At 59.1% G+C, this 56,147-nt stretch carries 60 protein-coding genes (2 of these 60 cut by a window edge); 24 read left to right on the top strand and 36 right to left on the bottom strand.

The features are described from left to right. From Thiofri_RS08515 to Thiofri_RS08460, 11 genes are all read right to left on the bottom strand, one after another. Positions 1-1,058, bottom strand: partial view of a phospholipase D-like domain-containing anti-phage protein gene (locus tag Thiofri_RS08515; RefSeq protein ID WP_009148244.1) — the 5' portion only. Its footprint begins 1,690 nt before the window's first position; only the first 1,058 of its 2,748 coding nucleotides appear in the window; it begins with the start codon at positions 1,056-1,058; the stop codon falls past the left edge of the window. 54 nt (positions 1,059-1,112) lie between these two features. Continuing rightward, positions 1,113-1,313, bottom strand: a complete 201-nt coding sequence (locus Thiofri_RS08510) for a DUF2283 domain-containing protein (RefSeq protein ID WP_009148243.1) — start codon at positions 1,311-1,313, stop codon at positions 1,113-1,115. A 111-nt stretch (positions 1,314-1,424) separates the two neighbouring features. Continuing rightward, on the bottom strand, positions 1,425-1,736 hold the full coding sequence (locus Thiofri_RS08505) for a HigA family addiction module antitoxin (protein WP_009148241.1): 312 nt from the start codon (positions 1,734-1,736) through the stop codon (positions 1,425-1,427). 11 nt (positions 1,737-1,747) lie between these two features. After that, positions 1,748-2,029 (bottom strand): type II toxin-antitoxin system RelE/ParE family toxin, encoded by a 282-nt coding sequence (locus Thiofri_RS08500; RefSeq protein WP_009148240.1) that lies wholly within the window; start codon positions 2,027-2,029, stop codon positions 1,748-1,750. A gap of 15 nt (positions 2,030-2,044) precedes the next feature. Next, positions 2,045-5,074: an anti-phage-associated DUF1156 domain-containing protein gene (locus Thiofri_RS08495; protein ID WP_009148239.1), complete on the bottom strand. Its 3,030-nt coding sequence runs from the start codon at positions 5,072-5,074 to the stop codon at positions 2,045-2,047. A 4-nt stretch (positions 5,075-5,078) separates the two neighbouring features. Further along, positions 5,079-6,821: a DUF262 domain-containing protein gene (locus Thiofri_RS08490; RefSeq protein WP_009148238.1), complete on the bottom strand. Its 1,743-nt coding sequence runs from the start codon at positions 6,819-6,821 to the stop codon at positions 5,079-5,081. 42 nt (positions 6,822-6,863) lie between these two features. After that, complete coding sequence (locus tag Thiofri_RS08485; RefSeq protein WP_009148237.1) at positions 6,864-7,277, bottom strand: type II toxin-antitoxin system VapC family toxin; 414 nt, start codon at positions 7,275-7,277, stop codon at positions 6,864-6,866. Next, positions 7,274-7,564, bottom strand: coding sequence for a FitA-like ribbon-helix-helix domain-containing protein (locus Thiofri_RS08480; protein WP_009148236.1), 291 nt, complete (start codon positions 7,562-7,564; stop codon positions 7,274-7,276). Before Thiofri_RS08480 ends, Thiofri_RS08485 begins: the two co-directional genes overlap by 4 nt. A 242-nt stretch (positions 7,565-7,806) precedes the next feature. Then, a complete protein-coding gene (locus tag Thiofri_RS08470; RefSeq protein WP_009148235.1) occupies positions 7,807-8,076 on the bottom strand; it encodes a CopG family ribbon-helix-helix protein in 270 nt (89 codons plus the stop codon). A gap of 59 nt (positions 8,077-8,135) precedes the next feature. Then, a complete protein-coding gene (locus tag Thiofri_RS08465; protein ID WP_009148234.1) occupies positions 8,136-8,792 on the bottom strand; it encodes an anti-phage-associated DUF3780 domain-containing protein in 657 nt (218 codons plus the stop codon). Continuing rightward, positions 8,789-11,911 (bottom strand): anti-phage-associated DUF499 domain-containing protein, encoded by a 3,123-nt coding sequence (locus Thiofri_RS08460; protein ID WP_009148233.1) that lies wholly within the window; start codon positions 11,909-11,911, stop codon positions 8,789-8,791. Before Thiofri_RS08460 ends, Thiofri_RS08465 begins: the two co-directional genes overlap by 4 nt. A gap of 419 nt (positions 11,912-12,330) precedes the next feature. On the opposite strand from Thiofri_RS08460, the gene Thiofri_RS08455 reads away from it, so the two are divergent. Together Thiofri_RS08455 and Thiofri_RS08450 are read left to right on the top strand one after the other, a co-directional pair. Next, the gene (locus Thiofri_RS08455) at positions 12,331-12,618 is read left to right on the top strand and encodes a ribbon-helix-helix domain-containing protein (protein ID WP_009148232.1); all 288 of its coding nucleotides are present in this window, start codon (positions 12,331-12,333) and stop codon (positions 12,616-12,618) included. Then, a complete protein-coding gene (locus tag Thiofri_RS08450) occupies positions 12,615-13,166 on the top strand; it encodes a GNAT family N-acetyltransferase (RefSeq protein ID WP_009148231.1) in 552 nt (183 codons plus the stop codon). Before Thiofri_RS08455 ends, Thiofri_RS08450 begins: the two co-directional genes overlap by 4 nt. Before the next feature lie 88 nt (positions 13,167-13,254). Here Thiofri_RS08450 and Thiofri_RS08445 read toward each other — a convergent pair whose 3' ends face one another. The 3 genes from Thiofri_RS08445 to Thiofri_RS08435 form a co-directional block, all read right to left on the bottom strand. After that, entirely contained in the window at positions 13,255-13,530 is a 276-nt protein-coding gene (locus Thiofri_RS08445; protein WP_051023831.1) for an AAA family ATPase, read from the bottom strand. Positions 13,531-13,903: 373 nt separating this feature from the next. Next, on the bottom strand, positions 13,904-15,094 hold the full coding sequence (locus tag Thiofri_RS08440) for an RtcB family protein (RefSeq protein WP_009148229.1): 1,191 nt from the start codon (positions 15,092-15,094) through the stop codon (positions 13,904-13,906). A gap of 221 nt (positions 15,095-15,315) precedes the next feature. Beyond that, entirely contained in the window at positions 15,316-15,501 is a 186-nt protein-coding gene (locus Thiofri_RS08435) for a hypothetical protein (protein WP_040855668.1), read from the bottom strand. A 287-nt stretch (positions 15,502-15,788) separates the two neighbouring features. Between Thiofri_RS08435 and Thiofri_RS08430 the strand changes: the two genes are divergently transcribed. Next, positions 15,789-15,917 carry a hypothetical protein gene (locus Thiofri_RS08430; RefSeq protein WP_009148228.1) on the top strand — a complete coding sequence of 43 codons (129 nt, stop codon included), beginning with the start codon at positions 15,789-15,791 and terminating at the stop codon, positions 15,915-15,917. A gap of 466 nt (positions 15,918-16,383) precedes the next feature. Here Thiofri_RS08430 and Thiofri_RS08425 read toward each other — a convergent pair whose 3' ends face one another. Then, positions 16,384-17,262 carry a TIGR02452 family protein gene (locus Thiofri_RS08425; RefSeq protein WP_009148227.1) on the bottom strand — a complete coding sequence of 293 codons (879 nt, stop codon included), beginning with the start codon at positions 17,260-17,262 and terminating at the stop codon, positions 16,384-16,386. Between the two features lie 32 nt (positions 17,263-17,294). Further along, positions 17,295-17,591, bottom strand: a complete 297-nt coding sequence (locus Thiofri_RS08420; RefSeq protein ID WP_009148226.1) for a hypothetical protein — start codon at positions 17,589-17,591, stop codon at positions 17,295-17,297. Positions 17,592-17,661: 70 nt separating this feature from the next. Here Thiofri_RS08420 and Thiofri_RS08415 point away from each other — a divergent pair, with 70 nt between their 5' ends. From Thiofri_RS08415 to Thiofri_RS08395, 5 genes are all read left to right on the top strand, one after another. Next, positions 17,662-17,943, top strand: coding sequence for a hypothetical protein (locus Thiofri_RS08415; RefSeq protein WP_223296722.1), 282 nt, complete (start codon positions 17,662-17,664; stop codon positions 17,941-17,943). Positions 17,944-17,958: 15 nt separating this feature from the next. Further along, positions 17,959-18,150 carry a hypothetical protein gene (locus Thiofri_RS08410; protein ID WP_009148225.1) on the top strand — a complete coding sequence of 64 codons (192 nt, stop codon included), beginning with the start codon at positions 17,959-17,961 and terminating at the stop codon, positions 18,148-18,150. Positions 18,151-18,578: 428 nt separating this feature from the next. Beyond that, the gene (locus Thiofri_RS08405; protein ID WP_040856384.1) at positions 18,579-19,139 is read left to right on the top strand and encodes an HD domain-containing protein; all 561 of its coding nucleotides are present in this window, start codon (positions 18,579-18,581) and stop codon (positions 19,137-19,139) included. A 156-nt stretch (positions 19,140-19,295) separates the two neighbouring features. Beyond that, entirely contained in the window at positions 19,296-20,336 is a 1,041-nt protein-coding gene (locus Thiofri_RS08400; protein ID WP_009148223.1) for a GMP reductase, read from the top strand. A 183-nt stretch (positions 20,337-20,519) separates the two neighbouring features. Beyond that, a complete protein-coding gene (locus tag Thiofri_RS08395) occupies positions 20,520-21,413 on the top strand; it encodes a DMT family transporter (protein ID WP_009148222.1) in 894 nt (297 codons plus the stop codon). A gap of 170 nt (positions 21,414-21,583) precedes the next feature. Here the strand turns inward: Thiofri_RS08395 and arfB are convergent, their stop codons facing one another. Next, a complete protein-coding gene (gene arfB, locus Thiofri_RS08390) occupies positions 21,584-22,003 on the bottom strand; it encodes an alternative ribosome rescue aminoacyl-tRNA hydrolase ArfB (RefSeq protein ID WP_009148221.1) in 420 nt (139 codons plus the stop codon). A 19-nt stretch (positions 22,004-22,022) separates the two neighbouring features. Next, positions 22,023-22,226 carry a hypothetical protein gene (locus Thiofri_RS08385; RefSeq protein ID WP_009148220.1) on the bottom strand — a complete coding sequence of 68 codons (204 nt, stop codon included), beginning with the start codon at positions 22,224-22,226 and terminating at the stop codon, positions 22,023-22,025. Between the two features lie 311 nt (positions 22,227-22,537). On the opposite strand from Thiofri_RS08385, the gene Thiofri_RS08380 reads away from it, so the two are divergent. After that, positions 22,538-23,587, top strand: coding sequence for a YncE family protein (locus Thiofri_RS08380; RefSeq protein WP_009148219.1), 1,050 nt, complete (start codon positions 22,538-22,540; stop codon positions 23,585-23,587). 85 nt (positions 23,588-23,672) lie between these two features. Here Thiofri_RS08380 and Thiofri_RS08375 read toward each other — a convergent pair whose 3' ends face one another. From Thiofri_RS08375 to Thiofri_RS08310, 14 genes are all read right to left on the bottom strand, one after another. After that, positions 23,673-25,172 (bottom strand): helix-hairpin-helix domain-containing protein, encoded by a 1,500-nt coding sequence (locus Thiofri_RS08375; RefSeq protein WP_009148218.1) that lies wholly within the window; start codon positions 25,170-25,172, stop codon positions 23,673-23,675. Further along, positions 25,172-26,407 (bottom strand): PP2C family serine/threonine-protein phosphatase, encoded by a 1,236-nt coding sequence (locus Thiofri_RS08370; protein ID WP_009148217.1) that lies wholly within the window; start codon positions 26,405-26,407, stop codon positions 25,172-25,174. The genes Thiofri_RS08375 and Thiofri_RS08370 overlap by 1 nt, the downstream gene beginning before the upstream one ends. A gap of 11 nt (positions 26,408-26,418) precedes the next feature. Next, entirely contained in the window at positions 26,419-27,471 is a 1,053-nt protein-coding gene (locus tag Thiofri_RS08365) for a TerY-C metal binding domain-containing protein (RefSeq protein ID WP_009148216.1), read from the bottom strand. A gap of 27 nt (positions 27,472-27,498) precedes the next feature. Beyond that, positions 27,499-27,648: a hypothetical protein gene (locus Thiofri_RS08360; protein ID WP_190275798.1), complete on the bottom strand. Its 150-nt coding sequence runs from the start codon at positions 27,646-27,648 to the stop codon at positions 27,499-27,501. Between the two features lies 1 nt (position 27,649). Continuing rightward, a complete protein-coding gene (locus tag Thiofri_RS08355; protein ID WP_009148215.1) occupies positions 27,650-28,078 on the bottom strand; it encodes a hypothetical protein in 429 nt (142 codons plus the stop codon). A gap of 208 nt (positions 28,079-28,286) precedes the next feature. Further along, positions 28,287-28,640 carry an IS66 family insertion sequence element accessory protein TnpB gene (gene tnpB, locus Thiofri_RS08350; protein ID WP_009148214.1) on the bottom strand — a complete coding sequence of 118 codons (354 nt, stop codon included), beginning with the start codon at positions 28,638-28,640 and terminating at the stop codon, positions 28,287-28,289. Continuing rightward, positions 28,637-28,996 carry an IS66 family insertion sequence element accessory protein TnpA gene (tnpA, locus tag Thiofri_RS08345; RefSeq protein ID WP_009148213.1) on the bottom strand — a complete coding sequence of 120 codons (360 nt, stop codon included), beginning with the start codon at positions 28,994-28,996 and terminating at the stop codon, positions 28,637-28,639. Before tnpA ends, tnpB begins: the two co-directional genes overlap by 4 nt. 60 nt (positions 28,997-29,056) lie before the next feature. Beyond that, complete coding sequence (locus Thiofri_RS08340) at positions 29,057-29,191, bottom strand: hypothetical protein (RefSeq protein ID WP_407702937.1); 135 nt, start codon at positions 29,189-29,191, stop codon at positions 29,057-29,059. 377 nt (positions 29,192-29,568) lie between these two features. Beyond that, positions 29,569-30,048: a type II toxin-antitoxin system VapC family toxin gene (locus tag Thiofri_RS08335; RefSeq protein ID WP_009148210.1), complete on the bottom strand. Its 480-nt coding sequence runs from the start codon at positions 30,046-30,048 to the stop codon at positions 29,569-29,571. Positions 30,049-30,244: 196 nt separating this feature from the next. Then, positions 30,245-31,597, bottom strand: coding sequence for a DNA-processing protein DprA (locus Thiofri_RS08330; protein ID WP_009148209.1), 1,353 nt, complete (start codon positions 31,595-31,597; stop codon positions 30,245-30,247). Continuing rightward, a complete protein-coding gene (locus Thiofri_RS08325; RefSeq protein WP_009148208.1) occupies positions 31,598-33,706 on the bottom strand; it encodes a RecQ family ATP-dependent DNA helicase in 2,109 nt (702 codons plus the stop codon). It abuts the gene before it with no gap. Between the two features lie 131 nt (positions 33,707-33,837). After that, positions 33,838-34,479 (bottom strand): vWA domain-containing protein, encoded by a 642-nt coding sequence (locus Thiofri_RS08320; RefSeq protein ID WP_009148207.1) that lies wholly within the window; start codon positions 34,477-34,479, stop codon positions 33,838-33,840. A gap of 95 nt (positions 34,480-34,574) precedes the next feature. Then, positions 34,575-35,258 (bottom strand): tellurite resistance TerB family protein, encoded by a 684-nt coding sequence (locus Thiofri_RS08315; RefSeq protein WP_009148206.1) that lies wholly within the window; start codon positions 35,256-35,258, stop codon positions 34,575-34,577. Between the two features lie 164 nt (positions 35,259-35,422). Then, positions 35,423-38,107, bottom strand: a complete 2,685-nt coding sequence (locus Thiofri_RS08310; protein ID WP_009148205.1) for a calcium-translocating P-type ATPase, PMCA-type — start codon at positions 38,105-38,107, stop codon at positions 35,423-35,425. 390 nt (positions 38,108-38,497) lie between these two features. Between Thiofri_RS08310 and Thiofri_RS08305 the strand changes: the two genes are divergently transcribed. The 11 genes from Thiofri_RS08305 (at position 38,498) to Thiofri_RS08255 (ending at position 47,717) form a co-directional block, all read left to right on the top strand. Beyond that, entirely contained in the window at positions 38,498-39,076 is a 579-nt protein-coding gene (locus tag Thiofri_RS08305; protein WP_009148204.1) for a TerD family protein, read from the top strand. A gap of 215 nt (positions 39,077-39,291) precedes the next feature. Further along, the gene (locus Thiofri_RS08300; protein ID WP_009148203.1) at positions 39,292-39,972 is read left to right on the top strand and encodes a TIGR00266 family protein; all 681 of its coding nucleotides are present in this window, start codon (positions 39,292-39,294) and stop codon (positions 39,970-39,972) included. A gap of 116 nt (positions 39,973-40,088) precedes the next feature. Further along, on the top strand, positions 40,089-40,679 hold the full coding sequence (locus Thiofri_RS08295; RefSeq protein WP_009148202.1) for a TerD family protein: 591 nt from the start codon (positions 40,089-40,091) through the stop codon (positions 40,677-40,679). 26 nt (positions 40,680-40,705) lie between these two features. Continuing rightward, complete coding sequence (locus Thiofri_RS08290; RefSeq protein WP_009148201.1) at positions 40,706-41,857, top strand: phosphoribosyltransferase domain-containing protein; 1,152 nt, start codon at positions 40,706-40,708, stop codon at positions 41,855-41,857. Positions 41,858-41,933: 76 nt separating this feature from the next. Further along, positions 41,934-42,512, top strand: coding sequence for a TerD family protein (locus tag Thiofri_RS08285; RefSeq protein ID WP_009148200.1), 579 nt, complete (start codon positions 41,934-41,936; stop codon positions 42,510-42,512). An 8-nt stretch (positions 42,513-42,520) separates the two neighbouring features. After that, positions 42,521-43,744 (top strand): TerD family protein, encoded by a 1,224-nt coding sequence (locus Thiofri_RS08280; RefSeq protein ID WP_009148199.1) that lies wholly within the window; start codon positions 42,521-42,523, stop codon positions 43,742-43,744. A gap of 51 nt (positions 43,745-43,795) precedes the next feature. Further along, the gene (locus Thiofri_RS08275) at positions 43,796-44,251 is read left to right on the top strand and encodes a tellurite resistance TerB family protein (RefSeq protein ID WP_009148198.1); all 456 of its coding nucleotides are present in this window, start codon (positions 43,796-43,798) and stop codon (positions 44,249-44,251) included. Between the two features lie 32 nt (positions 44,252-44,283). Next, positions 44,284-45,057 (top strand): HAD family hydrolase, encoded by a 774-nt coding sequence (locus tag Thiofri_RS08270; protein WP_223296721.1) that lies wholly within the window; start codon positions 44,284-44,286, stop codon positions 45,055-45,057. 18 nt (positions 45,058-45,075) lie between these two features. Then, the gene (locus Thiofri_RS08265) at positions 45,076-46,236 is read left to right on the top strand and encodes a cysteine protease StiP family protein (RefSeq protein ID WP_009148196.1); all 1,161 of its coding nucleotides are present in this window, start codon (positions 45,076-45,078) and stop codon (positions 46,234-46,236) included. Then, entirely contained in the window at positions 46,229-47,101 is an 873-nt protein-coding gene (locus Thiofri_RS08260; RefSeq protein ID WP_009148195.1) for an HpcH/HpaI aldolase/citrate lyase family protein, read from the top strand. Before Thiofri_RS08265 ends, Thiofri_RS08260 begins: the two co-directional genes overlap by 8 nt. 49 nt (positions 47,102-47,150) lie before the next feature. After that, positions 47,151-47,717, top strand: a complete 567-nt coding sequence (locus tag Thiofri_RS08255; RefSeq protein WP_009148194.1) for a Uma2 family endonuclease — start codon at positions 47,151-47,153, stop codon at positions 47,715-47,717. Positions 47,718-47,726: 9 nt separating this feature from the next. On the opposite strand, the gene Thiofri_RS08250 is transcribed toward Thiofri_RS08255, so the two are convergent. From Thiofri_RS08250 to Thiofri_RS08235, 4 genes are all read right to left on the bottom strand, one after another. Beyond that, positions 47,727-48,362 (bottom strand): HAD-IB family hydrolase, encoded by a 636-nt coding sequence (locus Thiofri_RS08250; protein ID WP_009148193.1) that lies wholly within the window; start codon positions 48,360-48,362, stop codon positions 47,727-47,729. 610 nt (positions 48,363-48,972) lie between these two features. Further along, positions 48,973-52,818 (bottom strand): type 1 periplasmic-binding domain-containing protein, encoded by a 3,846-nt coding sequence (locus Thiofri_RS08245; protein ID WP_143741861.1) that lies wholly within the window; start codon positions 52,816-52,818, stop codon positions 48,973-48,975. Positions 52,819-52,846: 28 nt separating this feature from the next. Continuing rightward, the gene (locus Thiofri_RS08240) at positions 52,847-53,287 is read right to left on the bottom strand and encodes a PIN domain-containing protein (RefSeq protein ID WP_009148191.1); all 441 of its coding nucleotides are present in this window, start codon (positions 53,285-53,287) and stop codon (positions 52,847-52,849) included. Beyond that, a complete protein-coding gene (locus tag Thiofri_RS08235) occupies positions 53,284-53,574 on the bottom strand; it encodes a type II toxin-antitoxin system Phd/YefM family antitoxin (RefSeq protein WP_009148190.1) in 291 nt (96 codons plus the stop codon). Before Thiofri_RS08235 ends, Thiofri_RS08240 begins: the two co-directional genes overlap by 4 nt. A gap of 342 nt (positions 53,575-53,916) precedes the next feature. Here Thiofri_RS08235 and Thiofri_RS08230 point away from each other — a divergent pair, with 342 nt between their 5' ends. The 4 genes from Thiofri_RS08230 to Thiofri_RS08215 form a co-directional block, all read left to right on the top strand. Then, positions 53,917-54,195, top strand: a complete 279-nt coding sequence (locus tag Thiofri_RS08230; protein ID WP_223296759.1) for a toxin-antitoxin system TumE family protein — start codon at positions 53,917-53,919, stop codon at positions 54,193-54,195. Further along, positions 54,173-54,433, top strand: a complete 261-nt coding sequence (locus tag Thiofri_RS08225; RefSeq protein WP_009148188.1) for a hypothetical protein — start codon at positions 54,173-54,175, stop codon at positions 54,431-54,433. The genes Thiofri_RS08230 and Thiofri_RS08225 overlap by 23 nt, the downstream gene beginning before the upstream one ends. Before the next feature lie 232 nt (positions 54,434-54,665). Continuing rightward, positions 54,666-55,229, top strand: coding sequence for a hypothetical protein (locus tag Thiofri_RS08220; protein ID WP_009148187.1), 564 nt, complete (start codon positions 54,666-54,668; stop codon positions 55,227-55,229). Between the two features lie 374 nt (positions 55,230-55,603). Further along, on the top strand, positions 55,604-56,147 hold the 5' end (the start) of the coding sequence (locus Thiofri_RS08215) for a phosphatidate phosphatase App1 family protein (protein WP_223296719.1). 803 nt of this gene lie beyond the right edge of the window; only the first 544 of its 1,347 coding nucleotides appear in the window; it begins with the start codon at positions 55,604-55,606; its stop codon lies off the right edge, out of view.

Below are 56,147 nucleotides of genomic sequence, written 5' to 3'. Positions count from 1 at the left end.
AGTCCGGTGGAGACGATGCCCATGCGCAAGGGGCTGCGGGCGATCTGCTCGGGTCCGCTTGGAGAGATCGCGCGCTCCTCGGGATCGAGCCACACCTTGCGCCGCGAGTCCCAGCGCGCCGCTGGGATGCCGAGCTTGTCGAGCAGTTCGGTTTGCCACTGCTCGCACAGGGTCGCCGGGGCAAAGATCACGATCGGCTTGCGCCGCTTGTTCCCGTTGCCCGCGGCCTTTTCATCCAGCAGGCAGAGTGTCAGTGCCGCGGTACCCAGTGACAGCGTCTTGCCCAAGCCCACTTCGTCGGCCAGCAGCAGGCGCACCTGGCCGTGGTCCTTGTGATGGCGCAGGCACTCTGCGACGAACCCCTGCTGCCAGGGCTGCAAGGTCATGCCCTCGCGGTAGAGCGGGGATTCGATCAGCGCCGCGGGGGTGAGGGTGTCCTCGCTGTCGAGCTCCGGCAGTGCTACCTCGACCCGCCGGCCGCGCCGGGCCACCTCGCGGCACACCGCTTCCGGTAAGGGGCGCGCGGCATTCCAGAGAAACTCGAACTCGGCCTCGATCCAGGCGATGCCTTCGGGCGCGTCGTCCTGCCACAGAATCTCGTAGTGTCGTTGCCAGCCGTGTCGGGTCTCGTTCATCGAGCCGATGAAGCCGACCTTGGTCCCGTCGGCGCGCTCGATCACCCCGGCTTTGCCATGGACGAAGCCGCAGACGCTGTCCGGCGCGACGCGGATTGCCTCGCCGCGTTTGGCCAGAAATTCATGCAGCCGCTGGTAGCGCGGGCGATTGAGCAGGGATTCCGCCTCGATGGAGCGCTCGTTCCAGCGCCCGAGCATGCGCATCTCGCGCAGCTGGGCAACCTTCAAATCCTCGGGCGCCAGATCGACGTTGCAGACGATGCGCACCTCCGGGATCGGCTCCAGCCACTCGTGGGCGATCTCGAACAGGGAGCTGGTGAAGTAACCGGCGATGCGCAGATAGCGGCGTGCGCCTTGGAGCTGCTCGGCCAGAAAGCTCTGGTCGAGACGGTGGGTGCGGGAGGAGAAGCGTTGGATGGTCATCGCGTCTGCGCGCAGAAACTGGGTGATTTATCCAATCATGCCCTGGCGCATCCGTCATGCAGCCTCGGAGACGACCCGCTCGATCTGCAGCGGATAGACGCCGAGCTTTTGCGCATCCAAGATGGTGATCTCACCGATGCCTTCGGCGGTATAGCCGATATTGACATTCCAGCTCACCGACTCGTCCCGCACAACGGGACTCTTTGACATCTCGATAAACAGGATGTCGTCTTCTTCATAGTAGGTAATCTTCATGTGGCACACCGCTCAGGCCAGTTAATCATGGCTGTCTTGACGATAACGGCCTGCTTGGTCGCGAAAGCGTAATAGGAGAGATTCTTGGGCTTCTCCGCTCGGTCATCGTTCTCACGGTAGACGACTTTCATCGTTTGCCACTCTGTGCACGCGCTTGAGTTGAGCGCCAAGATGGGTCGACGCAGTTGCCAGATCGTATTCAGCCTGAAGGTTCAGCCAATAATGCGGCGACTGATCGAATGCCTGGGCGAACAACAAAGCCAGGTCGGCCGTGATCGGTTGTTCTTCGCTGACCACGGCCGCCAACCGATCCGGTGTGACTTCGATGGCTTGGGCAAACTCAGCCTGGGATAGCTCCAGTTCATGCAGGAGTTCGTCGAGAAATGCACCTGGGTGAACAGCAGGAAGACCGTTTGTAATCATTTCGCTTAACCTCAATGGTAGTCGACGACTTCCACATCAAACGCATCACCATTCTCGAACCGAAAACAAATCCGCCATTGGTCGTTAATGCGAATGCTCCATTGTCCGGCCCTGTCGTGCCCTAAAGTTTCCAAACGGTTGGATGGCGGAAAGCGAAGGTCGCCGATTTGCGTGGCTGCTTGGAGTTGGATCAATCGCATGGTGGCACGTTTCAAAATATCCGGCGGTAGGCGACGCGATTTTCCGGTTTGGAAAAAGCGCTCCGTCTCGGTGTCGGCGAAACTTTTGATCATGGGTGTGTAACCGATCTATTGGAACCGCTGGTTGCGCATGCGACTGGCGATGGCCTCGGCCGCGCGGCGGGTCTCGGGCTGGCGGGCCTTGGCGGCGATGAAGGCGGCCATGTCCACCAACTTCGGGCGCAGGCTGAGATAGTCCGGCACCGCATCGCGCAGGTTGGCCATGACCACATCGGGTTCCTTATCGGCCAGGAACTCCTGGATGGCGACAATCAGCGCCCCGAGCGGGGTGGGTCCGATCTCGGTGCGGTCGGTCAGATCGCGGGCCTTGAACTCGGTGACGGTCTTCAAGCGAGCCGAGTTGGGCTTGATGCTCGCCATGATCGCCGCATAGTCGTCGACGCGAAACGCCTTGGCGAAGTTCTGGTAGTTATCAAGCTTGGAGGCGCCGGCGGTCTCCATGTCGAGCATGCGCAGATAGAACCGCTGGATGCCGCTGATCGCGCCCCAGGTCTCGGCCTCAAGGCCGTCCGGGACCAGCAGGCTATTCGCGGTTTCGGCGGCCTGATCGACGATCTCATCGACCACGGTGGTCTCATCCTTGCGGCGCGGGCGCAGCGCGAAGCTGGTGACATCCTCGCCGCCGATGTGGGTGTTGCCAGTCAGCACTTTCAGGGCCGCGGCATAACCGGCCATCTGCAGATCGGAGTCGTTGAAGACCGGCGCGCCCATCTTGGTTTCGGTCTCGCTGTTCAGATGCAGCATCTGCCTGATCTGCTCGTCGACCTCGCGCTTCACCGCCGGCAGGATGCGCTGCTTGAAACCGGGGCGGTCACCGGGCGGGCGCTTGCGCAGCATCAGGATCACGGTGCCCTGCACATAGCCGCCCTTCTTAAGCTCGGAGGTGGTTTCGGTGGCGATGTACCAGGCGCCGACCACTTGCAGACCGGATGCCCAGAAAATGCTGACCATGTCGGACCAGACGCCGGTGTCCTGGTGGGTGAACATCACGCACTGCATGCCGTTGTCGGGCATGTGCGCGGTCATGGCTTGGTAGGCATCGACCATGCCGCGCCGGAAGTCGTCGCCGGAGCCTTTGATGGCCAGCTCGCGACGGGAGTCCCAGGTCCATTGGTCGAAGGGTGGCGGTGGGTTTTTGCGTAGCCAGGCGATGAAGTATTCGGTGATTTCGTGGTAATGGACGGCGTCGGCGTAGGGAGGGTCGGTAACAAAGATATCCGTCGTTTCGAGATCGCAGTCGGCGGCATGCGGTAGCACTTGATGATCGGCAGTGAAACCGGAGCCACCTGGGTACTGGTATCGCAATACGTTCATCGCCGACCACCATGAACGAGCTGCGAAACTAAACAATGTATTCAGCGCTTGATTGGAAAATACGTTTGCAGGCAAATCACGACCGCCGCCATTCTTATGTGGTGGCGTCGAGTGCCAGCGAACCAATCGTCCCGAGTTATCCAGTAATGTATTGATATTGAATTTATCTTCCGCGTGTTTAGCGGCTTGATTGAGCAGGGCGGCGGAAAGCAGCGTGCGCGGATCGAACAACTGCTGCCAATACATCCACCCGCGCTCACGATGCAAGCGCGTCGTCTCGTCACCCGGCTCAATCGCCATATCCGGCACCAGTCCTTCCTGCTGCCAGCGTGCCAGATGCTCAGCAACCATGGCCTCGACCCGGCGCTCGCGCTCCCGATCCTCCTCGGTCACGGCGGCAAAAAAAGTCTCTGGGCGATGGGAACTCAGCGTCTCGCGCGTCATCCACTGGATGCAATAGAGCCGTTCCCGAAAGACATCCTCGGGACGCGGCTTGAAATCCTGCTGTTCCCAACGCCGCAACCGATTCGCGGTATTGCCCTCGGCATCGCGATAATCGCCGCGCAGGGTCTTGATCGAGGTGCGATAGGTTTTGCCATCCAGCGCATAGACCAGATGGCCATCCTGCACCGTGCCGCGCTCGGCGGTTTCCATCTCGGCACTGGAGGCACTGCTGTGAATCTCGATCTCGAAACGCTGGTTGGCCGGATCGGGTACCAGCTTGGCGATCACATTGCGCGTCTTCGAGATCACCCAGCTTGGTGCCATGGGCACCATCCACCCGGTTTCCGGGCAGCGCGTCTCCAGACAATAGAGATAGGCCTTGGCTCGATTCCCCTGACGATCATGCTCGATACCTAACTTGGTGATCTCCCGATCAACAGCCTCAGCTACCTCACGCTGCGCCTGCTCGATCTCGGCACGCTTCTCCGGCGGCGCGCCGATGATGTTCAGCGCCCCCCAGGTCAGCATGCAGGCGATGGGATTGAGGTCCGAGGCATAGACATCGCAGCCCAGGCGCGCGGCCTCAAACGGAATCGACCCGCCGCCGCAGAAGGTATCGCCCACCTTGGGTCGATGGCCGAAACGCAGAATACCGAGCTGCTCGACCACTTCCTGATGCGACTGCGCCTGAATGCCGAAGCGCCCCAGATGGGCGTTCACTGCCGGCCAGATCGGGGCATAGAGCGCGGTCTGATCCAGCTCCTCCGGGCGTTTGCACCGCGCGGCGCGTTCCTCGTAGGTGGGCAAGCGTTCCAGCATCCGCCCATAGAGCGCGAGCTTCATCGCCTCGGTGCACTCCTTGCGCCAGCGGATGCGAATGCCTTCCTGGTCCGGGTCCAACGGAAAGGTCCAATGACTGACTTCGCCGGCGGACAGCACCGTGGCTTCGATTTTGTAGGTGAAGTAACGCCAGGGGTCATCGAGACTCAGCGAACGTGCAATCTCCGTTGGCTTGAATGCCTTGGCTTCCAGCGCGCGTCGTGCCAAACCACCAAGATCGAACGCCATCAGCTGCTCGAAAATCTCCAGATCCTTTTCAGGATCATCGGTCTGCGGCAGCAAACTCCCGAGCAAAATCGCCCGCACCAGGATCAGCGGCTTGCGCCCCTTCCAGTAGGAACCCAAGGCCGTCAGCGTCTGCCCAGCCCCGGCCTTGCGCTCGCGCTGCGCCTCGAAGGATACCTTCTGCGCCGGAAATACCGCTTCGATGAGGGCCGGGGCGTCCTTGAGGGCGAAGGGATTTAGATCTGGTCTGTTCACAGAATTATGCTTGCTCAGCGATGAGGTCCTCGCTTTTCAAATACTCAAAAAACCGATCCAATATCGTCGTGTTGCGCTCAATGATCTGTTGCTCCCCAAAGTCGTCATAAGCCATTAAATTGTTGATTTCACGAATTTTGCTTGCCTCTTTGTTTTTTCCACGGCGTTGCGCGCCGCTGTAGATTTTCTTTTTATCGTCAAAATGGTAATCCGATGCTTTAATATTAATACTGGCCTCAAGCAGTATTTTGTTCCCCAACGAATCGAGATTGCGCTTGTCCTTCAGGCCGCCTTGGATTTCTTGACGCTTCCTTGAGTAAATATGTTCCAGATGGAAAATCTCCTTGAGGTCAAGCAGCGGTTGTTCTGGAAAAGTATAGGCATACCATGTGATCAAGGAACGCGTCACATTCCGCTGATTGGTAAACTCAAAATTCTCGAAAAATGAGCGCGCTTGGCCGTGCTTAAACCGATGTTTGGCGAAGGTCACGTCATCACCATTAACAATCCGCACCATCTCATCATAAACCGGTGTACGCAATGCATTGACACCAGGATTGGTGATCGCGTAGGCAAAAATAAACGCCGTAATTTTAGAAAGGAACTGGGCGAATTTAACGTCATCCAATAACCCATCTTCATTTCGATGTTGCAGGAAATAAACCGACGCCAGGTAAAACCACATACCGTTTGGCGCATAATGCAGGACAAAAAGCTTTTTAAGTACATCCTCCGAGAACCGGGTTTTGTCCTGTTGCATAACACTCTGCCAGAACAACGCCAAGGCTTTTAGCTCGGTCAATGTCGTTGGCGCCTTCAAATACTGATATTTGTTGCGTTCATAGAACTTACGCAGTGCCTCAGTGGTCGTGCTCTTGTTGCCTTCCCTGGCGCGCAGGAAATACATATAGCGCGCGAAGAGCTCATCCATCGGCGTGCCAGTGAGCGGATTGAAGATGGCACTGGTTATTTCCTCCAGTTCCTTCCACTCGCTGATGAAGTCCTCTTTCTTGGCGAGACTGCTGTAGAACTTATAAAACTGAGCTTTGAAAATATCCGCATCGGAGAGTGGCAAACCGCGGTCGTTTAGCGTCGAGAAGATCCGGAGTGCGGTATCCTGGGACTCCGCTTCAATCGGCAATAAAATGCAATTGTTCAGGATGCGCGCCGGCAAGTAAGCAAAATAACCTGGAAATTTCTGCAAAAAACCCTCGATTTTATTCTCGAAGAACTGATAGTTCTTGACATACTGGCTCTTACTATTCGGCTGCACGATGCCGGTCCGAAGGAGGTCCAGAAACTCTTCTTTATCCGCATCCGTCGCTACTTCGGAGTTAATTTTTAGCTTTGTTTTATCGGGAGAACCAAAGGCATCTGTCTTCCAAATGCACTTTTCGATCAACTCCCGCGTGAGTTTTGAGTTTTTATCCTGCATATCGGCGAAACGGTCATAAAATGCTCGCAGGATAATCATCAGGGTTGTCAGGCGTTGCTGCCCATCTATGACCTCGGATTTTCCGTTTTCGTTTTTATACGCAACTATTGAGCCAAGGAAATATTCTTCATTCTCATCAAAGGCATCACAATTATCATTGGGAAATGAGAAGACAAACATGTCATCCCAAAGCGTTTGGCATTGCTCTTCATCCCAGGCATAAGGGCGTTGATAGTCAGGAATAAGGAAATCGGCTTTTTTATCAGAAAAAAGATCCAGAATCGTTTTTTGATCGACGTTTAACTTGGACATGTTGTCCTCGTATTATTTCGCATGGCTTTCTACCCCTCAATTTCAGTTCATCTCAGGCGGCGACTGGCGAATCCAGTCTTCCACCGTCAGACCGGGGAAACGGCGAAAATGGCGCAGATTGCCAGTGACTAGTTCAGCTCCCCGCGCCAGCGCAATCGATGCGATAAACAGATCGGCATCGGGCAGCATCTCGCCACTGCGCGCTAAAGCCGCTTTGTGCTGGCCAAATTGCCGCGCCGCTGCGTGATCCAATCCCAGGATGTCGAGCGTACTGAGGAAATCCGCCACCAGCGCGCGCGCTTGATCCGGTGCCGTCGACTTGGCGGTACCGTACTCCAGCTCGCAGGCCGTGATCCAAGTGGTGACAACGCGGGCTTGGGTGTGCCGGCGCCAATGCAGCACCTGCCGATTGCCGCGCAAGATCTCAATGCACACATCTGTGTCGAGAATCTTCACAGATCAAACTCGCGGCCCAGGGTGCGCGACGCCTCCACTTCCGCCGCCATGGCCGTCAGCGCCGCATCGCCTCCTGGCCAACGTCCGCTCAAGCGTGCCCAGGCAGCGAGTTGCGCTTCTTGTTCAGCCGCGCCGGCCTGCGCGGGCGATGCGCACGAGTCGTTAGACATGGCCTGTTCCAGCAACAACATCGCTTCGCTGTTCAGGCTGCGTCGTTGCGCCCGAGCGCGTACACGAAGTTGTTCAAGCAGTTGATCGGGAAGATTTTTGAGCGTCAGAGAGGACATGGGCGGAAGACCAGTTTCAGGTAACATGCAACCACTTTGGTTGCATAGCCTAGGGTTGTCAATACCAGCTTTCAATGGGGTTTTTGTTTCTTCGCCAACATCGAGTTGACGACAGACTTCACCGATCCTCTCGGGTATGCCAGAGCCGCAGCAGGTAAATCACCTCGCCGATAATCTCATAGCGCAGCTCTTACTGGCCGATGACCAGCCGCCGCACCTCGCGTGGAGCGAACTGAAAAAGATCAATGGGGGACGGGCAATGGCTTGTCGCTGTCCAGGCGCTCAGCCCAGGCTTGGACCGCTTGATGGTCGATCACGCGGCCTGCGTCAACATCGGCCAAGGCCTCGCCCGTCAATCGGTCGCGCTCTTTCTGCAGGGCGATCCAAGACGAGAGCGCTTGCTTGATGACCCATCCACGGGAGCGCTCCAAGCGCTCGGCCACCTGGTCTAACCGCTCAGCCAGCGGGAGGGGAACGTGCGCGGTGAGCACGCGGGTGTCAGCTTTTGCCATGGGCGAATTCCTTGGGGGAAAAATGATTGATGATTAATCATAGTTCATCACTCGCGATCCTAATCGTCGAACAGTGCCAGCGTCTGTTGCGGACGGGCATCGACTTTCGGGACCAGGCGCCGGGAATGCACGAGTTCATTCTGCGCCACATCGCCCAGGGCGTAGCGCAGTGCGACGCGCCAGCCTTGCTCGCCGTCCTGAATGCCGCCACTGGCGATGGCCGTCATGCCAAACAGCCACCAGCGCTCTTCCGGGCGCAGGGCCAGCCAGTTGCGCACAGCGACGGGAATTTTGTCCGGGTCCAGATGTTCGATCGCCCAGGCCAGCACGCACAGCTCCTTGCCGAGCAGACGATCGACCGGATTGTCACCGACCTTCCAGGTACCGGTGGCAAGGTTGTGCTCTTTCAAGCGAGCATTGAAGGCGCGCTGCACTTCGGCGCGAATCGCACTCCAACGCGCGCGTTGCAGCAGGACGCGGTCCAGCACCTGCTCCGGCGCGGCGCCGGCGCCCATCCCAAGGTGCTCGCTGATCAGGACCGTGGCGGCGTTGCCCCGGGGGATGGTGACGACGAAGTGATGTGGATCGGAGGTGGCCGGCACGCCAAAGCCCAGAGTGCGATGGGCATAGACTGGCTTCGCCGAGCGTTTTCCAAGACCTGCCCCCGCATTGGCGCGCGCCGCATGGGTCGGCACGCTGATCGTGGCAGTGCTCATGCGTCTTGCTCCACATCACCGACGGACAGCCCGACGCCAACCAACTCGGCGAATTGCTTCAGCGCATAGCCATCGCCGAAGTTGATGCCGCCGCGAATGGTGACCTGCACGCTCGCGTGCTCGTCGCCAATCGCCTCGCGCACACCGCGGATGGCGGTTTCGATGGCGGCGAGGGTCAGCTCGCGCTCGTTGAAGCGGATTTGCACCCCATGCTCGCCTTCGCCGATGACGATCATCACGCCACGCAGATGGATGTCGGGACGACCACTGAAGGTATTGATAATGCCGAAGACCTTGTCGGTGTTGTCGATGGCGATGCGCTTGGTCTCGGGGATGCGTGCCGGCTTGGTGATATCGATGTTGACCCGGTCGTCGCCATCGGCCGGGATGGAAATTTTCGCGACCTTCTCCACCTCACCAGCCTTGGCGGCCACCAGCAGGGTCGACGCGGAAGCCGGCACCGCGAAGGGCTCGCTGTAGAGCGTGCCTTCCTTGGGATTGGTGCCATCGAGGCTGTAGCGCATCTCGGCCGCGGGCGTGCAGCGCAGCTCGAGCTTGCGGCCGTCGGCGACCTTGTGCAGCTCATGACGGATGGTGAGATCGGCCGTCCAGCGGGTCGGCTCGCCGGTCTGGTACTTGCCGCTGCTGTCGATGGCGAGGAAATAGAGTGTCGCCTCGGTGGTGCGATATTCCTCGAGGTTGTCGACCTGCTCGTCCTGTTCGCTGACGGCGTTGGTCTTGAGGACACAGACGCGCGGGCTGTCGCCGGCGTTGCGCGGGGTGAGGGAGAGGATGGTCTCGCCGGTCTCGCGGTTGGTGCTCAGCGTGGTGACATTGACCGAGGTCTTCTCGGCCGGGAAAGGTCCTTTTTCGATGTGACCATCGGCATGTTGCCGCCAACGGCCCTGCTTGAGCGCCTCATCACGCAGAACCTCGAGGCCGCGTGCTCCTGGGAGCCAGGGCCAGGTCGGGTCGGTCTTGGCACGCATGACCAGATCGCGCCAGGGGACGCGCCGATCCGAGGCGGGCCAGAGGAAGGTTTCAGCCATGGCCCAGTAGTTCGGTAGCTCGTCGGTCATGTCGAGCGCGAGCTTGTTGTCGCAGCGCGCGCTGGCAAGCAATTTCTCGATCTGTGTCTCGGCGGAATAGTCGCCTTCGCCAAAACTCAGGCCATTGTCGATGGTTGCCATGACCAGCTCACCATCGCCGCCCGGAAAAAAGAGGCGGTTGAAGGCGCCAGAAACGGCTTTGGTGAAGCGTTCCTCCAGTTCCTCGAGCTTGTCACGCGCCTCGTCATAGAGACTATCGCCGGGCTTGAGGTTGGCGTGGATTTTCTCGATGGCGTAAAGCTCTCGCAGACGCGCTTCGACCTCGTTGGCCAGGTGACTGTCTTGGCCAGAGAGGATCAGGACGTTGTTCTTCTCTTGCTGGAACTCGTAGAAGGTGCGAATCGCCTCCGGTGGCGTGCGCCCGTCGGGCTGCACCACCAGCAGGATGCGGCTGCCAGACAGCTTCACGTCGTCCAGCTTGGGCATGATCTGCACGTCCTGGTAGGCCGCGCGGGACTTGCTCTGGGTCTTGAACAGGCCGGTCAGGCGATTGATCAGCGCCTGCTCGATCTTAGGCAGCGGCACTTGGCGTGCGTCGCGCTCAATGCGCCGCCCGAGGTTTTCGGTCTCCTTGAAATAGAACTGCTCGTTTTCACGGTGCAGATACCAGGCGCGCTCGCGCAGGCGATCGAGGCCGGCAAGAAATTCATCGGGCTTGCGATGCGCGGCAACCAGGTACTCGATGATCTCGGCCTGGGTGAGCCCACTGTGAGCGCCGACCGCGCGCGACAGCGAGGCTGAGAGCACCAGCTTGGCGACCTGGGAGGCCGCGTCACCGCCGAGATCGGCATCGATCTCTTCGGCGCGCGCATTGCCATCGTCAGCGATGTCGTTGACCACGGCGGGAATCAGCGCGGAATTGATGCGCTGCATTTCGTCACGCACCTCGACATCGTTCAGATTCAGATGCTGGGTTCCGATGAGGAAAACGTCGTTGTCATCACGCTGCCAGACACTGCGCAGCAGCCTGGCGGTGAACTGCATCAGTCCGCGCGTCTGGCGAAAACCTTCGTTTTCCTTGAACAAGGCGACCAGGTTTTTGAACGAGGGATGGAAGGGATAGGTCTCGCGCACTTCCTCGGCCACTTCCTCCATGGAGCGCGCGGCGATGTAGCCGCCATCCTCGGCCGCCTTGACCTGTTCGGCGAAGGTCTCCGCCACCGAATCAACGGTTTTGTCCTCCGGAAGCGCGGTGAACAGGCGCTTTTTGAGGATTTCATAAATCTCGTTACCGGCCAGCTGCACCGGAGTGATGGTCTGCGCCTGGCGGTTGGATTCCTGCTTCAAATTGGACATGACCCGCGCCAGGTCCTTGGTCTGCGCCTCGTAGCTGCCCGACAGGTTGGCGATGACCACACAGCAACGCGGCAATTTGATGGCGGCGGCCAACAAGTTGCTCAGGCTGTAAGTCACCACGTCCGCGAGGGACCCCTTGCCCACGACCCGGGTCGAGGCGTTGAGCATGTAGGGCGGAAGCTCATCGAGCAGGATCAGGGTCGGTTTCTCGCCGATGATCTCGAGCCATTTCTTCTCGTCGACACCACGCGGACCTGACTCCCAATAAGGACGGATGAGGTCGGCCTCGATTCCATCCGGCCCGAGCTGCTCGGCGATCTCGCCCCAGATGTAATGATCGGGATCGTTGCGCCCGTTGAAGGCGGCGATGCGTGCCGGGCCAAAGTCCAACCGCTCGGCGAGTTCTTGCGGTAACGCCTCACCCCGCAAATGCTGATGCTTCGCCAGCAGCCCCAGGGCGACCATCATGTGCGTCTTACCACCACCCATGGCCTGAGCCAGCTCGAAGGCGGCCTGGTCGGACTTGCCCGCCAGACGCAGCAGCCCCTCGCGAAACAGCTCTTCCATGCCCTGGGTGACATAGTTACGCGAAAAAAACGCGCGGCCGTCGCCTTCGTCCGAAATCAAGTCCGACAGGTTCTCGATGGCCTCGGTCATCCGGTAGTCATGGACCATCGGATGAATTTGGCAGGCGTCACGGACGGTGGCGAGCACGGCAGTCTCCTTGCGCGGGACTCAAACAACCCAAGAGTCCAAAAAGAAATCCAAAAATCATGCACATAATATAATCACATGACATGTGCCCAGCAACCGAGATCGTATCTTCAGCACGCGGACGACCGTAGGAGCCGTGCGGTCTCCGAGCGGCTCCTTGGCCAAGGACTGTGTTGAGCTGGCGCGCCGCCGCTAACTGTTTGATTGTGCATTTGTGTCCGTTGATCGAACTGTCTGGGACGGCCCGGTTGATTCAAGTCATGGTCCGCGCCAGCTTCGCTTCTTGGAGTTTCGGGCGATTCCGGAACAGCGCGGTGAGCCACTCATGCTTGATGGCTTCCGTCCAGCGGTCTCGACATTGCTGGTTTGTCCTATGCTAGACTTTCCTACAATTCCGTAGAAAACTCGGGAATGTCCGAATGACCCAGATCTCAGCAAACATTTCTCCTGAAACGCGTGACCGTCTCGAACGCTATGTTCGAGCGCGCGGCCTGAAGAAAGGATTCGTGATCGAACAAGCCCTCCTGCATCACCTACAGGCGGTCAGTGAAATTCCGGACGATGCGCTGATCCCGGGGCGGCTTGTCGTCGGACGCGAGGCCGGAGATAGGCTGCTTGAACGATTATCGGCCAACGAGCCGCCGAATCATGTGATGCAGGCGCTCTTCGACGACCCCGGAAATGCTCTGCCGCTTGATTCCGAATGAATCTTCGGATCCGCAGACTCGAACCCGGCGATGATCGCTGCCGATTCGCCAGCGGAAATCCTGATCTTGATCGGTTCTTTCAGCGCTTCGCGGGCCAGAATCAGTTTCGTCATCACCTCGGAGTGACATACGTTGCGGTCGCGGAGGGCGACATCCTCGGCTTCGTCACCGTTGCTCCGTCCGAGATTACCATTGACGCACTTCCGGAAGAGCGTCGTCGCCGGCTTCCACGTTATCCACTGCCAGTCCTGCGTGTCGCTCGACTTGCCGTGGGTCAACACGCGCAAGGTTGCGGAATCGGCAAGGCCCTGCTGCGTTTCGCGTTGGAGCTCGCCCGCCGAACAGCAGAGGACATCGGCTGCGTCGGTGTTGTGGTCGACGCCAAGCCCGAGGCACAGGACTTCTATCTGCGTTATGGTTTCGAGCCGTTCGCCGCGCTTGAAGGCACCTTGCTCGACCGACCGGAGCCCACTCCGATGTTTCTCCCTCTCTCCGCGATTCCGTCCTCGAAGGTTGATCGCATCGAATGCAAGCGCTCAACCAACTGAGCCATGTCAGGCTGGTCAGCTGACCATCCAGAGTCCAGCCACCTCCGGACGTTTAGCCGTTGTCGGTGCGCGGTGCCACCAGCTCTGGTTAGGTTGCGTCATCTTCCGAGAACAGGTATTTCAGCATACGCTCCGGCGCATTTAGAAAGTCCTTGGTGACGAGGAAATGTTCTGTATCACGGTAGGCGACTTCCTCAATTCCGCTGCCTGTAAACTGGTAAAGAGTAGCTCCCGGGTATGCCAGCAATATCGGGGAGTGCGACGCAATGACGAACTGCGCATGACCCGGAGCTTCGAGATCGTGGATTATTCTTAGAAAGGCCAGTTGGCGTTGGGGCGACAGGGCAGCCTCGGGCTCATCCAAAATGTATAGCCCGTGCTCAAATCGGTTATCGAATAACGCAAGGAATGACTCTCCGTGTGACTGCGCATGGAGCGATTTGCCTCCGTATGCCGTTGCGCCGCGCCGATTGTAACGACAGGATTCTTTTTACCGTTCTCAGAAAGGATATTTGAGGCGGCAACCCGTCGCGGAAAAATCTTGACGTATTTGAGGTCGGGGACGCCCGCAAGATCGGTTGCAAGGCGGCGTACGACGGGATGGATATCCCTCACCGTCCGAGCCGTCATCACGCGCTCGTGATTAATCAAATTGCGTTTAGCCATCCTTCGCCCTCGAATAGAGTGAGATTGCGTCAGCGAGAACCAGGAGGCTCTAGCAGGCTGCCCCGTGTCGCTTATCCCTTCACGCACACCACCTGCTTGAGGGTATGCACCACTTCGACTAGGTCACTCTGGTTGGCCATGACCTGGTCGATGTCCTTGTAGGCGCCGGGGATTTCATCAAGCACCCCTTTGTCCTTACGGCACACCACACCTTGGGTCTGGGCTTCCAGGTCGGCTGGCTTGAACTGCTTCTCGGCGGCGGTGCGGCTCATGCGCCGCCCTGCGCCGTGGGCGCAGGAGCAGAAGCTCTCGGGGTTGCCCTTGCCGCGCACGATGTAGCTTTTCGCGCCCATGCTACCGGGAATGATGCCAAGATCACCTTCCCGCGCGCGGATGGCACCCTTGCGGGTGACCCAGACATTGGCGCCGAAGTGGTTTTCACGATCCACATAGTTGTGATGGCAGTTGACCACTTCCTCGGTGACGCTGAACTCCGGCAGATGCCGCGCAAGTGCAGCTAAAACCAGGCGCATCATCTGGTCGCGATTCTCGCGCGCGTAGGTCTGCGCCCAGGAGACGGCCTCGACATAGTCGTCGAAGTGCTCGGTACCCTCAGGCAGGTAGGCCAGATCCCGATCCGGGAGTTGGATCATCCAGCGCTCCATGTCGCGCCGGGCCAGCTCGATGAAGTAATGGCCGATGGCGTTGCCACGGCTTCCGGAGTGCAGCATCACCCACACCCGGTCGGATTCATCCAGACAGACTTCGATGAAGTGATTGCCACCGCCCAGGGTGCCGATCTGGTTGACCCAGTTGGAGAAGCGCCCGAAGGCCTTGAGCAATTGCGGGTGCTTGTCGGTCATGACCTTGAGCGGCGCAGCGAAGGGCTCAGCCGCATCGGTCAGCGCCCGATCATCCTTGTGCTGCGCGCGCCCGACTGGCACGTCGCGGCTGATTTGGTCGAACAGCTTCTTCAGGCCCTTCTCATCGAGCTGATCCGCCGTCAGCGAGGTGCGCGCAGCCGCCATACCACAGCCGATGTCGACCCCGACGGCGGCCGGGATGATGGCCTTGTCGGTGGCAATGACGCTGCCGATAGTCGCGCCGATGCCAAGATGGACATCGGGCATGGCAGCGACATGCTTGTGAATGAAGGGCAGCCTGGAGATGTTGATGAGCTGCGCTTGCGAGCGTGCATCGATGTCATCGGTCCAGACCTTGACGGGCTTCTCACCCTCGGTGAATACCTGCCGGATGGGCATGCTTGTTCCTCCTCGCCGCTTCGGAGCGGCAGTGTTGGTCCGGCGCGCCAGGGTATAACCAGGGCGCCGAGACGACATGACCGCCATTGGCTTTTATGCGCCAACGGGGCCGAACCACGGCGGGATGGCGTTGCGAAGAGGAGGTTTCGGAAAAAGAAGCCTGGGAACTCCGGTGTTGCTCAACCCCGCCAGATCGACTGACGGGGACACCGGTCAGGCGATCAGCAAGTGCGCGCTGTCGTTTTGCCGAATGGTCGGCGGTTGAGGTAGCAGCGGCGCAGTGATGAGCTGAGGTAATCGACATGGATCGCACTGGACAGATCGCTCGCGCGCAAAATCACCGAACCGCCTGATGTCAAATCGGCAGTGGTCGGTGTGAGCGCGACGGCGAGCAGTGCGTGATCCAAAGCGGTATCCTCGTATCAGCCAGCAAAGCAATTGGATGCCGAGGCATCCGTGTGGATAAAAGTCTAGACCTGATCTTTCCCCATCGCAAGCAGCGGCTATGGTCCAAACATCACGGCTGATTGCATCCTCTTCCCCGTCATCTTCCAACCTAGGCGCTGTCCTTTGGTGATCGCATTGCTCCCGCGCGTGCGTTGGTTGAATCCGGTAGAGCGCTCAATTGTGCAAGACGTCCGCACATGAATCAGAAGCCTCTTTTGCACTGTCGACGCACGAGCCTACCAGCACCATGCCCGTGCTATGTGTGCTGGGCTCCAAGCCGAAAGAACCGCCGATCGAGGCGCGCGGCACGGCGGTCATTCTTGAGGCGATGCAGGCCACCGCAGTTCGCCGGCTGAAAACGCCGGCGGTGACCTGAAGCCAGGACGCAAGTTTTGGTGGGTTAGGAGCGCGCGGTCGGGACTTGCCGCAACAGATGAAAGCTGCGCCCCTGCGATGCTTCAGGCTTACCGGCGGGACATCGGGACTTGACAACCGGCCCGGAGTTTATAAACAGCCACCGCTGGGACACACGTTCTGCGCGAAAATGCTTGTTTCAACCACTTACAAGATGATGGAATAGGCACCAGACAAAAACAAAAACAGTCACTTATAGACCGTAAAGAATCTGACCAATCGAAAACGAAGCGCACCAAGACAAGGACTTAGGCGCCTTGTGACAACTTTACCCACAAGGTTATCCACAGAGTCGGTGGATAAGGGACTTTCTTAAAGCGACATCGGGGATTTACCCATCCTTGCTTCGAGAAAACCTGAGTCTCCGCGCCCAAATGAAGCCAGCAGGTCGATGCGTCGCTCGCCTGAGCCAGGTCGCCCCTTTTCCCTCAAGCCGGCTGGCTGAAAACTTCGCGGAATGGGCCAAGCGTGGTTCGCTCCGAGGACCAGTCGGTGATGGCAAAGACCACCTGATCGAAGGCGCGGGGGAATGCCTGCTCCAGATGCGTGCGGAAGGACTCGGCAGTGCGTCGCGGATCATTGCCGAAGGCACCGCAGCCCCAAGCGCCCAGCACCAAGGCGTCATGGCCCATGGCATGTGCGATGGCCAGCACCCGATGAATGCGCTGGTGGAGCAGATCGCCCGAGCGCGGCTGGCCGACCCTCGGCGCATAGGGCGCGGCGCAGGTCAGGAAGGTCAGCGGCCAAGGCGCATCCAGCGCTGTGCCATCATCGCGGCGGAACACTGGGACCAAGGGTGAGTAGATGGCCCAGTCGGTTGAATCAGGCAGCGGACGTTGCTGGTGGTCGGCGTACATCGGATCGCCTTGCAGCGTGGCATAGAGCGCACTGGAACGGCACAGCACTTCTTCCTGCGCGCGCGCACCATGCAGAAAACCACCGCCAGGTTGGATGCCGTTGGCGAAGTTCAGCGCCAGCACCGACTGCGCTCCGGCCTTGGTCAAGCGCTCGGCTGCGGCCAATGTGGTTTGGTTGGTGACCTGAACGCGGGTAGCGCTGGGCGCGACCCGGTCCGCTGTTGGCAAGGCTTCATCTGGCGAGATGGAGCGTCGCAGCGCGAGAGCCTGCCCAATCGCCTGCTGCCATTCGACCCGCTGCCCTTGTTGGTTGATGTAATGCCCGTCCAGGATAGCATTGAGCGCTGACTGACCAAGCGCGGCTGCTCGCTCGCGTGGGATTTGCAATTCGCGTTGGCGCGCGTCGGCCTGTTCGACGGAATCGAGACAGGGAAGACAGTGCAAACTCATGCTGGAACTCCTCTTGGTAGCGAGCGTTTGGATCAGCCTTGCGGACCATTCAGTTGGTTCAGGTTCTCCCTGACCAGCATGTCCCATTCCTCTTGCAGGCTGAGGTGATCCGGAAAGACGCTGCCGGCGCGGCGGTGCCGGTAGCGGGAGTTCCACAGGTCACCTTCCTTGCGGTGCAGATAGGCGTGAATGCGCGCGGCGCCGGTTTGACTCAGACCGTCAGGCAGGGACTGGACAGTTAGCGGTGCCGCATTTCCGCAGATAGTCGGTGAATAGCGCAGTTCCTCGCCAACGAGGCTGGTGACAAAGACTCCTTCACGGGTTGCCACAACAGGATTCGATTCGTCGCCGTCTCTGGTCGCCTTGGCAAGCGAGCATATGGGCGAGCCCATTCACTGCATGAACTTTCGCGACATCCCTTGGCACGACGAGTTTCACGGTATCTGGGCTTGCGCCAGCCTACTTGACATCCCTAGCAGCGACTTGGCGTACATTCTAGAACAGCTTGCCAAGGCCCTTACAACCAGTGGTATTTTCTACGCCTCATTCACACACGGAACGACGGAGCGCGAGAAGGATGGACGATTCTTCACCGACATGGACGAATCCACACTGGCAGCCTTGCTGGATAAGGCGGCGCCCGCTACATCGACTTCGCCCTGCGGGCTGGCAGCAAAATGATCGCCTTCGAGGTCGATGGTCCGACCCACTACCACAGCCCCCGGCCTGCTCGACATGAACGACTTCCTGCCCAAACAACGCGCCTGCAAGGCCGACTTTGTCCTCGCCACAGTGCAATCGCTCAACAACCACCTCAGCGAAATCGACCCCAGCCAAGGCCGCTGCGCGAATCAGGCTGACAGGGGTGAGCAATGTGCCGCCGCATAGAAGGTGACCGGAAACGGCAACAAATGATTGTCTGGCCGCACGGTGGCGGCAGAGCGATACCAGACCATGTAATGCCAGAGTGGACGTGTCATGGTTCTTAAGTAAGCAAAATCCATGCACAGATGCCCCGCAAGGCTTTAGCAAGACGGGCAGATCACTGAGTTTACTTGCAAAACAAACCTGAAATATCGCAGTTGCAAATACGTTTTCTGTTTCAGGCCAGGTCGCGGTCACGAGATTCCGGCGGAGAATTGCCGCCATGGAGTCCCCGCAGCAGGGATTAGGGCGTCCCGTGACTGCTGCCCAGTCCGAAACAGGCCGAAAAGTTGATGTCCGCTGGGTATAAGATGTCGATGGCACGATTCGGCTGGCAAGGCGCAATTTCAGTCAACTGCGCAACCATGGAGCCTCATCTGGCGTTAAACATCATGAACACCTCCGTTAACGAGTCTTCCCTGCTCCTTCAGGCTGCGGCCTTTGCTGCGGAAAAACACCGTCATCAGCGGCGCAAGGATGCCGCAGCCTCGCCTTATATAAACCACCCCTTGGCTGTCGCCTGGCTCTTGTCGTCAGAGGGCGGCGTGCGCGATTCAGACCTGCTCGCTGCCGCCCTGCTGCACGACACGGTTGAAGACACTGATGCCACCTTGGTCGAACTGGAACAGAGCTTCGGGCCAGCGATCAGCGCGCTTGTGGCGGAAGTCACAGACGACAAGTCGCTGCCGAAACACAGGCGCAAGGCGCTGCAAATTGAGCACGCTGCTCATGCGTCGGCCTCCGCCAAACAACTCAAGATCGCTGACAAGATCGCCAATATTCGTGACATTCTTGCCGATCCACCCGCCGGATGGCCGCTGGAGCGCAAGCTGGAGTATCTTGACTGGGCCGAACAGGTGGCCCGGTGTTGCCGCGGAATCAACAGGGCACTTGACGCGCGTTGGGATGCAACCATCGCTGAGGCCCGCAGAGCACTGAAAACCGAGGATTGAAGCAGGGTCGCTGGGCCTGTATTCCAATCCGCAGCTGGTCTATTGTGGTCCAGATTTCTTGGCCCGCCGGGTTGTTTTGTCGTCGGTTCGCGCATCGGTGACTGAATCGACTTGGGTTCCGTCTCACGCCATCCCAGCCATTGCAGGAGTCCGCCCATGCGCATCGAAACCGATCTGAAGCTTGGATTCAAGGATGTGATGATCCGCCCCAAACGCTCCACCTTACGCTCGCGCGCGCAGGTGTCCTTGGAGCGCAGCTTCAGTTTTCTTCACAGCGGAAAAGCCTGGTCCGGGGTGCCCATTATGGCTGCCAACATGGACACCATCGGCACCTTCGAGATGGCGGCAGCCCTGGCCAAGCCGGGCCTGCTCACCATTGTCCACAAGCATTACAGCCCGGATACCTGGGCGGACTTTCTCAACACCCATCCGGGCATTGAGGACAACCTGGCTATCAGCACGGGCACAACTGAGCGCGACCTCGATACCCTGAAGACCGTACTGGAGCGTCACCCGTCACTGTATTTTATCTGCATCGATGTGGCCAACGGCTACAGCGAGCACTTCGTCGACTTTGTCGGCAAGACTCGCGAGCACTTCCCGGAGCACGTCATCATCGCCGGCAATGTGGTCACCGGCGAAATGGTCGAGGAACTGTTGCTCTCAGGTGCCGACATTATTAAGGTTGGTATCGGCCCCGGATCGGTCTGCACCACCCGCATCAAGACCGGGGTCGGCTACCCCCAGCTCTCGGCCATCATCGAATGCGCCGACGCGGCTCATGGGCTGGGCGGGCAAATCATCTCCGATGGCGGTTGCGCCGTGCCCGGCGATATCGCCAAAGCCTTTGGCGGTGGCGCCGATTTTGTCATGCTCGGCGGTATGCTCGCCGGTCATGAGGAGTCGGGCGGGGACAGGATCGAACGCGATGGCAAGCACTACAAGGTCTTTTACGGCATGAGCTCGGACACGGCCATGAACAAGCACGCAGGCGGCATGGCCAAATACCGCGCCTCTGAAGGCAAGACGGTCGAAGTGCCCTACCGTGGCCCGGTGATCAACACCGTCAATGACATACTCGGCGGCCTGCGCTCGGCCTGCACCTATGTCGGCGCCCAACGCCTAAAAGAGCTTAGCAAGCGCACCACCTTCATTCGCGTCCAGGAGCAGCACAACGCGGTGTTTGCCGACGCCTGAGCGCCCACAGCGAGTTTGGCGGCAGCGCCGAGCCAAAACAGCACGAACGCCGTTTGCCCGCCATCGGAACCGGCGCTGGGTGCCCTGGCAGTGGCACAAGCCTTCCCGAAAGGCTCGAATTCTTCGAGCGCCATGCCCCGCTGCCACCAAAGCCGCCGTTTCACGATAAAAAGGGTGTCTCGAATGCTTGGCGCAAGTACCGCTTTCGTCGTCTTGGCGGCGGTTTTCTGGGGGTTATCAGGCGGCATCGGCGGTATCCTAATGGCCAGCGGCTGGGATGCCTTCGTCGTTTCATTTTATCGCGGCGTGATCGGACTGCTATGCGTCCTCGTCTGGCTTGCGCTGCGCCCAGGGCGCAGCGGTCTGGCCAATCGCCGGTTATGGTTCTGGTCCGCACTTGCCGGCTTGGGCGTGGCGGGCAATTTCTCTTTCTATTTTGTCAGCATCGCGCAGGGCAGCGTTGCGGTGGCAGCGACCTTAATGTACTGCGCGCCGGTGTTCGTCTATCTCCTGTCCTTCGCACTCGGGCTGGAACGGCCCACCGCGCTCAAGTGGGCAGCCATTGTCATGGTCATGCTCGGCGTTGTGCTGCTGACACAGATTTACGATATCGGGGCAAATGGCGTCACGCCGCTGGGGGTCGGTGCCGGACTGCTGGCCGGGTTATCTTACGCCGTCTTTATTTTCGGCTTCAAATACGCCGCTCCCCATGGCAGCCCGCAGGCGATTCTGTCAATCGCCTTTGCCGTCCTTGCCGCCATCCTGATCTGGCCGAGCGATAGCGACCAGATCCTTGCGGCATTAAACACACCGGATTGGCCGCTGTTCGCGGCTCTCGGTGTGTTTGGCGCTGGCTTGTCGTTCATGCTCTACATCATCGGCCTCAATCATACCGCGCCAGCCGTGGCCTCCATTATCGCTATGGTGGAACCCGTGACCGCGTCACTCTTTGGCGTCGTGATCTTGCATGAACACCTGGCCATTGCGCAGATTCTAGGCGCGGCTTTGATACTGATCACGGTGACCGCGTTGAGCGTATTTGGACGCACCGGGCAGCCCGTGTCCGATTTGAGCTAAAAAACCAGAGAGCACGACCCGATTCAGCGGTTTTTTTTGCCGATAAGTGATCCTTACCGGATTTTCCACCTGAGCAACATCCATTTTGGTTTTCACCAATAGCGGATAGTGGCCGAGGTCTTCGACGCCCCAGTGGTCATGCCCAGTCCTGTCTGACGCCGCACTTGCCGCTAATCATCCAGGGCGCGTCTGCGCTGCTGCTTAAGCCGACTCTGAACCTGCTTCGCCTGGAGTCGCCGTTCGCGCGAAGCACGGGTTGGCCGGGTAGCGATGCGGCGTTTGGGTTGATGGAGCGCCTGACGGATCAAGCTCACCAGGCGTTCGCGCGCATCCTCACGATTGCGTTCACGGGTGCGGAGGCGATGTGCCTCGATGGTGATTACGCCATTCTGATCCGCGCGCCGTCCTGCCAGATGCACCAGGCGCCGGCGCACCTCCTCTGGCAGCGCCGACGAGCGGGCGGCATCGAAGCGCAACTGAACGGCAGTCTCGACTTTGTTGACATTCTGCCCGCCCGGACCCGGCGCCCGCGTGAACCGCTCGGACAACTCGGCATCGGGGATGAAAAGTCTGGACGTAATCTGAAGCATGGGAAAATTGTGACAGGAATCAAGAACCCGGCTTTGTCTCGGTTATCCCATCATCTGTTGCCGCTGGTGGAGCGGTCGGTTCCGAGTTTTCCGGGCTCTCCGGGTTTTCTGGGCTCTCCGGGTTTTCTGCCGCAGCTGTCTTGCGCTGGCGCTTTGCCTCTTGCTTGGCCTTCTTTGCCAGATCGCGCTGGCGTTTCTCGAACGCATAATTGGGTTTTGCCATCAGTTACCTTTCTCGGCGAATTGTTAAAGACTTCGATTCTACGCGACTCTTCCCGATAATCCTTGGATGCTTTCGGCGAACAGACCCAGTTCACCCCTGGGCGCCCGCGACAGAGGGCGTTCCGATGCCCATGGCCCGCGCCAACGCCTATCCGCGTTCCCTGCGCATCGTTACCGAAACAGCAGCCTGTCATTCTTCGGGCTGGCCGCAGCGGTCGCCAATACCGTGTTAGAGTTGCACTGCCCCTGCCAACCGGCAGGAGGACTCTCGCAGACGTCTCTTAGTGACAACCCACATAGGAAGACACACGAATGAAAAAACTCGCGATCTTGGCTCTATTGGGAATCTTATCGGTGTTCGCCACCGCAACAATGGCAAATTCCACCCCGCTCGGTGGCCTGGCCGTTGCTTTATCGCCAAAGGACGACATCCTGGCAGCGGCTGGAGAAAACCGGACCTTGTACGTTTTGAACACAGAGAATATGGAAGTTGTCAACCGGCTTTGGCTGGGTACCTGCATCATCAAGCTTGATTTCAACAAGGACGGAACCGTGCTCTTGGCGGAAGACACCAGCGGAACACTGCTGTCAATCGATACCAAGACTTGGGAGGTTGCCGGAAACCGGCCAAAATCAGAGAAGATGAGCGCCGCGCGTGAGGCCAATCGGATCGCGGTTCTGAATCCTGATTACAACGGTAACATCATCAGCTTTCTTGATATGACTGATCTGAGCGAGCAAGGCAGTGTTTCCTTCCCGAAGGGCCAGAAGATAGCCGCCCTGGGACTTGATGCCTCTGGTGAACGACTGGGCGTCTTGACACAAACCGTCACTGACGAGTCGGAGACAAAAGAACAAGCTCCGTCAGAACTGCGCGGTCTGGAAAAAGCCGAGTTCAAACTGAAGCACGATGGAAAAACCAGCCAATTTATGGTCTTTGCGGTTCCCGGCGGTGAAAAACTTTGGGAACAAAAGGTCTACTACTCCCCGAGCATGACAGGGGCAGAGGTGCTCTTTGAGGGCGAGGCTGGAATTGTGTTGAATTACACCGATGTGAACGCCAAAATCACGCCCGAAGGGGAAATTACCTTATTCGAGCTTGGCAATGGCTCTAACTACGGCATCGGGGTTTCTCCTGATCAGAGTATCGTGTTGAGTGGCAGTCTTTCGAGGGGCACCTACACGAAATTGGGGACCTTGAACCATACGCAATTCAGTCCTGACAAACTGCAAGGTTGGCCGGAATACTTCGAGGACTTCGCAATCTCTAGCGATGGCACGGCCTACGGCTCAACCTCGGCGTACCGGATCATTAAAATCAGACCTGATCGCTCGTTTGAGAACAGCACGCCAGTGTTCTAACGGTCATCGCCACCTGATCGTGCCACGCCAACAGGTCAAAACCGATCTGGGCGTGGCCGATCAGCCCGACTCTGATCATGCGTGCTTATGCAACAACCATCTGCACCACGGCGAGTCGCCCGCCATCTTCTGATGAGAGCAGAATCTGCTGTCCGTCGCTGAGCTTCAGCTTTTCGCCAATGGGGATCGGGGTTTTGGTGGTGGCGTCGAGCAAGTCGGGGAGGCCATCGTTGACCAGCCACCAGTGCGCGTCGTGCAGAATAAAGTAACCGACGCGGCTCTTCTGTGCCTCGGTTAGGCGTTCATTGGGGGCAATGCGGTTGTTGGCGTGCCAGGCGAACAGCGATTGCCCTGTCCAGACCATCAGACGATGGTTGTCAGGTCGGAATTGTCCCTCCTCGCGCGAGGAATAGAGATTGAGGATCGGCAGTTGACCGTGAAAGGCGGTTCCGCAGAAGGGACAGCGGGGTTTGACGCTGTTGTCGAAGACATACCATTTCTGCTCGCAGTCGGGATTCTGACATGGCTGGATCAGGTCGACGGTTTTGACCAGAGCGGTCTCCCAGTCGTTGGCTGTGGGACGCCGGCCGGGGTCGTGCAGTCCGGTAACGAAGGCGCGCTCAAATAGCGGGCTGAGATAGGGTCCGCAGAGTTGGAATGGGCGCTTTTGAGTGTCCGCCCAGGGTAATTCAGTGGGCTCGACGTTGGCGAGCTGAATACGGTTGCTGAAATCCTGCGGATGCTCGATGAAGAGCGCGCGTTCGCCCATCGACAAAAGTTCATCACGCTGCTCGTCTTGGGCGTCGTGAACCTTGCGCCCGCGCAATGGATGGCGGTAGAGCAGATACATGTAGATTAGCACCGCAAGCGCGTGCTGATCTGTTTCGCGTCGTGGCAGCCGGCGCTGGAGATCATCCTTGGGCAGCTGGCTGGTACTGACGACCTCGGGCGCGATAAAGTCGGGCGTGCCGACCACGTCGGGCGGGTATTTTCCCGGCACCACCAGCCCGTCGACATCGATGACACAGGCCTGGCCGCGCGAGGGATCGACCAGGACATTCTTGTAAGACAGGTCCGAATGGGCAAGCCCGGCCATGTGGAGGCGTCGCACCGCGCGCGCCAGCAGTAGGCAAACCTTGAGATGTCCGAGCCAATCGCCAAGTTCGCGCGGGTCCATGAAGCGTTGCCGCAGACTGGCCGCAGCGAACCATTTGCCTTCTTTCTCGCGACCTTTGATCTTGAGCATGTCGTTATTTTTCGAGCCGTGCTCAAAGAAAAAATGGCGCGGGTAGCTGGGCGCGACGATACCCAGGCGTCCCTGATGCTCAAGCATGGCCGTGGGCCAGCAAAAAAGCTGCCGCCAATAGTCGCCACCGGCCTGATCGAAAATGCTTTCGCGATAGCTACCGGTGATCATCCGTAGGCGCTCGCGTGCCTGCTGGTCCTGCGGGTTCTTGTAGAAGGCGACCACGTAAGAGGCATCGGGTGCGAAATAGACCTCTTTCATCGCGCCCGAGCCGATGACCTCATCAACAAAGGAAACGCTCTGTCCGTCCATGGTGGTGCAGGTGATGACCTCTGCCATCAGGGGTTCCTCATCGGGGCCGTGCCGGCGGCGGGGCGCAACAGCGCGATGGTGCGGTCATCGTGGTGACCTGGCGAGAAGAAATGCAGCCAGTCGACCAGTGCCTGCGCGGGTTCGCTGGCGGCGAGCAGGGGCTTTAGTTCGTCCCAGAGCGCGTCCCAGCGCACCGGGTCTTTCAGGCCATTGTCGGTCTCGAAGCGTGGGTCCGAGACGCCGTCGGTCATCAGGAGCACGGCCTCAATGTCCTGGAAGTAGCCGATGCCGATGCGCTTGGCAAAGCCCGGATCGGCGAGCGAGGCGGCGTCGAGAAAGCGCGTTTGCCCGGCGAATTCGCCACCATCGGGCGTGCCCATCAGTCGCACCTTGCCGGCGGGGCCATAGGCGGCGATGGCACCATCGCCCATCCAGAAGGAGGCCAGAAAGAGGCCATTGTTCTCGCGTTTGACCACGGCGGCCAACAGCGTCGTGGCATAGTCCCGCGCCTTGGCGCTCTGGGTTTTGGCGGCTTGTTCAATGGCCTGAACAGCTCGAGTCCCGGCCTGATGAAACAGCGCATGAAACTCGCGCCCGATGGCTTCGGCTGCTGCGCCTGGGTCTGAGTCCCAGGCCGAGAGCTTCTGTGCCAAGGCTTCTCCCAGATCGCCGCCGAGCGCTTGATTCAGGGTCTCCGCTGCACTTGTGACGGCGACTCTGGCGCCTTCGCGCGAGAATTGCGCGCTGCCGGCGCCGTCGGCAACCAGCAGCAGACTCCAGCCGGTCTTATCATCCGCCTGGATGAGAAAATCGTCGTCACGAAAGCTGCCCTGATGCTCGTGCGAACGACCGCGCCGACTGGCGGCCAGGAGCTGAAGCCCAGACTCGCCGGTGATCAGACGACAGTCCTGATGGGGCTTGGGATAGGGAGCATCGGCCGGTGGCTCAAGCTGCTTCCACAGGCTTTTTGGATCGGGGTTGACGATCAGCAGGCATTCCCCCGGATAACTGCCCTTCGCTGCGGGACTCCAGCGCAGAGGGAGTCGATAATCGCCGCTGCTGCGCGGGGAGCCGCTGACCCGTCCGGTCTGGGAGTCGAACATCAGGCCGAGTTCCTCGGGCAGGCTGAGGTCCAGAATGTTGACCGGCTGACCGCTCGCATCACGCCCTTCCAGGGTGGCGCAATACTCAACCCCGACCTTGGCATTGGGCAGAAAAAAGCCCGCGCGCGGTGCTGCGTGCGGAAGTGGGAGTTGCTCCATCGGAGTCTCCGTCAGCCCTGACTCCGTCGCACCTCGAATCCGCCGTCGTCGCCCGCCGTTGCGGGCGCGAAGCCGACTGTTTTTTCGCACCATGGGCAGATCGCCTCCCCGGGTCCATTGACACACATGAGTTTTCCGCAGCCGCAGACCGCAAAAGCCGTTGCATTCCCGCAATGCGGGCATCCCGGCGCTCCCATCAGGTCGGAGCTGTTCACCTTTTGATTATTACTGCGCGGATCGGACCAGTCAAAATAGCCTTCATCGAGCGGATAGCAGCCCGCCAGTCGATAGGCGGATAGGGGCAGGCTGAATTCGCTGGTCGCCAGATTCTGCTGTTCGCGCTCGTATTTGATCAGATAGGGGTGACGCGTCTTCTGGCAGCGCCCGACCAGAGTCACGCAGGAATCATCCGCCTGACCGGGCGGTGGGCTCTTAACCAGGCTGAGCACTCGCTCATCGAAGGTATCCACGCTGGGGCTTGCCGTGGGATCGCCCAAGCTCTGGCTGCGCGACAGCACCGAGGCGCTGACCCAGTCGACGAATTTTTTGTAATCGCCCGCGCGCGATTCCTCAAACAGAAGAACCTGGTCGGCCAGACGCTTAAGCGCGGTAAAATCCGCCTCCCGGCCCATGCCGACCGCGATCAGCATGGCAGCATTGGCGTAGTGCTGACGCCAGCGGTCGATGGCGGCACTGGGGTCGTCAGTCGGATGCCCGTCAGTAAACAGATAGACAATCGGCTTCCAGTCGCCCTTGCGCTCGGGCGTACTGCGAACAACAGCGTGGTCGATCTCGTACATCAGCGTTTCGAGTGCCGCGCCAAGACTGGTGCCACCGCCCAAGGGCAGGCGCGGCGGATAAAAGGACACCAGCTCGACCAAGGGGACAATAGTCCTGGCCACACCAGCAAAGCCGATGACGGAAAGATACACAGTCTCAAGAGCATGCGGATCGCCGCGCAATGACTGCACAACCGCCTGCAAGCCCTCCTCCATCTTGCGGAGATTGTCCCCAACCATGGATTCTGAGCAGTCCAGTACGAAGAAAACGGGTAATCTGCGCATTACAATGCTCCTGTTGAACGGCGGAAATCAGGAAAGCAACGGTACTTTGGGCTCTCTCCTTCTTGCAAATTCATTTTCTTTCTCATCATCAGAGTTTCTGCGTGCTGCCAATTCTTCCCTGGCGTAGTGGTCATCAATTTCCGAGTATAGTATTTCAAGCTCTTCGAAAATATTCATTTCAACCGACCCCAAGTAAATTGAAGAAATATTCTTTGTTAAATTCTTCGCCCTTACCTGTCTTCGGTCTCTGATGTGAAATCCATATAGGGGCTTCAAAGTGCTCTGATATATCAACTAGCATTATAGCGCCTTTGTTTAGCAAAATATCTACTCTTCTGTTCGCTCCAACTATCCATAAACCGATAGGCTTTACTGTTGCGACGATACTTCCTTCAAAATATATTTCAAGACTAGTTAACGTACGCTCAGAAATATCATTCTTCTGCATAAGTTCTTCATACATCCTTACGTCATTTTCCTTTTTTATTTCGTATGAAGGCAGCGGATCTAGCCATTCTTGTATTGATGAATATAGGTTAGCAATGCGCTTCACCCAGTCATCTACTCTTTTTTCCACATGCTCTTTCGATATGGTGGTATCTATCATAATTAATTCTCATGTTTGAGTGGATGCGGCTAACGCCAGCCTCAGCCGCCGCCAGCGTAGCGAGTGGTCGGACTGAAGGCCATCGTTAGGCGATTGATTGCGCGTTGATTTACAGTCCGGAAAACAAATCCATCCAGACCCTTTTTATTGATGCCATGCTGCGAATCATAGCGACAATACCTGTTCCAATACAAGCATTTTTTGCTAATTAAATGAGATTGAAACGCGCTTTCTGATGGCCTTCAATCTGTTGCGGATCGAGTCCTTCGAGTAACCAATGCAATTCGCGTAGCGATAATGTCACAGGTTGGCTGACGCTCGCTGATGGCCACCAGAAGCGCTGTTGTTCCAAACGCCGATACCACAGCCAGAAGCCGTTGTTGTACCAATAGAGAATCTTGAGTTTGTCGCGCGCGCGATTGCAGAAGACAAATAGATGACTGGAGAAGGGGTCGGCGGCAAGGGTGTCGCTGACGAGCCCGGCCAGGCCATCGATCTGCTTGCGCATGTCGGTGGCGCCGGCTACCAGATAGACCTGGGTGTGGGTGCCGATGCCGATCATGAGGCGGCTGCGCGTAGGAGTCGGATGACCTGTTGCAATGTCGCGGTATCAACGCCAGCACCGATGTCCAGGCACAGGCCACCGGGACAATGCAGACTCAGCGCGGTGGTGGCGGTGGGTGCGTCGTCGCTGAGCCAGTGCACCGGGACCAGGCTATGAGTGGGGCCGGCGCTAGGCGTTGGCTCGGCCGGAGGGGCCGGGTGCTGGAGTGGGCGGCGGAAGATGGCGCGCCAGCGCGCAAAACTCGCTACCGAGATGCCGTGGCGCCGGCAGTACTCGCCCTGGGTCAGACCGCTGCTCGCCCACCCATCAACCAACGCTTGCCACTGCTGGCGAGTGCGCCGCCTATGTGCCATGCTGATGCCCTCTGTCGCTGTTCATGTGGGCGGCATCGTGGCTGATCGCCATGGGCGGGGCTAGATGTACTTAACTGAACGCTTACATTGAAGATCAGCCGGTACAAGCGTGTCAGGCGCGCGTCGTGAATACTTGGCGAGATCGCACACTGCGGCGAGGTAGCTCTGGTGGGTGCGCGCGGAGAAGCCATGCATCTGCATGGCGGAAATCATACGTTGGCGTAATGCGGTCATCGTCAGACCCTCTGTCAACGACCCTGATTGGGTCATCTTCAGTGTGGGCGACAATCTGCAATTGCGCTGTCAGCGGCAGGTGTGGGTCGGGGCCGGCGGGCGAGGAAGCTCCGCGGAGCGGATTACTTCAACGTCGAGTTCAGCGGCGAGCGAAGCGAGTCCGCTGCAATGTCATGTTAGGCTCTGACGGGGGACTGGAAGGAGGGGAAACGATAACCCATCCCTCTGCCGCGTGCTTCTTCTGCCGAGCCTTCAAGTCAGCATATATTCGATCTAAGTCGTAATCCATACTGGCCGCATGTTGTTCGCGAATAGCGCGAACTTCTTGAACAATGCTGTCACTCATCTTCTCCTCCGATAAGCTCTTCTGGCGTACAAATAAACGGTAACAATAGACCTTTACCCTGGAAGTTCTCGGAAATTTTGGCTTGGATTTCCGGGTTGGCGATATGACGGCAATTCCAGGTCAACAAGTAGTCGGAAAAATGAACCGTGGCTATCGAGATATGCAATGCGTCTTCACTCGCCTTCGCGGGAACGATCCCTGTGGCTACCAGTTCCTTGGCGAGTTCGACGCTGTAAAGTGTGATGTCAAGCAATTCGATACCACGCAAAGCAGCAAGCCGCTTGCCGGCGGCCTCCGGGTCGCCAGCGGCGCATTCCGTAAGAACAAGCTCCGATGCGAAAAGAGCAAAATCGTTGCGCCTATCCCAAAATTGGTAGGTGATTTGCTGATGACCCGCTTCAATCACATTCTTGCTTGGACGGGCTGTCAGGTAGCTGACAACCGAGGTTTCGAGGTAAACCTTACGTTTCATGGTATGCGTTTATCCCTCATTCCACAAATCAGCACCCAGCGTACTCGGTGCTCGTCCGGCAGGCGCCATGACTCAACCGGCGGCTTGAGAAATTAAACCGACCATGGACCCTTTAATTCGTCATAAATAGGCACGATATAAAATCTTTAAATCGCTGATTTCTGGAGTTGAGTACGCTGTTCTCAGAGCTGTCTATTCACTCCAGTGCAAAAACTCCCTGCTTACTGCCGTCCACCTCGTATCGCACTGGTTTAGCGAGTTTCTTCAACTCACCATTTTGAACAGCCTGTTTAAGCCAAGCGTTCGCCTGCGTTTTGCTGATCGCAAGCGCATCAACCATTTCCTCAGCAGTCCGTGGCTGGTCCGCGCAAAGCGATTTAACTTTGGCTACAAAAAGTTCATAAAAAGTAATCTTTGATAGGTCTGCGACCTGCGGCACCCCCCTACTACCAATTTCTTCGGGCACAGAAGATTTTTCCTTGTCATCAACCACCCGCGTTGACTTTTTCTGCACTTCGCTCCCAGGAACTGCCTCTGCATTAGGCCCCTGTGGGGGCGATGATGCTTCCACAGCCATCGATACCTGTTCAAATAACTGCAAATCGGCTTTCGGCGGCTTTTCACCTGCTCCGAAAAACGCGACGACATTCACCTCATCAATGCTAGCAGGCGCTGTCGAAGCCCCAGCGGCGATCAACGCCGCATTACCGGCTTCGGGGTCATGTGTCGGCTTGACCCACAGAGGTATCCAGCCTTTGTTCAAGTCTTCCTGCGCACCGTTCCAAGTGCCACCCGTCTTACCCGAATGCACGGCAAGCGCTGCGTCCGCTAGGCAGTAGATATACTTGTTACGCTGCATTGCGTTCCCCACGTTGAACCCGGCTTCGGGATTGAACGGCGAGACCAGAGCCAAACTGTTGTTCAGCAGATATTCTCGATACTTCACACTTGTGCAAGCACGCAGTAGGCTATCAGCCAATACGCCTACCGCTGTTCCTTCTACCGTAAGGGCACCAAGCATCGTCGTCTCATCGACACCACGCGCTCCACCGGAAACAATCGAAACCCCAGCTTCCGAAGCAAGCGCGCCGAGCTTGCTGCTATAGGCTAAATCCGCATCCTTGACCTTGCGTGACCCAACCACAGCGAGTCCGCCGCCATTGAGTAAATTCCTGTTACCGCAGCCAAACAATACGGCGGGTGAGTCACCCCGCAGACGCTGCTTTAATCGTCGCGGATAGTCCGGATCTGAGCGGGTCATCACCCATAAACCGGACCTCAGCCACTTTTCCATCGAGATTGCTAAGGCCGATCCCCGATCAAGCAAAGCCCCCACTCTTTCAATGGAAACAGCCTTGTCGTGCCACTCGGCCAGCAGGTTGTGCAGATCGCCCCGCAGCAAATGCTCCGGCGTTAGCGACTGTTGCCAAAGCCAGTCAGCAAATCGTCCCCATTCCCTGGGCGAAAGCGGCTTGATTAGGGCCGATTCGGTCTTGTTGAAGTGGGTTGTTAAAAGCAGGATGGCTTGTGTATTCGCAGAGACCGTCATTCAATCACCACTCGTCGTGGAGGCTAGCGCAACAGGAAATACCGGCCCGCTACCGGCCCGCCGCAACAGAGCAGCAAGCACTGTGACGGTCCACCCAGAATCAATCATGTCGTCAACCAGCAGCAGTGGACCCGAGGGAATCTGCGCCGCCACTTGGAAGACTCCGTCAAGGTTACGGCATTGATGGAAGCGGTTCTGCTGCATCTTTTGCTGCTCGTTATCGCGAACCTTGTCGATGGCATCGACGAAAGGCAGATTAAGGCGAGCGGCAAGCCTTCGGGCGAAATCGGGCACCAGGTTGGGATGGTTTCGGGAAGGCACGCAGGTCACCCAGCGCGGAGCCGGATCAGGTTGCCACCGCTGGTCGATCATGTCGGCCACGGCTCCGACCAATTCATCGCGAAAGTGCCCCGTGTGCTTGTCGTCGGTGACCAAGCCACCCCAACCCGCATCACCCCAGCGCGACAGGATTCGACCATTCTCTGCGCACAAACTTTGAGGAACACGCCCACCTGGGCCATACAAAAAGTTGTAGGTGGCAAATGCACCGCGATCAACCTGTTTTTTCGGGCTAAAGGTCATTTCTGCATGACGTAAAAATTGCCCAGCCTTGACGGCCAGCCCTCGATCCACATCGATCCCGACGACCGGCTCGCCCCGACATGCCGAACACCTTCCGCACTCAGTTGCTTCGGGGTTATCGAGTGCGTTTCTCAGGAACGCCATCAGGCACGTTTGGCTGTCTACGTAGTCTATAATCTGCTTCCATTCACCTTCTCGCTGTTCGGTAAGGCGCTGAATACGCTCGTGGTCCATTGTGTATTGGACAGGGGTACGGAGCCAGCGACTTCCTTCCTTGATCAGCGGTGCTGGCGTCTCGACGCTCAAGACCTTCAATACCTTCTCAATCTGGCCTTGCCTGAGATTCAACCGGGACTGAATCTGCGGTAATGAAAGACCGTCACTTGCTGCCAAAACGTCGAGTATCGCATTGACATCCCGCTCATCCGGAAATGCACTGCGCCGGAAGAACTCGTGGATATCCTCGTCTTCTTTGCCGGACAGCAGCACGCCATACGCCGTATCGATCCCTCGTCCGGCACGACCGACCTGTTGGTAGTAGCCGATGATCGACCCAGGGGTCTGATAGTGGATAACGAAACCGAGATCCGGTTTGTCGTAGCCCATCCCCAGTGCCGTCGTCGCAACCAGTGCTTTGATCTTGTTGTGAAGTAGCAGATCCTCGAGATGTTCTCGATATTTGTGCTTGTCCGCAAAGTCTGGATGCTCGACGCTACCGTAGTATGCCCGCGCCTCTATCCCCTGAGATTGGAGCCATTCTGCGACCTGCTCCGCATCGCGAACCGTCAGCACGTAAACGATTCCGGTGCCCGGTAACTCAGGAATGCGCTGAGCCAACCAAGCGAGACGCGATGCTTGATCTTTCATGCGCAGGGTTTGGAGCACCAAGCTCTCGCGAACCAAGGTACCGCGTTGAATCTCGATGTCGCCGAGCTGCGACTGAACATCCTTGATCACGCGATTATTCGCAGTGGCCGTGGTTCCAAGCAGTGGCACGTTCGGCGGTAGTTGCTGAAGAATATTTACAAGACGACGGTAGTCTGGCCGAAAATCATGCCCCCAGTCCGAGATACAATGCGCTTCGTCTACGACCAGCAGGCCGATTCTGTCGGCAATCGGGAGTAGAACCTCCTCAACGAAGGATTCGTTGGACAGCCGCTCCGGTGAAATCAGGATGGCATCGACTTGATCCGACAGGATTTTCCGCTGCACCTTTGGCCATTCCTGCTGATTTGTCGAGTTGATCGTCTCGGCGCGAATTCCAAGTCGCTGTGCCGCCTCGATCTGGTTCCTCATCAGCGCCAGCAAGGGAGAGACGATCACCGTGGGTCCAGCCCCTGAATCTCGCAGAATCCGAGTGCTGATGAAGTAGACAGAACTTTTCCCCCAGCCCGTGCGCTGCACCACCATGAGCTGTTGCCGATGGTTTACCAGCGCGTCGATGGCCTCCCACTGGCCGTCACGAAAGCACCCTGCCGAATCGCCTATGGCCGTTCGCAATAAGGTTTCAGCTTCTCGTCTTTCCATGATTCCTTAAACCTCGCCAAAAAGCGTGTCCGTGCCGAGGGAGTTCAAGAACTGTCCAAAAGAGCGATGACATGGTTATCTTCCAGCACAGACACCACGTCGAAGTTCTTTCAGATCGGTATCGGCGATAGTCAGAGAACCAACTGCACCTCGGCTGGCGGTGGCGGCAGGGTTACTTGATCCTCCAGTCCGGCGCTGCTTGAGCCGACCGCGACACTGGCTGAGACCCATTTGAAAAAACTGGAGAAGGCGGCGGCGTCGAGGGTGTCGAGTTGGACCACGCGGTCGGTTAGTTCGCGTAGCAGGTCGAGCTTGGCCTTGGGGCCGACGGCGCAGGCGACGATGGAGCCGAAGTGGCGTTTTTTGAGCTTTATGATGGCCTGTCGGTAGGCGTGCAGATCCGAGGGGCTGCCGTCGGTCATCACAAAGAGCAAGGGGCGCCAGTCGCCCTTTTTGTCGTCGGTGCTTTTGCGGATGTCGCGATCAACCTGCTCGATCAGGAGTTCGAGTGCGGCGCCGAGAAAGGTTGCGCCAGATTGTGGTGTCTGTATCTCCTCAAGCCGCACCTCATCTAAGGGGGTGAGCGGCAGATATTCGCGTGCCTCGATGTCGAAGGTGATGATGGAGAGATGGACGCTTTCCAGCGCGTAAGGATCCTGGCGCAGGGCGCTGAACATGGCTTGCAAGCCGACATTGACGGAATGGATAGGCTCGCCGCGCATTGATCCGGATGTGTCGAGCAGGATATAGACGGGTAGTCGCCTGTTACTCATGCTGGTCTTCCTCAAGCCTGGTGTTTTAGCCGCTCTATGAACTTGCCCGACGGCGATGGCGTGACGGTGGCGCGAACGCGCCTGGACGATGCCGGCTAGGCCACATAGTCGTTGCTAAAATCTCGACCGCAATCGCACTGGGTGTTGCCGGCTTGCAAAAAGGACCAGCAGCGCTTGCACAGGGGTTGCGCGGTCTGCGCTGTTGTTTCAAGCGCTGGGGGACTGGGCGGCGGCGCGTCGGGCGCTGGTATGCGCTTGGGTTCCAGGGCCGGAAGTTTGAGGCTGTATTCGGCTGCGAGTTGATTCAGGTCGACGCCGAGGCGCTGCGCATAGTCAACGATGGCGCCGGCTTCGTTCTGATCGCACTCACCGTCGCTGAAGGCGATGGCGAGGCCGCCGATGATGACCAGTTTCGCTTCGTCACTGCCGGATTCGATGCCGCGCAGGGCGCGGAGGGTCTTCTCCTCGTCGCCGAGGAATGACGCGATGGCATAGTCCTGAATTTTCTCGATCAATTCGGCGGAGTTGTAGGCGCTGAAGACCTCGTTCTCATGGTTTTCGATCAGAAAACGCTTGAGTCCGGCGATTTCTTCGGGCATGAAACGGCCATTGCGGGAGGCCACATCACCAGCGACCGCGCAAAAGGTCTCGATGAACTGGTTGTATTTTCCACGTTTAATGCGGGACCCAAGCCCTTTGAAGGCTTTGCCGGCGCCGCCGACGAAGTCCATGCTGGCATTGATAAATCCCTCGCCCCGTTGTTGCCATTGACTTGCCATTCTGACTACTCCTCCAAGGTTTAAGGATCAGTGAGCTGGCCAGTCAAATCAGGTGGCGAAGCGCCCGCCCCTGGCCGCTGTGAGCGGCCAGGGACGGAACAGACTTCGCGCTGATTGACGGGCCCTTTGCCATTCGCCGTTCGCCGTTTTCGGGCGACGAACAATCAGCCTTCCTGTACCGGGTTACCGAACCATTTGTTGCGCGCAAGCTTGCGGGCCAAATCGACGGGAATGATCAGAATGGCAAGCAAGAGCACAATGATCCATTCCGAGATCGACAGACCCACGGTGCGCAGAATCTCGCCGCCAAAGGTAATGAAAAAGACCTGAATCACCATGATGCCTGGAATGATCACGCTGAACAGGCGGTTGTCGAGCAGATGCTCGAACAGGTCAAGCCCCTGGGTGCGGGCGTTGAAGGTGTTGAACACCTGCACGAAGACGAAGAAGGCAAAGAAAGCGGTGAGGAACTTGGCCTGGGCTTCTGCCGTGCCGATCTCGTAGCCTCCCGAGAACCAGCTCTGGGTGATGTCGCTGGTCAGGAACAGAATGCTCAGCGCCGCGATGATGCCGCCATTGATCAGGATAGAGGACCACATATCGCTGTTGATCAGTGGCTCATCCCGTCGCAGGGGTTGTTCGTGCATGTATCGCCCGAGTGCCGCTTCGCCTGCGAAGGCAAGACCGGCCAGGGTGTCCATGATGATGTTCAGCCAGAGCAGTTGGGTCATGGTCAGGGGCAGCTCGAAGCCAAAGAATTGCCCAAGGAAGACCACCAGAATCGCCGAGACATTGACGGTGAGCTGGAAGATCAGGAACTTGCGGATGGACTTAAACAGGGTCCGCCCGTAAAGCACCGCCTTGGTCAGGGACGAGAAGTTGTCGTCGAGAATGACGATGTCGCCCGATTCCTTGGTCATCTCGGTGCCGCTGCCCATGGCAAAGCCGACATCGGAGTTCTTGACCGCCGGGGCATCGTTCACGCCATCGCCGGTCATGCCGATGACCAGACCTTCTTCCTTCGCGAGCTTGACCAGTCGGCTTTTGTCGGTCGGGAAGGCGCGCGCCACCACATACAGGTGCGGCAGGACTTTCTTGACTTCCGCGTCGCTCATGTCTGCGAGTTCAGACGATGTCAGCACGATGGCGTCAGGATCATCTTCTAGCAGGCCGACATCCTTGGCGATGGCCTGGGCGGTGTCCTTGGCGTCGCCGGTGATCATGACCACATGAATGCCGGCGTCTTTGGCGATCTTGACCGAGGCGTGGGAGGTTGGACGCAATTCATCGCGCATGCCAAAAATGCCAATCAGGGTCAGGGATTCCGGCAGCTCGGTGGAACCGTCGATCGGCGTGTCCGTCATGGCGACGGCCAGCAGGCGCATGGCGCGGCCCGAGAGTTCAGCGGTCGCTTGCTGCAAGGCGTCTGGATTGGACAGATCCTGAACCTCGCCATTGGCATCCAGCCAGCGCTTGCAGTTTTTCAGGATCACCTCGGGTGCACCCTTGACCAGGGTGAGATTTCGCTCGCCGGAGACCTGGCTGGCCGAGAATTTACGCGTGCTATTAAAGGGAATCAGGTCGACGATCTCAACATCGCCCGCCGTGGCGAGATAGGGCGTGACGAAGCGCAGCAGGGCTTGTTCGGTGCGGTCGGCGCCGACCAGTTTGGGGTCGGTCGGATCGCTGGCATCGATGACGGCGCTGGTGTTGTGGCAGAGCGCGAACCCGATGGTGTCGCGCAGAGCGGTGGGAATGGCGTCAAGCTGCTCGAAGCGCTCGCCGCCGCCATTCACAAAGGCGCCCACTTGCAGTTTGCCCTGGGTCAGGGTGCCGGTTTTGTCGGTGAACAGCATGTTCAGACTGCCGGCGGTTTCAATCCCGAGCAGCTTGCGCACCAGCACCTTCTCGGTCAGCAGCTTTTTCATGTTGATGGCCAGGACCATCGCAATCATCATCGGCAGTCCTTCCGGCACGGCAACAACGATCACAATGATGGCCAGAATCATGGCGGTGACCACATCCTTCACGATGGCGCCGCCATCCTGCGCGGCCCAGTAGACGTCAATGCCACCGCCTTGCAGGAAAATGGTGTTGAACATGAAGGCGAAGAAAATTAGCGTCGCTCCGATATAGCCAAAGGTCGAGATATGACCGCCAAGCGTACTGAGCTTGTGTTGCAGGGGCGAAAGCCGATCTTCCGCGCTGAGCAGCTCCTTCATGGTCTGCCCGTAACGGGTCTGATCGCCGACGGCGGTCGCGCGCATCACGCATTCGCCATCGACCAGCAAGCCGGCGCGGGCGAGTTGATGTTCCTCGGCGGCCTCGCCGGTCGGGGCCGGATCGGGTAAGGCGGTTTTCTTGACGGGTTCGGATTCGCCGGTCAGGGCGGCTTCGTCGACCTCGGCATGACCGGCGATTAACAGGCCGTCGGTGGGTACGGTATCGCCGGGCTGCAACAGCACATGGTCGCCAACGACCAGTTCATTGATAGAGATTTCGGTTAAATGACCGTTGCGGAAGGTCTTGACCTTAATCAGCGAGGCTTCTTCGAGCAGGCGCTGAAAGGATTGCTCGTTGCTGTATTCCGACCAGGTGGCGACAAAGGTGGCGATGACCACCGCGAAGGCGATACCCACGCTTTCGTACCATTCGGCGTAACCGAAAACGGTCAGGGCGACTGTTACCATGAGCGCGACAATCAGAATGATGATAATCGGGTCTTTGAGGTTCCCGATCAGCTTGTCCCAGAAGGTTTCCGACTCCTGGCTGGCAACGGCGTTGGAGCCGTGGTCACGCCTTGAGCGCTCGACCTCGGCATCGGCAAGGCCTGGGTAATTAAATTTCATGGTTTGAGTCCTCTAAAACGCCCCTTGAGCGACCGATCACGGGTGTTTCTCGGTGCGGCCCGCAAGGACTTTCTGGGTTGAATTTTTACGTAATCTGGCAGCCAGCGATCAGGCTGCCGAATGGTCCGAAGCCTAAGCCATTCTGTTGGTACTTGCCATCCCGGCACGCAATTTCAGGCCGGCAAACTGGCACAATCCGCGAGCGACTGGCTCAATGGACATCACCCGGAGGTGCGAATCCGACCGTGACTGGCTTACAATCAGGCGTCGGAACCGATTCCGACATGTTGCAACCCGCAGGTCAATGCCCAACCTACAAGGTCGCGGGGCACTCGATTCCTCATACCTAGATATTCTTCACACCCTAAACAAGAGATCAGGAGCTAAACGATGGCTATCAGCTTACAGAAAGGCGGCAATGTCAGCCTGACCAAGACCGATCCCGGATTGACCAATGCGACCGTTGGTCTGGGGTGGGATGCGCGCTCAACCGATGGCGCGGCCTTCGACCTTGATGCCAGTGTGTTTCTGACCGGCGATTCTGGCAAGGTGCTGTCCGATGCGCATTTCGTCTTTTACAACCAGAAGACCTCCCCGGATGGCGCGGTGGTTCACTCAGGCGATAACCTCACCGGCGAAGGCGAAGGCGATGACGAGTCTGTCTCCATCGACTTGCCGAAGGTGACTCCGGATGTCACGCGCATTGTTTTTGCGGTCACCATTCATGAGGCGGAGAGCCGGAATCAGAATTTCGGCATGGTACGCAACGCCTTCATGCGGGTGCTCAACAAGGACACCAACACCGAAATTGCGCGCTTTGACCTCTCGGAGGACTACTCCATCGAGACGGCCATGGTCTTCGGCGAGATTTACCGTCATTCCGGCGAGTGGAAGTTCAAGGCCGTCGGACAAGGCTTCGCGGGTGGCTTGGCGGCGCTGGCGAAGGATTACGGCGTCAACCTTGGCTAATGGCTGATTGACGGCCGACTGAGTTAGCCAGACAGCCTTCGCGTCTTGGTATTGCGCAGTGAGGCGTCTGGCTCCTCTGGTGTTCGTGCGACTCTGCTCACCTGGAATACTCCGGGTGACCGCTGATGGCTCCGACCACCCCGGCCGATAAGACTGCCGTTGCACCTTAGATGTTACGGCATAAACACCCTGCCTGAACGTCTTGGAGGTTTCCGATGCCGAGCTTCACGATTACCGGCGAGATTGACCCCTTTCTGCATGTCAGTCTGCGCAAGGGCGAGAAGATCTTCTGCGAGTCCGATGCCATGGTCATGATGGAGGAGCCGCTGCAGGTAAAGGGACAACTGCGCGGCGGTATCGGGCGGGCACTGGTGCGCCGCATGGCCAATGACGAGTCGCTGTTTCAACAGGAAATTGAGGCGGTGAGCGGTGACGGCGACTGTCTGCTCTCGCCCGCACTGCCGGGCTCGATCGAGCTGCTTGATGTGGCACCTGGCGCGGACTTCGTGCTGTCGGACGGCAGTTTTCTGGCTGCGGAATCAACCGTTGAGGTCAATCCTCGCTTAAACACCCTTGGCGGCGGTTTATTTGGTGGCACCGGTGGCTTCGTCATCATGGAGGCTCGCGGGCGCGGCAAATTGGCGGTGTCCGGCTTTGGCTCCGTATTCACGCTCGACATCGAACCTGGGCGTGAGACAGTGGTCGACAACAGCCATGTTGTGGCCTGGTCGTCCGCTCTATCATTCGAGGTTGGCACCCCAAAAACCGGCGGGGGCTTTTTTGGCAATATCGTCAACTCGGTCACCTCCGGAGAAGGACTGGTGATTCGCTTCCGAGGGCAGGGTAAGGTCGTGATTTGCTCGCGCAACCGCAGCATTTTTAAAGCGCGGCAATAAATGGGTTTCCGACCCGGATGGGGTCATACGGCATCAATCGAGCCTTCCCGTCTCTTTTGACGCAGGGCGGTCATTAACAGCAATCAGGCACGGTCATCGTGCAACAGGAGAGCGCAATGGGTATCAACTTGCAGAAAGGGCAAAAAATCTCACTCGACAAAGAAGCGGGCGGCGGGCTCAGCCACATTGTGATGGGGGTGGGCTGGGATGCCGCGACCGGGAAAACCGGCATGCTCGGTGGACTCTTCGGCGGTGGTGGCGGCAACATCGACCTCGACGCATCCTGCCTGATGTTCGACGAACAGGGCAATCAGACCGATGCGGTCTGGTTCCGCCAACTGCGCAGCCGCGACGGGAGCATCCAGCATACCGGCGACAATCTCACCGGCGAGGGCGAGGGCGACGACGAACAGATCAAGGTCGACCTCTCGGCGGTCCCGGCCAATGTCAAAAGCCTGGTGTTTACCGTCAATAACTACACCGGACAGGATTTCTCCAAGGTGGCCAATGCCTTCTGCCGCATTGTCAATGGCGCCAACGACAGTGAAATTGCACGCTACGATCTCAGTTGCCAAGGCTCGCATAACGCCATGGTCATGGCCAAACTGTATCGCCACAACAACGAATGGAAAATGCACGCCATTGGCGAAACAGGCAAGGGTCGCACCTTCGAGGAACTACTCCCGCAGATCAAGCCTCATCTTTGAGTGTTAACTCTCGGACTCGACGCCGGATGACCGAGCATCACATCGAGCTGGACACCGGGGTGCTGCGGCTGCAAGTCCGCAAGGCCCGGTTTCCGCTCGACGACCTCTGCGGTTTCGCGGCCCGCGACAATCCCAAGCGCGGTTTTCTCTTCGTCAGCAAGGTGCTGGGCAAGCATTGGCCGGTGACGCCCAGCCGGATGCGCGAGATTCATGCGCACCTGGCCCGGCGACTCGAACTCGGCCCCGGTCCCTGGCTCTGCATCGCCATGGCAGAAACCGCGACCGGTCTGGGACAAGGCGTTTTCGAAGCGCTACTGGAGCACAAGCCAGATGCAGATGCGCTCTTTGTGCATTCCACCCGGTATCATCTCCCGGACTGGCCGCGCCTGGAGTTCCAAGAGCCCCATTGCCATGCGCCGCAGCAATTGCTTTACGAACCGTTCGATCCACATCTGCGCGAGCGTTTTCGCACCGCTCGCGAACTCATCCTGATCGATGATGAAATCAGCACCGGCTCCACCTTCTGCAATCTTGCCGCCGCTTACCAGCGCCTTAACCCGAATCTCGAACGGGTGCATTTTGTTGCTATCACCGTTTTCAGCGGGGCTGAATCCGCGCCGGCCTGGTCGCGACAGCTTGGCCTACCGGTCAGCACCCTCTCGGCGCTTGAAGCCGAACTGACATTCACGCCCGCAGCAAGCATTGCGACCCAACTGCCACCCTCGGCGGTCGGAGATAACCGACGCCAGCCGGAGCAGCTCGCAAATCACAGCAGTGGGCGTCTTGGGGTTGACACCCGTCTGGCGCTTCCCGAGGCCGATATCCAAGATTTGGCGCGGGATTTGGCGCCGGGTGCCAAGGTGCTGATGCTGGGCACCGGAGAATATATGCACCTGGCCTACCGGATTGGCCTGGAGCTGGAAGCGCGGGGGTTGGAGACCCAAGTCCAGGCCACCACCCGCTCGCCGATCCGGCTTGGCGCCGATATCCAGCGCCGGCTTGTTTTTCAGGACAATTATGGCGAAGGTATTGCGAACTATCTCTACAATGTCGACCCAGCGGCCTTTGACCGCATCATTCTTTGTCACGAAACCCCGATTGATGATTTGTCCGATCTGGTGCATAACTTGGGGCCAGCTTGCATGACCTACCGGCACCCCGACCCGCTCCCGGCATGATCGACGACGAGCGGACGGGCCGGCGCTGGGGGATAAATCCAATCCCAAACTTGATCAATCACAACTGGAGGATCCTATGGCGATCAGCTTGAATAAGGGCGGTAATGTCAATCTGAGCAAGGAAGCACCCAACCTGGAAAATGTCCTGGTAGGACTGGGCTGGGACGCGCGCGCAACCGATGGTCAGGACTTTGACCTGGACGCCAGTATTTTCATGGTGAAAGAAGACGGCAAGGTACCCGGTGACAGCCACTTCATCTTCTACAACCAGCTAAAGTCGCCCGATGGCTCGGTCGAGCACACCGGTGATAACCTCACCGGCGAGGGTGAGGGCGATGATGAGTCCGTGCATGTCACCCTCTCGAAGGTGCCACCCGAGATTCAGCGGCTCATTATTGTCGTGACCATTCACGACGCCGACGCGCGCCGGCAGAGTTTTGGCCAAGTCAGCAATGCCTTTGTGCGACTGGTCAATCGAGACAACAACCAAGAAGTGGTCCGCTTCGATCTGTCCGAAGATTACTCGACCGAAACCGCGATGGCTTTTGGTGAAATCTACCGCCACAGCGGCGACTGGAAGTTCAAGGCCGTCGGTCAGGGCTATGCCGGGGGCCTGGCGGCGCTCGCGCGTCAGCACGGCGTCAACGTCGGCTGAGCCCGCCCATGGATCTCAAACTAGGCCAACGGGCCAAGGTCGCCGACCTGGTCCCGAACGGGCAGCGCTTTACCCTGGGTGTCGCCATTGAGGCACCCGGGATGACCATCGACTTCGCCTGCTTCGGGCTGGATGCCGCAGGCAAACTCTCCGATGAGCGCTACATGGTGTTCTTCAATCAGCCGAGTTCGCCCTGTGGTGGCGTGGCGCTGGCAACCCCAAGTGGCGACGACGCCAGCTTCGCGATCACGCTCGACCGGCTCCCGGCCAGCATCGAGCGCCTGACGCTGACAGCGGCGCTCGATGGCAGTGGGTCCATGTCCGGGATCGGTCGCGGTCATGTGCGCTTTATGGACGGCGACCGGGAACTGGCGCGCTTCGCCTTCAGCGGAGCGGATTTTTCCGCTGAGCGCGCGCTCATGCTGCTGGAGCTTTACCGCAAGGACGGCATCTGGCGTACCAGCGCCCTGGGACAGGGCTTCAATGGTGGACTCGCGGCTCTGGTCGAGCATTTTGGCGGCAGCGTGGCGGCAGATGCCTCGCCGCCCAAGGCTCCTGAGCCACCGCCCCAATCATCCAAGCAACCGAGCGCGCCGCCGGCCAGCCCGCCCGTCAATCTCAGCAAAATCACCCTGGAGAAATCCGGCAGCTCGATCTCGCTGGAAAAGAAGGGCAATGCCGCCTTTGGCGAGATCCTCATCAATCTTAAGTGGCGACCGGTCGCAGCAGGAGCAAAGAAAGGCTTTTTCGGCAACCTGATGGGCAGCGGTAAGACGGACCTTGACGTTGGCTGTCTGTTCGAACTGAACAACGGTGCGAAAAGCGCGGTGCAGGCGCTCGGTGGCACGCTCGGCAACTACCATCAGCCGCCGTTTATTCAGCTCGATGCCGATGATCGCACCGGCACCAGCACTGATGGCGAGAACCTGCGCATCAATGGCCAGCATTGGGATCAGATTCGGCGCGTGCTTATCTATGCCTTTATCTACGAAGGCGCCCCTAACTGGGCCGAAGCGGATGCGGTGATTCGTCTCCAAACACCGGACCAACCCGAGATTGAAGTGCGGCTCGATTCGCATCGCAACGACCGGCCCATGTGCGCCATTGCGCTGCTAGAAAATCAGGGCGGCGCGGTCAAGATCACCAAGCTAGTCGAGTATTTTCGCGGGCACAAGGATATGGACGAGGCCCACCGTTGGGGCCTGGACTGGGTCCGCGGCCGCAAGGATTGATTCCAGGCCGCCCGATCCTCAATCATTCACCACCAAAAACAGAGGCATAGCATGGCGTTCCAAGACCTACTCAACAACCTGAAGCAAAAGACATCCGAGCTGAAAACTGAGGTGATGAAGTTCAAGAATAAGGACTTTCTGAACGCAGCTGTGGGCGGCTCGGTGCTCATGTCGATGGCCGATGGCAGCGTCTCCTCTGAGGAAAAGCAGAAGATGATGCGCTTCATGGAGAACTATGAAGCCCTGTCGGTTTTCTCTGGCAAGGATATTATCGAGTCCTTCCAAAACATCATGACCCAAATGGAGTTCGACAAGGACTTGGGCGAGGCAAAAGCCTATGACGCCATTCGCAAGATGAAGGGCAAGGATGAAGCCTCCCGGCTGATTATGCGCCTGACTATCGCCATCGCTGGCGCGGATGGCAACTTCGACGATGACGAGAAGCATGTGGCCCGTCGGATTGCCACAGAGCTGAATATCGACCCGGCGGAGTTCGAGCTAGGCTGAGCGACTCATTGGCGGCTGAGCGGGATAGCTGCGTGGGAGCTAAGAGTCTGCGCCGATTCGTCTTCGTCGATCTGGATGACACCCTGTTCCAGACCCGGCGCAAGTGCCCGAAGGAGCCGAATCTGCAACCGGCGGCCTTTCTGGCCGATGGCAGCGCGCATTCGTTCATGACCGCCCGGCAGCGCTCCTTGTGGGCGCTGTTGGGCGGGCAGGCGACGCTGATTCCGACAACGGCGCGCAATCAAGGCGCCTTTGAGCGGATAGACCTGCCCTTCACCAGCTGGCGCATCCTGGATTATGGCGGCATCATCCTGGATGCCGACGGGGTGCCCGAGCCTGAATGGATCGCACGCACGGCGGCAGGCGCGCAGGGCTGCATCGACTCGCTGCGAGAGCTGCTCGACCAGGCCGAGGCACTGATCGCGCGCGAGCGACTGGCCATTCGCGTCCGTATTATTGAGGATTTCGGGCTGCCGCTCTATCTGGTCGCCAAATATCGCGACGGCCAGGAGGCCGATCTCGACCGCTTGCAGCGCGAACTCATCACGCCCTGGGTCGAGGCTGGCGCGCAGCGGCTGCATCGCAATGAGAACAACCTGGCCGTGATCCCTGCGCATCTGGGCAAGGAGTTTGCGGTACGTTATCTGATCGAGCACCTCAGGGGAGAATGGGGTGACATCTTCACCATCGGCGTTGGCGACAGCCTGATCGACGCGCCCTTTATGGCGGAATGTGACTATGCCATCATCCCGAACGGAACCCAGTTGTCCGCGTCCACCCTCGCGACCTTTTCGCCCGCTCCCTAGACAGCAGGTTGCCGCCTGATGACGTCTCGGGCAACCACCGCAGATACGGATGTCGTTAGGGGCTCGGTCGATTTCCCTGCTGGCTTCTCTGCTTGCTTCTCGGGCAGCTATCGCCCCGAGGATGTCTGTTTTCTGCTCAAACCCATCCCCATCGACTTCACCCCGGTGGCCGAGAAGGAGCGGCTGATTCAGAGCGGGAAGCGGCATTACAGCGAGATGTTGAGCCCCGAATGTCTGCCCTCGGCGCGCTACCTGGAGGTCTTTCATCAGGCGCTTGCGATGACCCGCGATCGCATGGCGCGTGCGTTGCTCGACCTGGCGGCGATTATTGCCGCCGAGCGCACCGGGGAAATCACCTTGGTCTCGCTCGCGCGCGCCGGCACGCCGGTCGGGGTGATTCTCAAACACACGCTGGAAGATGTCTTCGCGCGTCCGACCTGGCACTACTCGATCTCCATTATCCGTGATCGCGGCATCGATCAGCGCGCCCTGCGCTTTATTCTGGAAGACTGCCACCGCGATCCGGCGGGACTGGTCTTTGTCGATGGCTGGACCGGCAAGGGGGTGATCGCGCGCGAACTCAAAACGGCGCTCGCGGACTTCAATGCTCGCCAAGGCGTCACTCTCGACACCCGCCTCTATGCCCTGACGGATCTGGCCGGGGTTGGCGTGGCGCCCTCGGATGCGGACTATCTGATCCCCTCAAGCATTATGGGTGCGACCATGTCCGGGCTGGTCAGTCGCTCGATCCTGAACGACCAGATCGGTCCCGACGACTTCCATGGTTGCCTGTATTACGAGCCATTCGAGCCACAGGATCTCTCGCGGTGGTTTGTCGAGACGTTGCGCGAGGCGATCCGCGCGCAACTGGATGCTGGCTACCAGCCGGTCGCGCAGCCGGTCGATTCGAGCGCCGCGCGTGATCGCTCCGCCCGCATGCTGGCGGACATCCGCACCCGCTTTGGCATCACCAACGAGAACTTCATCAAACCCGGGATTGGCGAGGCCACGCGCGTGCTGTTGCGGCGGGTGCCCGAGCGGCTCATCCTGCGCGATCCCGATCTTCCCGAAGTCGCTCACCTGGTGCAGTTAGCGACCGAAAAGCAGGTGCCTTGCGAGGTCGATCCCGATTCACCCTACCAGGCCATCTCGCTCATCAAGGGGTTGTCCGATGCTTGACGCGTATCGACTCGGTGGCTCGCTCTATGTCCCGCTGACACACAAGGACTGCTTGCCCATCGCCAACGGCAGTCGCTGGTCCGGCCTGCGCTCGGTCATCTTCTGTACCGAAGATGCCGTGGCCGAACAGGCGCTCCCAACGGCGCTCGATAACCTGCGCCACTGCCTGGATTGCATGGACGAGCACAGCACCCTGATGCGCTTCGTGCGGGTGCGCAACCCCGAGATTCTCGACTGGCTGCTGGCCCTGCCCGGAGTCGGCAAGCTCGACGGCTTTGTGTTGCCCAAGCTGGACCAGAGCAACCTCGACGCCTACTTTGGGCCCCTCGCCGGCACCCGGTTTCGCTGCATGCCGACCCTGGAGACCCGCGATGTTTTCGATGTCGCGCGCATGAGCGAACTGCGCGATCATCTGATCGAGGCCGGCCATCAGGAGCGCATCCTCGCACTGCGTATCGGCGGCAACGATCTGCTCGCGCTGCTCGGCATTCGCCGTCCGCGCAACCGGACCATTTACCGCACGCCCCTAGGACTCACCATCGCCAATCTGGTCAATGTCTTCAAGCCGTTCGGTTTCCAGCTCACGGCGCCGGTGTTCGAGCATCTGGATTGCCCGGAATTGCTGCGGGAGGAACTGGCCGACGACATCGCGCATGGACTCTGCGGCAAGACAGCAATTCATCCCAACCAGCTTGAGTCCATCAACGCCGCCTTCCAGGTCTCGACAAACGACATCACAGCTGCGCGCAAGATCCTGGTCGATGACCGCGCCGTATTTAAACACCAGGGCTCCATGTGCGAACCCGCCACCCATCGGCGCTGGGCGCGGCAGATCGTCGCCCGCGCGGAGCTGGAGCTGGGTTAGTCATCTGCCCGACTTCTCGATAACGCCCAAGTCGCTGACAGCTGATCTCATGCCTTCCTTGGCTTACCAACTAACGCTCTACGAACAACTGGAGGTCTTACCAGAAGGCTTAGCCGGCGAGATTCTCAATGGGCAGTTGCATACTCAGCCCAGGCCCTCTGGACCGCACGCCTACACTGAAAGCATGCTGGCCGGCGATCTGATCCCAGCCTACGGTCGAGGTGGGCGTGATGGCTCCGGCGGTTGGTGGATTTTGATTGAACCGGAGATCCACTTCGTCCGCGACCAAGAGGTTGCGGTGCCGGACCTGGCCGGTTGGCGGCGCGAGCGAATGCCCAAGATTCCGAACGGCCATCGTTTCGGGGTGGTGCCGGACTGGATTTGCGAGATTCTCTCACCGTCCACCGCCAGCAAGGACCGCGAGATCAAGCTGCCGCTCTATGCCCATTACGGCGTTGCCTATGTTTGGTTGGTGGATCCGAAACGCCGCACCCTAGAGGCCTATGGACTAGAGCAGGGCCGCTGGCGCTTGCTGCTCAAGGCCGCTGCCGATGCGGTCGTTCATGCGCCGCCCTTCAGCGAATTGGAGCTGAGACTCGCCACGCTCTGGGTCTAGGAAATGTTGTCAGGAACCTGCCGTACCTGTTTGCTTGTCGCGAAAAGGCTGATAGAACGGGTGTTGAGCGATGTCCAGCATCTCCCGGTCGCCGTCCGAATCGCCGTAAGCGTAAATTTCCAGTTCGGATAAGTCGCCAAGCAGCCCTTCTAAACGTTTGACTTTCTCCGGACCGCGACAATTGCCGCCTGCCATGCGCCCGTCGAAACAAGCGCCCTCCTCCCCCAGTTGCGTGCAGAGAAGGTCATCGAACCTCAGATACGCGGCAACATAGCAAAGATAAAGCTCCAACGAAGCGCTGACCATCACCAGCCGATGCCCTTGCGCGCGATGCCATTCGATGCGTTCAAGCGCCTGAGGCCGCAGTATCCGCCGGACCGCCTCGGCATGGCGTAGGCCATGGGGAGTGATCGTGCTGACGGGCGCGCCGGTAAAGAGTCGCTCAATCAGCCGCGCCTTGAAGGCATCGCGACTGGCGCGCCCGAGAAGAACCCGCAAGCCATCGCCTGTCAGCGGGATCAGGACACGCAGCACCCGACTCCAGCCAAAGACGCGGAACAAAAAGGGAAGGAAGGTATCGCGAGTGGAAATGGTTCCGTCGAAATCAAAAGCGGCGACGATTTTTCGGACTCTAGGATGCGTCAATCGAATAAACCCCTGCGCGGCATGTTACTTGGAATTCTGATTTGCTCCCCTGAGACGGGTGGCTAAAACCTTTGCCTGTCGGCCTTCTGGGAGCGTCTTGTGCAGAGTGACCAACGACTGAAATTTTATCATGAGCTGGAGCGCTGCTCGAATGATGCGCCGATATTCGGGCACGAAAAGGCTGAGCGCAAACGGGATGGGAAACCTTTACCAATCAAGACGAGGCTTCGCCGCCCGAGAAGTCTCCTATCGCCCACTCCTTGCTGTTCCAACGCTGGACTACGGCGACCCCGTTAGCAGCCCCGACCTAATTGTTTCAGGGAATTAGGCAATTTCAACAATAGAATGGCAACTACTCAACACCAAGAAGCTGGTCTTTAACTGCCCAAGCGTCTCTGATGGTCGGAGACGATGATCCGGATCAAATCAGAAGGCGGGTATCGGCCAAAAGCGGGCGAGTAACTACACCGCTCCAAAGGCGGAACTGCGCTCGATTACTGACATTCGGCCTTGACTCACGCTCCTGAAGTTCTCCCTGGCTGGTTTTTTTGATTGGCTTTCGTTCTGGACGCAAGCCGAACTGCGGCCGCCTTCCGGTCTTTTGGACTCGCTATTCGAAGCGCTCGTCACGCTCGGCCTCATGCGAGCGCCTTAACACAATCTCCCGCTGCAGCCCGTCGTCGGTCTCTCGTGCGACCTGGCGGAGCGCAGGGTCGTCGTCGTCGAGAAATGCCTGAAACAGGGGGCGACGTCGCTCCAGGATATCCGCGAGAGATCCAGCCCAACCCCTCGGGTGAATTTGACTTGCCAGGCCCTGGAGCACGGTTGCGCGGTCCGGTCCGGCGCCCAACAGGGCCAGAGCACCCTCGCTCCACTGTGTGGCACCATCCTGCTGGTCAAACGCCGGAATTGTGCCAGCGAGCCTCGAAAATCGCGTTTCTGGATCCCCATTCGCCCATTGCAGAAGGAGCGGCAGGGGCACCCGCTTCAACGGATTGCGGTTGTCCATGCCGTTGCGGAAATGCATATAGGAGTGCCGCCATTCGTCTTGCCCACCAGCAAACCAGCAATCCAACGCGACGAATGGGTGTAATGAAAACAGTGTCTCGATCAACTCATTAAGGTTCAGCCATGAGGCCCGCCCATTCGCGCTCGCGTCAGAGATGCGACAGCAAAGGTGCTCGGCCTCCGTCGCGGACTCAGTGTCGGAGAGACAGACCTTCGCGATCTCCGCAAGCTCGTAAGCTCGGTTGTGGTGGTCTTGATCAAGGGGATAGCTTGCGAGCAGACGACGGCCGCAGTCGATCAGCAGCGGATCCCATGCCGATTGCTCGCCCCGTCCACCATGGAAGTGCATGCTTAGAATCTCCACCGCGACGCCCTGGCCGTCCGGCAGGCTGGCAATGCCCAATACAATGCGGCTGAGGGCCGCTGAAGACATGGCCTCCGTTGTTCGGCCGAGCGCCAGATTCCCATAGGCGCGGGCTGGCGCCAGGCCGGTTTCTACCGAGGCGATAAGCCGACGAGTCCCACCTTCATCGCCCCCCACAGACGCCTGCAGGTAAGGGAAGACAGGACCGAGAAAGCGGTCGCTAACCGCGGCGTCCAACAGATCATTGACCTTGGCTGCGTCTTTCGACGCGGCCGTGCGAAGAAAACCGCCAAGCAGGGAGGCGTTGCGCCGCTCCGCGTCCGTTGCGCGGTAACGCTCCAGAAGTTCAGCCCAGGTTGTCGCCAGATCGGCCGCAGTCTCGGCGAGACCTTCGCCAAACCAGCCTGCCTGATAGGCTTCTGGGCCGAACAGCTCGGGCCAGTCACCGTCGAACTGGTCCAGGCACCTTCCGGCCTCCCGCCCGAGTCGCCGAGCTTCTTCGATCACGGCCTCGTGCGCCTGCACATACTGCCCATCGGTCTCCCAATGTGCGGTGTCTGCGATCTTGTACGCTTCAGTCAAGACATAGCTGCGGAGACGGTCGCGCAAGCCAGCCGGCGCGAGCCGTTCTTTCATCGACTCCAGACGTGCAATGAGTCCCGGCTCCATGCGTTCGCGATCGAAGGCTAGGGTTTCCCGCACGGCGAGCCAACCCTGCGGCCAATGCTCTTGGGTTCCGATAGTCAGGACGGCCTCCTCCAGCTGATCGAACACATGCCCAAAGCACCAGAGGCTGCGGAAGTGCTCTGCAATAGCGTGACGCGCCGTCCCGCGCTGGGGTGAGTCCGATAGTGCAAGCCGCGTGGCGATGACCAGCGAGCCACCGTACCAGTCCCGATAATCGGCGAGCGTCGTCGGACGCCAGCCGAAGTCGATGGCATGGCCGCCGAACGAGAAGTCATGCGAGCTGGTGAAGTGACCGGCGGTCAGCATCCCTCGAAGCGCAATCATGCCGACGTCCCGCGAAAAGCCCCCCGGGAGTACCAGCAAGTCCTGCACCACGGCAAGGCGTTCATGCGGACCGGCCTGGGCGCCCGATAGCCATGGCCAGAACAGTTCCTCCAGGTAGCCCGTGTGGGTAGTTTCTCCCTTGCCCAACTCGGCCTCGGCGAAGCGGCTCAAGCACAGCGCGGCGCGGCGGAAGTGCCGCGGGAACCAGGCGAGCTTGCGCAATAGGGATATCAAGATTTGGCGATTGGCCTTCGTCGCTGCGTCGAGCTGGCCCGGCGTGCTGCCCATCACGCACCGCTCGACAAGCTCGAGGACAGCGTTCGGGGCCACCGGTGCCAGGTGCAGAACCAAGTCTATGCGCAGGTCGGCCGAACTGTGAGCCATCACGCTCAGATCCCCCAGTGGACCCTCGGGGGCGGTCCATGACGCCGCGATGCGCTGGGCATCCACCGAGTCGTGCAAATAGCTCAGCCGATGGGTAAAGGACTTGAGCAGCCGCGGGTTGCCGCAGCGCCAAAAGGCGTTCGCGACGTTGATTGGTGACAGGCATTGGAGTGCCCGTTTGGCGAGCCAATTGGCAAGGGGCTGCGGCAAGATGGCCCGCCAGCAGCCACGCGACTGCAGGATGTCGCGCCGCTGCAGCTCCCCTGCCGCGCGCTGCAGCGCTTGTACCTCGAGCCCGACCAGGCGCGCCAGAAACGGTAGCTCCGCCACGTCGCCGGTCGAGGCCTCGCCGTCAAACGAGTACACCAGAGCGAGTGCCTCCGCCGCTCGCAGCAAGGGGTCGTCGGCCTGCCTGCGCTGGTGGAACAGCCGCTCGAAAAGCCCCTCGTCACCCAAATCGGCGAGGTTGGTCCCAGGATGCACATGCCCGGCGCTTAGGATTGCGATGCGCGCGTTGCCGTCGGAGAATTCCGCGATACGCGAGCGGATCTCGTGGGACAGCGCCGGATAGCGGCGTTCGAGCAGGGACTCGATGACCGCCGCGGAGGCGCTCTGAAGACGAAAGACATCCGTGTGCTCCGGTCTTTCGTCGCGGATGTCCAGGTCGACCGTGATCAGGCTAATGGGACTGCCGGCGGACTTACAGACCGGGGCGATGGCGTCGTGGGTCTCCCGCGGGCAATTGTCCAAGAGCAGAACAGCGCGTTTGCCCTCGGCGATCAGTTGACTGGCGAGTTGGCCGACGCTCGGTTGCGAGGTCTCGGCGCCAATGTCCGCATAGACGGCCAAGGCGGGGTCCAGGGCCTTGTCCCCGATCCGCGGATCGAACAGCGCCTCCAGCAGCCGAGTCTTGCCGGTCCCGGAAAGACCGGTGAGCCGGACGATGCCTCCGGCCTGGGACAGTATCGATTGCAGCCGTGCGAGACCATCGCCGACCGTGAGCGGGCCGTCCTGCGCGTTACGCTGGTCCCAGAGTCGGGCGGTGTCGTCGCTCAGGTAGTCGCCGTCGACAGGCTCCGGTGCCCGGGACCAGTTGCCAAACGAATGCCAGCCTCGGACGGCCTGACCGATCCGTTCCCTAACCCAAAGGACCTCGCCGGGATAGTCGCCGACCCAATCGGCCATCCGCGTGCAGTCATAGAAATCGAGGTGCAGTGCATCGCTGCCGTCGAGGTCCGCGACAGCGGCACGCATGGCGTTGCGTCGCTCGGTCAGCCTCGAGTCGGTGGTGGAGCCCTTGGAGCTGACGATCACATAGGCCCCGCCCGCCGCAGCCAGCGCACGAATGCTCGCACGAAGAGGTGCGTTGGTACCCTTGACCTGCTTGGTCTTTCGGGGGCGCATTTCCTCCGCAATTTTGCTGGCCGGCATGTCATCGGCCTTGGCCTGGAATCCGGTTGCCGGTCGCGGGATGAAGCCGGAGATCTCCGTACCCGGCGGAAGCTCGACGCGGACATCGATCCCGCCATCGGCGGCGATCTGATTGCCGCCATAGAGGACCCCGCTGACCGGGAGACCCCGGCGCCGCAGATCGGCCTTGCAGAGCCTGGCGATCAGAATGCGCAGGCCCTCGTCGTCGAGTGCGCGGATGTGCTCGGGCGTGATGTCGAAGAGGGGGTGCTGGGGCATGGATGCAATGGGGCTCGACCAACCCATATTAATCCAGCCCCAGATCAAAGCCCTTCTTGAACGGGTTTTCGATGCGGAGCGCACCAATCATGCGGCCGTCCTGCATGTCTTCCGAAAGGAGACGTGTGACCCCAGAGGTTCTGGCCACCTCGACCAGCATGGCATCCCAGAAGGCAAAGCTTTGCGCCTCTTTCAAGCGAACGGCTCCGGTCAGGGTGCGACCATCGGCGACGGCGACCGGAAAGAGCTCCATCCAGTCATGCACCATCGCCGCGGCCTCTTCCGCTGGCATCTTGTCCTTGCGCGTCACGGCATGGAAAAACTCGGCGAGTGCCTGGAGGGTCAGCACGCAATCCGCGTCGGGCAGTCTGTCCATCACGGCCTGCGCCTGCTCGTGGCGCGCGCCCGCGTCCGTGTCGATGCTGTAGATCAGGATGTTCGTGTCGACGCTGAAGCGCTGCGCTCTCATCGATCACGTTCTTGGCATCGATCAGGCTCTTGGCACTGATCGCGCTCATGGAGGGTCTCTCGATCGACGTACGTCCCGCCGAGCGCATAGCCACGACTCATCCGTTCCCGCATACGCTCCCGAGCGGCGCGCTGGGCATCGGACAGCTGCGGCCGGGCCTCGATCGGCAGCACGCGGGCGATAGCCTTGCCGCGGCGTGTGATGATAATCTCGGCACCCTTCTCGACGCGCTCCAGGTAACGCGAAAGATGCTGATTGGCTTCCCGGATGGAGACGATTTCGTGCATGGGTTACCTTTGTGGGATATCCTACATTGTTCCAACTCTAGAACATGCCATCAGTTTCCGCAATGTCCGAGTGTTCTTGGACTACTCGAGGCGAGCATGCCCGGTTGAGCGTCTTGTGATGGATGGTAACCGGTCATTGAACGCGAGAGGCCGATTGGCCGCTCTGGGTCGGGACCGGTCCTTCGGCTGCGTTGCGCTGGTGAGTCTCAGCTGAAGGGCTGGAGTCGGCATGAAATTGCAGTTCGGCTAGAAGGACCTGGATGTTTCTGTCCACTATAAAGCCTGAAAACCCGGTCGCGTACGTGACCAATTCCATCGGCTGGATTGACCACAGTCTCGCTGGTGGAGGCTGATCTGTCTCGCGACAGAGTTGTCCAGGTTCATGACTGTCTCCACCCAACGCCTGACCATCCGCATGGGTTGAAGTACCGGCGCTATTGCGGCCATTCAGGGCGCTGTTTGGTGCGCTACGAGAATGAGCGAGGCAAAGGCGACCACGAACACATTGGCGCGAACGAGGCGCCCTATCGATTCGTCTCGCTGACGCAGTCGCTCGCAGATTTCGCGGCGGATGTTGCACAGGCGCTGGAGACCACCGATGAAAGCGATCATCAGCACTGAATCCTGGGATAGCCTACAGCCACAGTCCTTGGCAATCGCGCGGCAGGTCGATGCCGGCAAGACGCTCCCCGAGGCTGATTATCACTTGAGCTTCGCGGATTCGGCGCAGTTGTTCCGCGTGTTAGCGGTGCCGCATTTCCGCAATTTCCGGAAAAGCTTATACCAGGGTCCCGGCTTTGAGGTGACGATTTGCAGTGGTACAGGAATTGCTATGCACAGCTGTGCACCTGTGACCTAGTCCCCCAATTCGTTGTTCGCAAGCCCCTGATGCTGGCCCTGTTTACTTAAGACCCTATAGGCGTTCAGTTGTTGTCAACGGTAAAGTGCTTCATGGCCACGTCGACGACGATTTTTTTCCTTTGTGGCAAAAGCAACAGACGACTTGATTTTGCGACACCCGATCAACCATGATGGTGCGGCTGTTAACATGGTGTGCATACCCATACTCATTATTTGGAGAATTTTCCGCGATGCTGCTCGAGAACTATCAACAACAAGAACGCTTTTGGATGACGACCCTGTTTGGAGCCACGACCAAGTCCGATCTGCAGGCGTTTCGTGGTGAGTTCACCGTCCTAGAAGGCGAGCTGAACGCGGTCGCCGGTAAACGCACGCCTCCGCGCGCACTCCTCAAGCAGGCGGTTCTGCTCGCGACTGCCGATAAGCTCCTGATGGTCGCCGGCAGCTTCGAGAGTGTCGATGAGCTTCCCGAGTTCATCTCGCTTTTCAAAGACGATTTGGATCCCTCGTGCGTTCCGGTCATTTTCATCGAAAATCTCGCCGAGAGCTGTCAGATCGATGCTGAAGGAAACCGCTACGTGCTAATCCAATATCGCGAGGGCGCGGTCTGGAACGAGGTGTCTGAGTTCTATTACATCGACAAGCACGATCTGAAGGGACTGTCGAGCGAGGATAAGGTGCTGAAGCTCTATGAGGCAGGTAAGGAGTACCAGCCGAAATTCCCGGTCAAGACCCTCGAAGAGGTGCTGGCCACCAAGACCAACGCCAAGCGCGAGGGTTTTGGGGCCGTCTGAGATATCGCCACATCAAGCTCAGCGGCGCCTGCCCGAGGAGCCGGGATTTGCTCTCATGCTCCCGATGGCGCCGCGCATCATCTGGCTGCTTGGCGGGTCGGTCAGCTCTTCACTCGTTTTGGGTGAGTCTATGGTCGACGTTCGAATCGAGGGAAAGAAGGCCACGGCATCCGCCGCATTTCGAGCGACTGGAGTCAGACCATTACCTTCAGGCAGAAATGGGGCCAATGGTTCATCAAGCTCTTGCCGAAGCGACGATAATGAGTAAGCGGACGCCCCGATTCCGGACCCGTCGAGCCGGGTACTCTAGCGCGGTAACGCCAGCGCGCGCGACCGCGCCCGGTCGTATGATTCGGCGCCTGGCAGTGGCGATCATGGCCCTACTGCTCCTGCTCGGCGGGGTTGTGCCGCTGCGGGCCGAGGACGTCAAGACCGTCACTATCTACCCCAGTTACGGCTATCGGGCCGGGGCGCAGTGGGCGATCCCGCTGCGCCTCTGGGTCCATGAGCCCCGGTCACTCACCAACAACCTAATCACCCACCTGGTGGCGCGGCCCGAGCGGCACTCGACGGACGAGATCGCGCGGGCTCACCACCGCTTGTCCGACTTGGTCGCGGACGACGAGTCCGGTGAGCAGGTCGCTTTGGGTTTCGACGAGGACCCGCGTCAGATAGCCTACCAACTGCTGGATGCGCAGGGCAGACCGCTATCGAGCGACCTCAACGGTCTGATCGAGGGCACCTTGCGGCTGGATGTCGAACGGTCCGAGGAGCTGCTGCGCGCCCAGCGATCCACGCAGGGCTGGCTGCGCCTGCGCGCGCGCTCACCGGGGCACCAGGGGAATGGCAGGGTCCGTCTGCTGGCATCCCAGGGACGCTCCGTGATTTCCGATATCGACGACACCATCAAGATCACTG

Origin of the sequence: Thiorhodovibrio frisius (assembly GCF_033954835.1) — a bacterium.
Lineage (GTDB): Bacteria > Pseudomonadota > Gammaproteobacteria > Chromatiales > Chromatiaceae > Thiorhodovibrio > Thiorhodovibrio frisius.
The sequence above is the reverse complement of the archived record's forward strand: the minus strand, read 5'-3'. Positions and strand labels throughout refer to the sequence as shown.

Bases quoted from the DNA above. Each gene is read 5' to 3' on its own strand.
- Thiofri_RS08510 (WP_009148243.1), bottom strand. From the start codon at position 1,313: ATGAAGATTACCTACTATGAAGAAGACGACATCCTGTTTATCGAGATG.
- Thiofri_RS08505 (WP_009148241.1), bottom strand. From the start codon at position 1,736: ATGATTACAAACGGTCTTCCTGCTGTTCACCCAGGTGCATTTCTCGAC.
- Thiofri_RS08500 (WP_009148240.1), bottom strand. From the start codon at position 2,029: ATGATCAAAAGTTTCGCCGACACCGAGACGGAGCGCTTTTTCCAAACC.
- Thiofri_RS08490 (WP_009148238.1), bottom strand. From the start codon at position 6,821: ATGTCCAAGTTAAACGTCGATCAAAAAACGATTCTGGATCTTTTTTCT.
- Thiofri_RS08480 (WP_009148236.1), bottom strand. From the start codon at position 7,564: ATGTCCTCTCTGACGCTCAAAAATCTTCCCGATCAACTGCTTGAACAA.
- Thiofri_RS08470 (WP_009148235.1), bottom strand. From the start codon at position 8,076: ATGGCAAAAGCTGACACCCGCGTGCTCACCGCGCACGTTCCCCTCCCG.
- Thiofri_RS08465 (WP_009148234.1), bottom strand. From the start codon at position 8,792: ATGAGCACTGCCACGATCAGCGTGCCGACCCATGCGGCGCGCGCCAAT.
- Thiofri_RS08455 (WP_009148232.1), top strand. From the start codon at position 12,331: ATGACCCAGATCTCAGCAAACATTTCTCCTGAAACGCGTGACCGTCTC.
- Thiofri_RS08450 (WP_009148231.1), top strand. From the start codon at position 12,615: ATGAATCTTCGGATCCGCAGACTCGAACCCGGCGATGATCGCTGCCGA.
- Thiofri_RS08440 (WP_009148229.1), bottom strand. From the start codon at position 15,094: ATGCCCATCCGGCAGGTATTCACCGAGGGTGAGAAGCCCGTCAAGGTC.
- Thiofri_RS08430 (WP_009148228.1), top strand. From the start codon at position 15,789: ATGCCCGTGCTATGTGTGCTGGGCTCCAAGCCGAAAGAACCGCCGATC.
- Thiofri_RS08425 (WP_009148227.1), bottom strand. From the start codon at position 17,262: ATGAGTTTGCACTGTCTTCCCTGTCTCGATTCCGTCGAACAGGCCGAC.
- Thiofri_RS08415 (WP_223296722.1), top strand. From the start codon at position 17,662: ATGAACTTTCGCGACATCCCTTGGCACGACGAGTTTCACGGTATCTGG.
- Thiofri_RS08410 (WP_009148225.1), top strand. From the start codon at position 17,959: ATGGTCCGACCCACTACCACAGCCCCCGGCCTGCTCGACATGAACGAC.
- Thiofri_RS08405 (WP_040856384.1), top strand. From the start codon at position 18,579: ATGAACACCTCCGTTAACGAGTCTTCCCTGCTCCTTCAGGCTGCGGCC.
- Thiofri_RS08400 (WP_009148223.1), top strand. From the start codon at position 19,296: ATGCGCATCGAAACCGATCTGAAGCTTGGATTCAAGGATGTGATGATC.
- Thiofri_RS08395 (WP_009148222.1), top strand. From the start codon at position 20,520: ATGCTTGGCGCAAGTACCGCTTTCGTCGTCTTGGCGGCGGTTTTCTGG.
- arfB (WP_009148221.1), bottom strand. From the start codon at position 22,003: ATGCTTCAGATTACGTCCAGACTTTTCATCCCCGATGCCGAGTTGTCC.
- Thiofri_RS08385 (WP_009148220.1), bottom strand. From the start codon at position 22,226: ATGGCAAAACCCAATTATGCGTTCGAGAAACGCCAGCGCGATCTGGCA.
- Thiofri_RS08380 (WP_009148219.1), top strand. From the start codon at position 22,538: ATGAAAAAACTCGCGATCTTGGCTCTATTGGGAATCTTATCGGTGTTC.
- Thiofri_RS08375 (WP_009148218.1), bottom strand. From the start codon at position 25,172: ATGGCAGAGGTCATCACCTGCACCACCATGGACGGACAGAGCGTTTCC.
- Thiofri_RS08370 (WP_009148217.1), bottom strand. From the start codon at position 26,407: ATGGAGCAACTCCCACTTCCGCACGCAGCACCGCGCGCGGGCTTTTTT.
- Thiofri_RS08365 (WP_009148216.1), bottom strand. From the start codon at position 27,471: ATGCGCAGATTACCCGTTTTCTTCGTACTGGACTGCTCAGAATCCATG.
- Thiofri_RS08360 (WP_190275798.1), bottom strand. From the start codon at position 27,648: ATGAATATTTTCGAAGAGCTTGAAATACTATACTCGGAAATTGATGAC.
- Thiofri_RS08355 (WP_009148215.1), bottom strand. From the start codon at position 28,078: ATGATAGATACCACCATATCGAAAGAGCATGTGGAAAAAAGAGTAGAT.
- tnpB (WP_009148214.1), bottom strand. From the start codon at position 28,640: ATGATCGGCATCGGCACCCACACCCAGGTCTATCTGGTAGCCGGCGCC.
- tnpA (WP_009148213.1), bottom strand. From the start codon at position 28,996: ATGGCACATAGGCGGCGCACTCGCCAGCAGTGGCAAGCGTTGGTTGAT.
- Thiofri_RS08340 (WP_407702937.1), bottom strand. From the start codon at position 29,191: ATGCATGGCTTCTCCGCGCGCACCCACCAGAGCTACCTCGCCGCAGTG.
- Thiofri_RS08335 (WP_009148210.1), bottom strand. From the start codon at position 30,048: ATGAAACGTAAGGTTTACCTCGAAACCTCGGTTGTCAGCTACCTGACA.
- Thiofri_RS08330 (WP_009148209.1), bottom strand. From the start codon at position 31,597: ATGACGGTCTCTGCGAATACACAAGCCATCCTGCTTTTAACAACCCAC.
- Thiofri_RS08325 (WP_009148208.1), bottom strand. From the start codon at position 33,706: ATGGAAAGACGAGAAGCTGAAACCTTATTGCGAACGGCCATAGGCGAT.
- Thiofri_RS08320 (WP_009148207.1), bottom strand. From the start codon at position 34,479: ATGAGTAACAGGCGACTACCCGTCTATATCCTGCTCGACACATCCGGA.
- Thiofri_RS08315 (WP_009148206.1), bottom strand. From the start codon at position 35,258: ATGGCAAGTCAATGGCAACAACGGGGCGAGGGATTTATCAATGCCAGC.
- Thiofri_RS08310 (WP_009148205.1), bottom strand. From the start codon at position 38,107: ATGAAATTTAATTACCCAGGCCTTGCCGATGCCGAGGTCGAGCGCTCA.
- Thiofri_RS08305 (WP_009148204.1), top strand. From the start codon at position 38,498: ATGGCTATCAGCTTACAGAAAGGCGGCAATGTCAGCCTGACCAAGACC.
- Thiofri_RS08300 (WP_009148203.1), top strand. From the start codon at position 39,292: ATGCCGAGCTTCACGATTACCGGCGAGATTGACCCCTTTCTGCATGTC.
- Thiofri_RS08295 (WP_009148202.1), top strand. From the start codon at position 40,089: ATGGGTATCAACTTGCAGAAAGGGCAAAAAATCTCACTCGACAAAGAA.
- Thiofri_RS08290 (WP_009148201.1), top strand. From the start codon at position 40,706: ATGACCGAGCATCACATCGAGCTGGACACCGGGGTGCTGCGGCTGCAA.
- Thiofri_RS08285 (WP_009148200.1), top strand. From the start codon at position 41,934: ATGGCGATCAGCTTGAATAAGGGCGGTAATGTCAATCTGAGCAAGGAA.
- Thiofri_RS08280 (WP_009148199.1), top strand. From the start codon at position 42,521: ATGGATCTCAAACTAGGCCAACGGGCCAAGGTCGCCGACCTGGTCCCG.
- Thiofri_RS08275 (WP_009148198.1), top strand. From the start codon at position 43,796: ATGGCGTTCCAAGACCTACTCAACAACCTGAAGCAAAAGACATCCGAG.
- Thiofri_RS08265 (WP_009148196.1), top strand. From the start codon at position 45,076: ATGACGTCTCGGGCAACCACCGCAGATACGGATGTCGTTAGGGGCTCG.
- Thiofri_RS08260 (WP_009148195.1), top strand. From the start codon at position 46,229: ATGCTTGACGCGTATCGACTCGGTGGCTCGCTCTATGTCCCGCTGACA.
- Thiofri_RS08255 (WP_009148194.1), top strand. From the start codon at position 47,151: ATGCCTTCCTTGGCTTACCAACTAACGCTCTACGAACAACTGGAGGTC.
- Thiofri_RS08245 (WP_143741861.1), bottom strand. From the start codon at position 52,818: ATGCCCCAGCACCCCCTCTTCGACATCACGCCCGAGCACATCCGCGCA.
- Thiofri_RS08240 (WP_009148191.1), bottom strand. From the start codon at position 53,287: ATGAGAGCGCAGCGCTTCAGCGTCGACACGAACATCCTGATCTACAGC.
- Thiofri_RS08235 (WP_009148190.1), bottom strand. From the start codon at position 53,574: ATGCACGAAATCGTCTCCATCCGGGAAGCCAATCAGCATCTTTCGCGT.
- Thiofri_RS08225 (WP_009148188.1), top strand. From the start codon at position 54,173: ATGAAAGCGATCATCAGCACTGAATCCTGGGATAGCCTACAGCCACAG.
- Thiofri_RS08220 (WP_009148187.1), top strand. From the start codon at position 54,666: ATGCTGCTCGAGAACTATCAACAACAAGAACGCTTTTGGATGACGACC.